The organism is Pandoraea morbifera, from assembly GCF_902459575.1.
In the GTDB taxonomy this organism is placed as follows: Bacteria; Pseudomonadota; Gammaproteobacteria; order Burkholderiales; family Burkholderiaceae; genus Pandoraea; species Pandoraea morbifera.
Genome location: NZ_CABPSD010000004.1, coordinates 57,019 through 113,842 on the forward strand (window position 1 = coordinate 57,019; position 56,824 = coordinate 113,842).

Annotated in this window: 50 protein-coding genes (2 of these 50 running past the window's edge); 22 read left to right on the forward strand and 28 right to left on the reverse strand. The window is 65.9% G+C overall.

What is annotated here, in order from left to right:
- The 3 genes from PMO31116_RS08445 to PMO31116_RS08455 form a co-directional block, all read left to right on the forward strand.
- Positions 1-779, forward strand: the 3' portion of a protein-coding gene (locus PMO31116_RS08445; protein ID WP_150566336.1) for a dioxygenase family protein. It extends 49 nt beyond the left edge of the window; 779 of the gene's 828 nt are visible here — the last part of the coding sequence; its start codon lies off the left edge, out of view; it ends in the stop codon at positions 777-779.
- A 139-nt stretch (positions 780-918) separates the two neighbouring features.
- Complete coding sequence (locus tag PMO31116_RS08450; protein ID WP_150566337.1) at positions 919-1,872, forward strand: LysR family transcriptional regulator; 954 nt, start codon at positions 919-921, stop codon at positions 1,870-1,872.
- A 103-nt stretch (positions 1,873-1,975) separates the two neighbouring features.
- A complete protein-coding gene (locus PMO31116_RS08455; RefSeq protein WP_150566338.1) occupies positions 1,976-3,325 on the forward strand; it encodes a hemolysin family protein in 1,350 nt (449 codons plus the stop codon).
- A 204-nt stretch (positions 3,326-3,529) separates the two neighbouring features.
- Here PMO31116_RS08455 and PMO31116_RS08460 read toward each other — a convergent pair whose 3' ends face one another.
- The 3 genes from PMO31116_RS08460 to PMO31116_RS08470 all read right to left on the reverse strand — a co-directional run bounded on the left by PMO31116_RS08460 (position 3,530) and on the right by PMO31116_RS08470 (position 5,610).
- Positions 3,530-4,297, reverse strand: a complete 768-nt coding sequence (locus PMO31116_RS08460; protein ID WP_150566339.1) for a flagellar brake protein — start codon at positions 4,295-4,297, stop codon at positions 3,530-3,532.
- Between the two features lie 244 nt (positions 4,298-4,541).
- A complete protein-coding gene (locus PMO31116_RS08465; protein WP_150566340.1) occupies positions 4,542-5,177 on the reverse strand; it encodes a LysE family translocator in 636 nt (211 codons plus the stop codon).
- A 229-nt stretch (positions 5,178-5,406) separates the two neighbouring features.
- Positions 5,407-5,610, reverse strand: coding sequence for a cold-shock protein (locus tag PMO31116_RS08470; protein WP_023594378.1), 204 nt, complete (start codon positions 5,608-5,610; stop codon positions 5,407-5,409).
- 567 nt (positions 5,611-6,177) lie between these two features.
- On the opposite strand from PMO31116_RS08470, the gene PMO31116_RS08475 reads away from it, so the two are divergent.
- Positions 6,178-6,885 carry a peptidoglycan DD-metalloendopeptidase family protein gene (locus tag PMO31116_RS08475; RefSeq protein ID WP_246185205.1) on the forward strand — a complete coding sequence of 236 codons (708 nt, stop codon included), beginning with the start codon at positions 6,178-6,180 and terminating at the stop codon, positions 6,883-6,885.
- 84 nt (positions 6,886-6,969) lie between these two features.
- On the opposite strand, the gene mdoH is transcribed toward PMO31116_RS08475, so the two are convergent.
- The 8 genes from mdoH to PMO31116_RS08520 all read right to left on the reverse strand — a co-directional run bounded on the left by mdoH (position 6,970) and on the right by PMO31116_RS08520 (position 18,898).
- Entirely contained in the window at positions 6,970-9,393 is a 2,424-nt protein-coding gene (gene mdoH / locus PMO31116_RS08480; RefSeq protein WP_150566541.1) for a glucans biosynthesis glucosyltransferase MdoH, read from the reverse strand.
- A 209-nt stretch (positions 9,394-9,602) separates the two neighbouring features.
- Positions 9,603-11,156 carry a glucan biosynthesis protein G gene (locus tag PMO31116_RS08485; protein ID WP_246185207.1) on the reverse strand — a complete coding sequence of 518 codons (1,554 nt, stop codon included), beginning with the start codon at positions 11,154-11,156 and terminating at the stop codon, positions 9,603-9,605.
- 707 nt (positions 11,157-11,863) lie between these two features.
- Positions 11,864-13,393 (reverse strand): MATE family efflux transporter, encoded by a 1,530-nt coding sequence (locus tag PMO31116_RS08495; protein WP_150566342.1) that lies wholly within the window; start codon positions 13,391-13,393, stop codon positions 11,864-11,866.
- A gap of 6 nt (positions 13,394-13,399) precedes the next feature.
- Complete coding sequence (locus PMO31116_RS08500; protein ID WP_150566343.1) at positions 13,400-14,419, reverse strand: alpha/beta hydrolase family protein; 1,020 nt, start codon at positions 14,417-14,419, stop codon at positions 13,400-13,402.
- A 258-nt stretch (positions 14,420-14,677) separates the two neighbouring features.
- Positions 14,678-15,949, reverse strand: coding sequence for a cyanate transporter (locus tag PMO31116_RS08505; protein WP_150566344.1), 1,272 nt, complete (start codon positions 15,947-15,949; stop codon positions 14,678-14,680).
- The gene (locus tag PMO31116_RS08510) at positions 15,946-17,169 is read right to left on the reverse strand and encodes an amidohydrolase family protein (protein WP_150566345.1); all 1,224 of its coding nucleotides are present in this window, start codon (positions 17,167-17,169) and stop codon (positions 15,946-15,948) included. The genes PMO31116_RS08505 and PMO31116_RS08510 overlap by 4 nt, the downstream gene beginning before the upstream one ends.
- Positions 17,166-18,644 carry a sodium:solute symporter family protein gene (locus PMO31116_RS08515; RefSeq protein WP_150566346.1) on the reverse strand — a complete coding sequence of 493 codons (1,479 nt, stop codon included), beginning with the start codon at positions 18,642-18,644 and terminating at the stop codon, positions 17,166-17,168. The genes PMO31116_RS08510 and PMO31116_RS08515 overlap by 4 nt, the downstream gene beginning before the upstream one ends.
- Positions 18,641-18,898 carry a DUF3311 domain-containing protein gene (locus tag PMO31116_RS08520; protein ID WP_150566347.1) on the reverse strand — a complete coding sequence of 86 codons (258 nt, stop codon included), beginning with the start codon at positions 18,896-18,898 and terminating at the stop codon, positions 18,641-18,643. Before PMO31116_RS08520 ends, PMO31116_RS08515 begins: the two co-directional genes overlap by 4 nt.
- Positions 18,899-19,296: 398 nt before the next feature.
- On the opposite strand from PMO31116_RS08520, the gene PMO31116_RS08525 reads away from it, so the two are divergent.
- The 4 genes from PMO31116_RS08525 (at position 19,297) to PMO31116_RS08540 (ending at position 25,694) form a co-directional block, all read left to right on the forward strand.
- Complete coding sequence (locus PMO31116_RS08525; RefSeq protein ID WP_150566348.1) at positions 19,297-20,121, forward strand: GntR family transcriptional regulator; 825 nt, start codon at positions 19,297-19,299, stop codon at positions 20,119-20,121.
- Between the two features lie 249 nt (positions 20,122-20,370).
- Complete coding sequence (locus tag PMO31116_RS08530; RefSeq protein WP_150566349.1) at positions 20,371-21,672, forward strand: UDP-N-acetylglucosamine 1-carboxyvinyltransferase; 1,302 nt, start codon at positions 20,371-20,373, stop codon at positions 21,670-21,672.
- Positions 21,673-22,083: 411 nt separating this feature from the next.
- Positions 22,084-22,866: a response regulator transcription factor gene (locus PMO31116_RS08535; RefSeq protein WP_246185227.1), complete on the forward strand. Its 783-nt coding sequence runs from the start codon at positions 22,084-22,086 to the stop codon at positions 22,864-22,866.
- A gap of 68 nt (positions 22,867-22,934) precedes the next feature.
- A complete protein-coding gene (locus tag PMO31116_RS08540; RefSeq protein ID WP_174970996.1) occupies positions 22,935-25,694 on the forward strand; it encodes a hybrid sensor histidine kinase/response regulator in 2,760 nt (919 codons plus the stop codon).
- A 117-nt stretch (positions 25,695-25,811) separates the two neighbouring features.
- Here PMO31116_RS08540 and PMO31116_RS08545 read toward each other — a convergent pair whose 3' ends face one another.
- The 3 genes from PMO31116_RS08545 to PMO31116_RS08550 all read right to left on the reverse strand — a co-directional run bounded on the left by PMO31116_RS08545 (position 25,812) and on the right by PMO31116_RS08550 (position 28,993).
- A complete protein-coding gene (locus tag PMO31116_RS08545) occupies positions 25,812-27,152 on the reverse strand; it encodes an MFS transporter (RefSeq protein WP_425494783.1) in 1,341 nt (446 codons plus the stop codon).
- Positions 27,153-27,202: 50 nt separating this feature from the next.
- Positions 27,203-27,856 carry a DUF4286 family protein gene (locus tag PMO31116_RS23630; protein ID WP_174970999.1) on the reverse strand — a complete coding sequence of 218 codons (654 nt, stop codon included), beginning with the start codon at positions 27,854-27,856 and terminating at the stop codon, positions 27,203-27,205.
- 183 nt (positions 27,857-28,039) lie between these two features.
- Positions 28,040-28,993: a LysR family transcriptional regulator gene (locus PMO31116_RS08550; protein WP_150566352.1), complete on the reverse strand. Its 954-nt coding sequence runs from the start codon at positions 28,991-28,993 to the stop codon at positions 28,040-28,042.
- 295 nt (positions 28,994-29,288) lie between these two features.
- On the opposite strand from PMO31116_RS08550, the gene PMO31116_RS08555 reads away from it, so the two are divergent.
- The 4 genes from PMO31116_RS08555 (at position 29,289) to PMO31116_RS08570 (ending at position 32,239) form a co-directional block, all read left to right on the forward strand.
- A complete protein-coding gene (locus PMO31116_RS08555; RefSeq protein WP_150566353.1) occupies positions 29,289-29,501 on the forward strand; it encodes a hypothetical protein in 213 nt (70 codons plus the stop codon).
- Positions 29,502-29,559: 58 nt separating this feature from the next.
- Positions 29,560-29,907: a hypothetical protein gene (locus PMO31116_RS08560; protein WP_150566354.1), complete on the forward strand. Its 348-nt coding sequence runs from the start codon at positions 29,560-29,562 to the stop codon at positions 29,905-29,907.
- Positions 29,908-30,026: 119 nt separating this feature from the next.
- The gene (locus PMO31116_RS08565; protein ID WP_150566355.1) at positions 30,027-31,328 is read left to right on the forward strand and encodes an O-antigen ligase family protein; all 1,302 of its coding nucleotides are present in this window, start codon (positions 30,027-30,029) and stop codon (positions 31,326-31,328) included.
- A 17-nt stretch (positions 31,329-31,345) separates the two neighbouring features.
- Positions 31,346-32,239: a glycosyltransferase family 2 protein gene (locus PMO31116_RS08570; protein ID WP_150566356.1), complete on the forward strand. Its 894-nt coding sequence runs from the start codon at positions 31,346-31,348 to the stop codon at positions 32,237-32,239.
- 89 nt (positions 32,240-32,328) lie between these two features.
- Here the strand turns inward: PMO31116_RS08570 and PMO31116_RS23635 are convergent, their stop codons facing one another.
- Complete coding sequence (locus PMO31116_RS23635; RefSeq protein WP_174971002.1) at positions 32,329-32,499, reverse strand: hypothetical protein; 171 nt, start codon at positions 32,497-32,499, stop codon at positions 32,329-32,331.
- Between the two features lie 132 nt (positions 32,500-32,631).
- Entirely contained in the window at positions 32,632-33,684 is a 1,053-nt protein-coding gene (locus tag PMO31116_RS08575) for a YeiH family protein (RefSeq protein WP_217424729.1), read from the reverse strand.
- A 305-nt stretch (positions 33,685-33,989) separates the two neighbouring features.
- Here PMO31116_RS08575 and PMO31116_RS08580 point away from each other — a divergent pair, with 305 nt between their 5' ends.
- Positions 33,990-34,646, forward strand: coding sequence for a 2-hydroxychromene-2-carboxylate isomerase (locus PMO31116_RS08580; RefSeq protein ID WP_150566357.1), 657 nt, complete (start codon positions 33,990-33,992; stop codon positions 34,644-34,646).
- 20 nt (positions 34,647-34,666) lie between these two features.
- Here PMO31116_RS08580 and PMO31116_RS08585 read toward each other — a convergent pair whose 3' ends face one another.
- From PMO31116_RS08585 to yfiR, 4 genes are all read right to left on the reverse strand, one after another.
- Positions 34,667-35,929, reverse strand: a complete 1,263-nt coding sequence (locus tag PMO31116_RS08585; protein ID WP_150566358.1) for an SGNH/GDSL hydrolase family protein — start codon at positions 35,927-35,929, stop codon at positions 34,667-34,669.
- 212 nt (positions 35,930-36,141) lie between these two features.
- Positions 36,142-36,648, reverse strand: a complete 507-nt coding sequence (gene yfiB / locus PMO31116_RS24270) for an outer membrane lipoprotein YfiB (protein ID WP_281350130.1) — start codon at positions 36,646-36,648, stop codon at positions 36,142-36,144.
- Positions 36,649-36,800: 152 nt separating this feature from the next.
- Positions 36,801-38,267, reverse strand: coding sequence for a diguanylate cyclase DgcN/YfiN (gene dgcN, locus PMO31116_RS08595; protein ID WP_246185208.1), 1,467 nt, complete (start codon positions 38,265-38,267; stop codon positions 36,801-36,803).
- The gene (gene yfiR / locus PMO31116_RS08600) at positions 38,264-38,875 is read right to left on the reverse strand and encodes a regulatory sequestration protein YfiR (protein WP_150566359.1); all 612 of its coding nucleotides are present in this window, start codon (positions 38,873-38,875) and stop codon (positions 38,264-38,266) included. Before yfiR ends, dgcN begins: the two co-directional genes overlap by 4 nt.
- A 469-nt stretch (positions 38,876-39,344) precedes the next feature.
- On the opposite strand from yfiR, the gene PMO31116_RS08605 reads away from it, so the two are divergent.
- The 4 genes from PMO31116_RS08605 (at position 39,345) to bcaP (ending at position 45,389) form a co-directional block, all read left to right on the forward strand.
- Complete coding sequence (locus tag PMO31116_RS08605) at positions 39,345-41,066, forward strand: putative bifunctional diguanylate cyclase/phosphodiesterase (protein ID WP_150566360.1); 1,722 nt, start codon at positions 39,345-39,347, stop codon at positions 41,064-41,066.
- Positions 41,067-41,208: 142 nt separating this feature from the next.
- Positions 41,209-42,315, forward strand: coding sequence for an S-(hydroxymethyl)glutathione dehydrogenase/class III alcohol dehydrogenase (locus PMO31116_RS08610; protein WP_023594347.1), 1,107 nt, complete (start codon positions 41,209-41,211; stop codon positions 42,313-42,315).
- Positions 42,316-42,513: 198 nt separating this feature from the next.
- Entirely contained in the window at positions 42,514-43,266 is a 753-nt protein-coding gene (locus PMO31116_RS08615) for an SH3 domain-containing protein (RefSeq protein WP_150566361.1), read from the forward strand.
- A gap of 707 nt (positions 43,267-43,973) precedes the next feature.
- Positions 43,974-45,389 carry a branched-chain amino acid transporter BcaP gene (gene bcaP, locus PMO31116_RS08620; RefSeq protein WP_150566362.1) on the forward strand — a complete coding sequence of 472 codons (1,416 nt, stop codon included), beginning with the start codon at positions 43,974-43,976 and terminating at the stop codon, positions 45,387-45,389.
- A gap of 34 nt (positions 45,390-45,423) precedes the next feature.
- On the opposite strand, the gene PMO31116_RS08625 is transcribed toward bcaP, so the two are convergent.
- Entirely contained in the window at positions 45,424-45,717 is a 294-nt protein-coding gene (locus PMO31116_RS08625; protein ID WP_150566363.1) for a hypothetical protein, read from the reverse strand.
- 268 nt (positions 45,718-45,985) lie between these two features.
- Here PMO31116_RS08625 and kefF point away from each other — a divergent pair, with 268 nt between their 5' ends.
- Positions 45,986-46,753 carry a glutathione-regulated potassium-efflux system oxidoreductase KefF gene (gene kefF, locus PMO31116_RS08630; RefSeq protein WP_246185209.1) on the forward strand — a complete coding sequence of 256 codons (768 nt, stop codon included), beginning with the start codon at positions 45,986-45,988 and terminating at the stop codon, positions 46,751-46,753.
- Positions 46,753-48,678, forward strand: a complete 1,926-nt coding sequence (gene kefC / locus PMO31116_RS08635; RefSeq protein WP_246185210.1) for a glutathione-regulated potassium-efflux system protein KefC — start codon at positions 46,753-46,755, stop codon at positions 48,676-48,678. The genes kefF and kefC overlap by 1 nt, the downstream gene beginning before the upstream one ends.
- A 71-nt stretch (positions 48,679-48,749) precedes the next feature.
- Here kefC and PMO31116_RS08640 read toward each other — a convergent pair whose 3' ends face one another.
- On the reverse strand, positions 48,750-49,193 hold the full coding sequence (locus PMO31116_RS08640) for a hypothetical protein (protein ID WP_246185211.1): 444 nt from the start codon (positions 49,191-49,193) through the stop codon (positions 48,750-48,752).
- 424 nt (positions 49,194-49,617) lie between these two features.
- Here PMO31116_RS08640 and PMO31116_RS08645 point away from each other — a divergent pair, with 424 nt between their 5' ends.
- Together PMO31116_RS08645 and PMO31116_RS08650 are read left to right on the forward strand one after the other, a co-directional pair.
- Complete coding sequence (locus PMO31116_RS08645) at positions 49,618-50,940, forward strand: TIGR00366 family protein (protein WP_150566365.1); 1,323 nt, start codon at positions 49,618-49,620, stop codon at positions 50,938-50,940.
- A 166-nt stretch (positions 50,941-51,106) separates the two neighbouring features.
- Positions 51,107-51,964 (forward strand): ferritin-like domain-containing protein, encoded by an 858-nt coding sequence (locus PMO31116_RS08650; RefSeq protein WP_150566547.1) that lies wholly within the window; start codon positions 51,107-51,109, stop codon positions 51,962-51,964.
- 96 nt (positions 51,965-52,060) lie between these two features.
- Here PMO31116_RS08650 and PMO31116_RS08655 read toward each other — a convergent pair whose 3' ends face one another.
- The 4 genes from PMO31116_RS08655 to PMO31116_RS08670 form a co-directional block, all read right to left on the reverse strand.
- Positions 52,061-52,468: a DUF4148 domain-containing protein gene (locus PMO31116_RS08655; RefSeq protein WP_150566366.1), complete on the reverse strand. Its 408-nt coding sequence runs from the start codon at positions 52,466-52,468 to the stop codon at positions 52,061-52,063.
- A gap of 336 nt (positions 52,469-52,804) precedes the next feature.
- Positions 52,805-53,752 (reverse strand): SRPBCC family protein, encoded by a 948-nt coding sequence (locus PMO31116_RS08660; protein ID WP_150566367.1) that lies wholly within the window; start codon positions 53,750-53,752, stop codon positions 52,805-52,807.
- Positions 53,736-54,092 carry an ArsR/SmtB family transcription factor gene (locus PMO31116_RS08665; protein ID WP_150566368.1) on the reverse strand — a complete coding sequence of 119 codons (357 nt, stop codon included), beginning with the start codon at positions 54,090-54,092 and terminating at the stop codon, positions 53,736-53,738. Before PMO31116_RS08665 ends, PMO31116_RS08660 begins: the two co-directional genes overlap by 17 nt.
- Before the next feature lie 66 nt (positions 54,093-54,158).
- Entirely contained in the window at positions 54,159-55,070 is a 912-nt protein-coding gene (locus tag PMO31116_RS08670; RefSeq protein WP_150566369.1) for a bestrophin family protein, read from the reverse strand.
- Between the two features lie 251 nt (positions 55,071-55,321).
- Between PMO31116_RS08670 and PMO31116_RS08675 the strand changes: the two genes are divergently transcribed.
- Positions 55,322-55,747, forward strand: coding sequence for a hypothetical protein (locus PMO31116_RS08675; RefSeq protein WP_246185212.1), 426 nt, complete (start codon positions 55,322-55,324; stop codon positions 55,745-55,747).
- Positions 55,748-55,855: 108 nt separating this feature from the next.
- Here the strand turns inward: PMO31116_RS08675 and mmsB are convergent, their stop codons facing one another.
- Together mmsB and PMO31116_RS08685 are read right to left on the reverse strand one after the other, a co-directional pair.
- Positions 55,856-56,785, reverse strand: a complete 930-nt coding sequence (gene mmsB / locus PMO31116_RS08680; protein WP_150566370.1) for a 3-hydroxyisobutyrate dehydrogenase — start codon at positions 56,783-56,785, stop codon at positions 55,856-55,858.
- 30 nt (positions 56,786-56,815) lie between these two features.
- Positions 56,816-56,824: the 3' end of a CoA-acylating methylmalonate-semialdehyde dehydrogenase gene (locus PMO31116_RS08685; RefSeq protein ID WP_150566371.1), read on the reverse strand. Its footprint extends 1,491 nt past the window's final position; only the last 9 of its 1,500 coding nucleotides appear in the window; the start codon falls outside the window, past its right edge — the gene reads right to left on this strand; it ends in the stop codon at positions 56,816-56,818.

The following is a 56,824-nucleotide window of genomic DNA, read 5'->3' on the forward strand; positions in this document are numbered from 1 at the left end:
CGGTCGATCCGGGCCGCACCGGCCCGTTGTTGACGGCGCTGGGGCGTGCGGTGCCGCGTCCGAAGGAGATTCTCGTGATCTCCCCGCACTGGTCGACACCGACGCCGCGCGTGGGCAGTCTCGCGCAACAACGCACGATCCACGACTTCGGCGGTTTTCCTCGCGAACTCTACGCATTGGAGTATCCGGCGGCCGGCGCGCCCGAGCTGGCCGAGCGTACGGTGCAGTTGCTGCGCGACGCCGGACTGCCCGCATCCACTGACGACCAGTGGGGGCTCGATCACGGCGCCTGGGTGCCGCTGCGCTACCTCTACCCCGATGCGGACGTACCTGTCACGCAGTTGTCGTTGCAACGGCAGATGAGTCCCGAATACCAGTATCGGCTCGGGCAGCGCCTGGCACCGCTCGCGCGCGAGGGTGTCTTGATCGTGGCCTCCGGCAGCTTCACGCACAACCTGCACGAAGTGTTCCGTGCGCCGTCGGAAGATCGCGCCGAAGCGCCCTATCTCTCGGAGTTCGTCGCGTGGTTCACGTCGCACCTCGCCGCCATGGATCTCGACGCCCTGTTCGACTATCGGGCACGCGCGCCGCATGCCGAGCGCGCGCATCCGACGGACGAGCATCTGCTGCCGCTCTACATTGCGCTGGGTGCGGCCGACGATGCCGCGCAACAAACGCACTTCGACACGGGCACGACCTATGGCGCACTGCGCATGGACGCCTTCGCATTCGGCGATGCCGCCCCGTCGCTCGCGGACGTGAGCGCACTGGCACAATAGCGGCATCAACGCCGATAGCAGGGCTTGCAGGGTATGGACGGACGACGAGGGAACGGTGGTTCCCTCGCTCGCTCCGCCGTCGCCCGCGAGCGCGTCCGGCGGCCCCCGCCATTCCTATTCCGAGGAGCCTGTGCCCGGCATGAACAAACTTCGCGAGATCGAGTGCTTCATCGCCGTCGTCGAATCGGGCAGCTTCGTGAAAGCGGCGGCCACGCTCGGCATCTCGAAGACAGCGATCTCGCGCTACGTCGCCGATCTCGAGGCGCGCCTGGGGACGCGTCTGCTCCAGCGCACCACGCGCCGGCTGTCGCTCACCGAGCCGGGGCAGCGCTACGTGGAACGCTGCCGTCAGATCCTGGCGGAACTCGACGAAGCCGACGCGATGGCGGGCGAGCAGGACGGGCAACCGGCCGGGCCGCTGCGCATCAACGCACCACACACGTTCGGCGTGTTGCATCTCGCGCCGCTCTGGCCGACTTTTCTCGCGCGGCACCCGCAGGTCTCGCTCGACATCACGCTCAGTGACCGCCTCGTGGATATCGTCGACGAAGGCTTCGATCTGGCGATCCGGATCACGCGGCTACCCGACTCGTCGCTCGTTCACCGCCGGCTGGCCGGCACCCGCATGGTGCTTTGCGCGTCCCCCGATTACCTGGGACGGCACGGCACGCCGCAACATCCAAGTGAGCTGGCGCATCACGAGACTGTGGGCTACAGCTACTTTTCCCATCGACGCGAGTGGCGTTTCGACGGCCCCGACGGGCCCGTCTCGGTACGCACACATGCGCGATTGATCGCCGACAACGGCGACACCTGCCTGGCGGCCGCCGTGGCCGGCGCGGGCATCATTCTGCAACCGGCGTTTCTGGTGCAGGACGCCCTGCGCGATGGTCAACTCGTCGAATTCCTGCCCGAATACACGCAGGGCGAGACGGGCATCTACGTGGTCTATCCCACGCGCAAATACCTGAGCGCCAAGGTGCGCGTGCTCATCGATTTCCTCGTCGAGGCATTCGCCATGCCCGGCTGGCGGGCGCTCGACGAGACCCCGCGCACCACAAATCTGCCTGCATCCACCGCGAAAGCCCCCTGAATGGCCAGTGAACGGCGGACAAAACACTGGAACTTCTCGGAAAATTATGACGCCTGGCAAATGTCACTTATACTGACGGGCCTGCTGTCCCATTACCGATATTTTGGAAAACTTCTTACTGATCGTCGCTGCGATCCTGCTGGTGTTGCTCAACGGCTTTTTCGTGGCGGCGGAATTCGGCCTCGTCAAACTGCGCCAGACGCGCGTTCATGTCATTGCCCGCCAACGCGGTTGGCGCGGCCGTATCCTGGCCAAGGTGCACGGCCAGTTGGACACCTACCTCTCCGCTTGCCAACTCGGCATCACCCTGGCGTCGCTCGGTCTGGGCTGGATCGGTGAACCCGCTTTCGCGCGCGTGCTCACCCCGCTGTTCGCCAAACTGGGCATCAGCTCGCCGGAACTGATTCACGGGCTGGCCTTCTTCATCGCCTTCTTCACGATTTCGTATCTGCACATCGTCGTGGGCGAACTCGCCCCGAAATCGATGGCGTTGCGTATGCCCGAAGCGATTTCGGTATGGACCGCAGCGCCGCTGTACGGCTTCTACTGGTTGATGTTCCCCGCCATCTGGGTGCTCAACCACAGCGCCAACCGCCTGCTGCGCTGGACCGGACTCGATCCGTCCCACGGGACCGACGCGCATTATTCGGCCGACGAAATCAAGCTGATCGTGCGCCGGGGCGCCACGAGCGAAAAGCTCTCCCGCGATGACTGGAACGTGGTCGCCTACGCCATCGACTTCAGCGACCTGACCGTGTCCGACCTGATGCGACCGATGAGCGAAGTCGCGGCATTTCACCGGGACGCCACGTTCGCGCAGAACATGGATACGGCCTATCGTCACCGCTACAGCCGCTATCCGTTCTTCGACAACGACGGCGAGACGGTCCTCGGCGTGGTTCACCTGAAGGACTTGTTCCTCGCCGAACACCATGGCCAGTCCATCGACGACCTAGGCAGCATGGCCCGTCCGGTCGAACGCGTGAAACCCGACATGCCCGCGCGCGAGCTCTTCAGCCGCTTTCGCCGCGGTGCGCCGCACTTCGCGATCGTCGGATGGCCCGACCAGAAGCCGATCGGCTTTCTGACGCTCGACAACCTGCTTTCCGCGCTGGTCGGCAAGATCCGCGACGAATTCCGTCAGACCGAAGACGATTGGACGCGCATGGAAGACGGCACGCTCATCGGTCGCGGCAGCCTGCCGATCCTCACGCTGGAGCGAGCCCTGGGCCTGGAGATTCCGAGCGAGCATGCCGAATCCGTGGGCGGACTGATCATGAACGCGCTGGGTTACCTGCCTCGTGAGGGTCAGAAGGTCGACTTCGACGGTTTCTCCGTCGTCGTGAAGAAGATGCAGGGTCCTCGCATCGTACTGGTGCGCGTCTACCCCGAAGGCGTACGCGAAGCACGTGGCGAGGCGCCGCAGGCGACCACGCAGCAGCGCGAGCACTAAGCGACTTCGCGATCGTCGGCCGCGGACGGCGTGCCGCTTTGTGCGGCTTTGTGCCGGGGCATGCCGCCGCACCCGACGCGACTCCCTCCCGGCCCCCAACCGGATCGCACGATCCGAGCGAGGCACGCAACGTAAACGAACAAGGGCGGCCGGAGGGCCGCCCTTTCGGGTGCATCGTGTCGAAGGCACGCAGCCCCGAAAATCTCAACCGCGCGCAAACGCCTTGCGGTTGAGTTCGAGTTGCGTGATGAGCTTCTGCAGACGCGACTCCGCGGCGCGCGACAAGGCGATGAAGCGGCAACCGACGTGATACTCGACGTCCTTGGCAAGCGGCACGCTGCGAATCGCGCACACTTCGAGGTCGACCTGCACGGTGCCGTAATCGCGCAATTCGATCTCGGCCTGCATGAGCATCGACCCCTTAGGGATTTCAGCCGCCACTTCCGCCTTGGTGCGCAGGCCTACGCCGCCGAGCGACAGGTCGAATACCGACAGCCGCATCGGCGTGTCGTCCGGGAATTTGACCGTGCACTGATACGGATCGAGGATCGGGGTCTTCACGCGGAAGTTGTCACGTCGCTGCAGACGCACGAGCGTCTCGGGATACGACGAATAGAACGCCGGATAGCCTTCATACTCGCGCTCTTCCACATCGCCGATGGGAAAGTGCACCTGAATCCCCTCGGGCACACCAACGAACAATGCGCGCTTGTTCGCGAGCAGCGCCCGGTTCTCCGACTCCACGCCACCCCAGTCGAAATAGAATCCGCGCGCCTGCGGCTCCACCTTGAGCAATCGCGTGACGAGCTGGCGCTGGCCGTTGGCGAAGTACACCGTCATGAAATCGCCACGCGTCGCCAGATGACGCAGCACACCGCCGATTTCCAGCGGATTGCTGATGCGATACGAGTCGTGCAGTTGAGACTCGTCTTCCGTGGGCGCCGGTGTCACCTGCGGTTCTGTCGTTTCCATACCTGATCTTTTATTTGTTCCCGTGACGGCTGCCTTGCGGCGCGGGCCGTACGTATGTAAGCCTTTGCGAAACGCGCTACCGCGCCATGCCCCGGGTCGTGGACAGGGTCATGGTCGTGGTCAACGACGTTAACGGTCGCCGGCCGGAAATATTGAGCATCACTGCGGCGCACGAACCTACTGCTCCCCGTGCCGTGCGCCCCGCTCCGGCGTGTCGCCACGCCCGTAGTCTGCCCCCGACGAATCAGCGATGAACCGCCGCCATCAAGGCACCAAACCCCATGAACACCCCGCCGCTGATGCGGTTGAATGCCTTGAGCACGCGTGCTTCGCGCAGGTAGGGCGCGATGCGCAGGCCACCGGTCGCATACACCAGATACCAACTCACCTCGATCACGGCGAACGTGCCGAGCAGAATCGAGAACTGCGGCAGCTTGGCCGCCGTCGGATCGATGAACTGCGGCAGGAACGCGGCGGCGAAGAGAATCGCCTTCGGGTTGCTGCCGGCAACGAGGAAACCCGCCTTGAAGAGCTTGCCGAAACTCGACTCGGTGGCCAGCGGCGCTCCTAGCCGGGCGGCGGCCTCATTCGTGTCCACCGGCGAGCGCCAGCTCTTGTAACCGAGATAGACGAGATAGGCCGCGCCAATGTAGCGCAGCGTATCGAACAGCATCGGCCACGCCTTGAGCACGGCGCCGAGGCCGGCCGCCGAAATCGACATCATCGCGATGAGCGCGGTCATGCAGCCTGCCATCGTGCCGAGCGACGGCCGCAGCCCATGGCGCGCACCATGCGTCATGACGAGCAGCATGTTCGGACCGGGCGTCGCGGAGACGAAAAAAACGGTGACGACATACAGCCACCAGGTTTGCAGGCTCATGATTGCCTCGAAAGAATGCCGACGGAATTTCGATCTGGCATTGTAGCGTCGAACCGTGACGGTGACATGGTTCGCGTGCACCTCCCGCTGCCACGGCGAGGCCGGGCTGCGCGACAGGGCACCCGGAAAACAAACAGGCCCGATGACTTTCGTCATCGGGCCTGTCTATCGCGAGACTCCACCTCGCCCGAAGGGCTGAGGCGGAATCACGTGAATGCGAGCAAGACGCTTACAGCGGCTTGATGTTCGCGGCTTGCTTGCCCTTCGGGCCAACCTTGACCTCGAACGACACGCGTTGGTTCTCTTGCAGCGACTTGAAGCCGTCAACCTTCACTTCCGAGAAGTGAGCGAACAGGTCTTCACCGCCGGCGTCCGGGGTGATGAAGCCGAAGCCCTTTGCGTCGTTGAACCACTTAACAATACCGGTTTCCATGTTTTTTCCTAATAAAACAATAGCCAGGGATCGAAATGACCCCGTTTAGCGCTGACAATCAAGGGAAAATGAAGGACTAGAAACCAGCGAGAAGCAGGAAAACTACGTCGGACAACAACTTCGCGGCTTGACAATCTGCAGTTCGTTTTATACGTGGCCCGCTCGCGCTTGTCAACAGGAGAAATACCGCAAATTAAGTAACAATTTCCGCAATTAGCGGGGAATTTGGACGCTCATTGGTGGTCCGACCCCGCGTCGCTGCCCGTACAATGGGCGTTTTGTTCCGCGCCTATGCCGTTGTCGCGCGTCTGGCCCGCGTTTTGTGCTGTCCGAACCCGTTTTCGGGGAGGTTTCCCCTCTTTCTCCGTTCCCGGATTCAGCGGTGTTTTCCTTGACGCCCGCGCCGCCCACGTTGCGCCCTCGCCATTGGAGCCTCTCACCTGCCTACGGATGGAGCCTACCCGCCTCACGCGATCCGATCGATCGCAATCTGCAGTCCCCACGACAAGCCAATCCCGCTGGCTCGCCCGGTGCCGCACCCACACGCTCGGCCTGGCCGTGTGTCTGATGCTCGCCGCGTGTGCCGGTTCGCCGACGTACGGCCCGGTGCCTGCTGGCAGCTATCGCGTCCAATCGGGTGACACGCTCTATGGCATTGCCCGCGCGAACAACACCAACACGGCCAATCTGGTGCGCTGGAACGGGTTGACCGATCCGGACAAGATCGAGGTCGGTCAGGTGCTGCGCGTCGTGCCGCCCGCGGGCGCGAGCGCCGCGGCCGGTGCGCCTGCCACGGCCGCGTCGTCCGGCACCGGAGCTTCATCCTCGACCGCCGGGCCGCGTCCGCAGACCAAGCCCGCGGCACGCCCTGCGCCCGCGCCGGCCGCGCCACGCGTCGCCACGAACAAGATTCCGATGATCTGGCCCGCCGACGGCCCGGTGCTCGCCAACTTCAACGGCAGCAGTAACAAGGGCGTGGACATCGGCGGGCGGCCCGGCGACAAGATCTACGCCGCCGCTGCCGGCAAGGTGGTCTACGCAGGCAACGGTTTGCGCGGATACGGCAACCTGGTGATGATCCAGCACGAGAACGGCTATCTCACCGCCTACGCCCACAACCGGGCGATTCTGGTCAAGGAGAGCCAGTCGGTGAGCAAGGGCCAGACGATTGCGGAGATGGGCGATACCGACTCGCACGGGACGGTCAAGCTGCATTTCGAGGTGCGCCAGAAGGGCACGCCGTTCAACCCGAGAGATTTTCTGCCCTCTCGCTGACCCGCACAACCTCATGATGGCAAAACGGCAAGGCGCAACGCCTTGCCGTTCTGTTGTCGCGCGCGGCACAAAGCCGCACCGCACTCAGGCGGACGCGAGAAATCCCTGCGACAGACCGTTGGCGCGGGCGTCGCGCCATTCCCGATGCGCCCGGGGATCGGTCCACACCAGCAAATGCAGGGCAGCGAGGCCGCGCGGGTCGTTGAGCAACTCCCACTTCTGCGTGTTGGTCAGACGGGTCGGCCCCTTGAGCAACGCCGTCTCCACGCGCCCGGCGCGCAAGGCGCCACGCTTGGCATCGTCGAGGGTCGGTGCCACGCTCGACGCGACCAGCGCGTTGGCCATGGGATCGACCACGGCGTCGACGAAGTCGACATGCCTGCCCGCCTCGTCCGTGTATTTCTCCGTCATGCGCAGTTCCTTGGGCGGCCACGATTCTTCGGGAATCAGGAACAGTCGGGCGCGCTTGAGCGCGCGTCCGAGCGACACTCGGCTCGAGAACACGGATACCGGAATGGAGATCATCATCGAGCCGACGATCGGCATGAGCCACCAGATGAAGTCCGGGTTGAGCCAGTAGACGACCGCGCCCCAGCCCATGCCGATGATCGTTTGCAGGCCGTGGCGACGAATCGCTTCACCCCAGTGCGTCTCGGCGTCCTCGCGCGGCGGCGACTTCCACTGAATGGCAATGCCGGTGAGCGCGGCGAGCACGAATTGCGTGTGAAAGAGCATCCGCACGGGCGCGAGCAAGGCGGAGAACACCATCTCGATGAACATGCTCACGGTCACGGCAAACCAGCCGCCGAAGCGCTTCGCGCCTTTCACCCAGATCAGCAGCACGGCCAGGATCTTGGGCAGGAAGAGCAGTGTGGCCGTCGCCGAGAACAAGGCCAGTGCGCGCTCGGGGTGCCACTCGGGCCACACCGGGAAGAGCTGGCGAGGTGCCGTGAAGTATTCGGGCACCACGAGGGTGTGCTTGGCGAGCAGGCAGGTGGAGAGAATCAGGAAGATGAACCAAAGCGGCGCGGACACGTACGCCATGGCACCCGTGACGAATACCGCGCGGTGCACGGGGTGCATGCCTTCGGCAAGGAACAGCCGGAAGTTCATCAGGTTGCCCTGGCACCAGCGGCGGTCGCGCTTGAGTTCGTCGAGCAGGTTCGGCGGCATTTCCTCGTAGCTGCCGGGCAGGTCGTAGGCGATCCAGACGCCCCAGCCCGCACGTCGCATGAGCGCGGCTTCTACGAAGTCGTGCGAGAGGATCGCACCGGACATCGCGCCCTTGCCGGGCAACGGGGCGAGCGCGCAATGGTCCATGAAGGGCTTCAGGCGGATGATCGCGTTGTGCCCCCAGTAGTGCGATTCGCCGAGTTGCCAATAGTGCAGACCGGCGGTGAAGAGCGGGCCGTAGACGCGACCGGCAAACTGTTGCAGGCGCGCATAGAACGTTTCGCGACCGGCCGCGAGCGGCGCGGTCTGAATCAGGCCCGCGCTCGGATGGGATTCCATCATGCGCACGAGCTTGGTCAGGCATTCGCCGCTCATCACGCTGTCGGCGTCGAGCACGATCATGTAGCGATAGTTGCTGCCCCAGCGACGGCAGAAGTCGTCGAGGTTGCCGCTCTTGCGCTTCACACGCCGTTGGCGGCGGCGGTAGAAGATGCGTCCGAACCCGCCGACTTCGCGGCACAACGCCTGCCAGGCGTCGACTTCGGCGGTGCAGTTGTCTGCCTCGTTGGAGTCGGACAGGATGAAGAAGTCGAAGCGATCGAGCGAGTCGGTCTTGGCGAGCGACTCGTAGGTCGCGCGCAATCCGGCGAAAACGCGGCCGACGTCTTCGTTGCAGATCGGCATGACGATCGCCGTGCGGGCATCGGGCGCAATCGGCGCATCGCCGGCGGCCATCTTCGAGATCATGTGACGATCGCCCCCGAACAGCAGGACGAAGAAGCCGAAGATGGCCGTCCAGAAGCCTGCCGACACCCAGCCGAAGAGCAGGACGAACAGCACGAGTACGGCGAATTCGAGCGGATCTGCGCCGTGGTAGGGCAACACGGATGCCATGAAGTGCGTGGCAAGCGCGGTCTGCGCGATCATCAGCACGAGCAGCATCCAGCGGCGGCGGCGCCCCGCCTGGGACCATTTGCCCTTGGGGTCGGGCGCGTCGCGCACGAGCGGATCGGGGTCCTGGCGGCCGGTGAGCTTGCGCCACAGGCGTGCGAGCGGATTGAGCGACCATTCGCGCGGAATGAGCGATGCGCGTCGCACGGGCGGCGCGATGCGCAGGGTTTGCACGCCGCGCACTTCGCGGAGGCCGGCAGCGCTCGCCAGCGAACCGCCTTCGGTCAGGGCAAGACGCACGGGCTGCGAGGCGAGCACGGCTGCGCTGTCGGATTCGATCTCGGCGAGGTCGTGCGGGTGCCACGCGGCCGTCGCCACGTGGGTTTCGGTCGCCGCTGCACCCTGGCCGGGGTTGCCGGCGTCACCCTCGGGCGAGCCCACCATGGGCGTCGCGTTCGCGGGGTCGGCACCCGGCGCCGCGTCGCTCGCGGGGTTCGCCAGGCGCGCGGCGAGCAACCGCTGTACGCGCGTCAGGACGTCGAGCGAATCGCCGCCGTCGCGCTTCGCCTGGGCGAGCAGCGCGCGACGCTTTTCAGCGGGCAGGGGCAACCGGTCGACGTACAACTCGTCGACCGGAATGTCGGAGCGGTCGCTCACTCGGGGGGTAACAGGTAGCTCCACGTTTCGGATAGGGTATTGCTGCCGTTGCGCAGGTAGGCGCGCATTTCGACGGGTTTCTCGGAATCGAGGCGGCGCATGCGCAGCATGACGCGATAGCCTCCCGTGACGTCATTGCGCTGTGTCTGCACTTCGAGGATCTTGCCATTGCCGTCGATGGACACATTCCCTTCGACCTTGGCGTCTTCCGGCAGTTTCTTGAGCGCCGGGCCTTCGAAATCGAGTGCGAACAGCAGACTGTCGTCTGGTTTCCCCCGGTAGCCATGGCCTCGACGGCTTTGCGTCACCCGCGCCATCGGCGGGCGCTTGTCGTTATCCTTTTGCCACGACAGACGGTATTCGAGCGAATACGGCTGCTTGGGCTTCGGCGGCGCATCGGGTACCCAGTACGCCACGATGTTGTCGTTGGTTTCGTCCGGCGTGGGAATCTGCACGAGTTCGACGCGGCCCTGTCCCCACTTGCCCTTGGGCTCGACCCAGGCGCTGGGACGCGACTCGTAGTGGTCCTCGAGGTCCTGGTAGTCGCTGAAGTCGCGATCGCGCTGCATGAGCCCGAACCCCGCCGGGTTGGACAGGGCGAACGAGGAAACCAGCAAGCGCTTGGGATTGACGAGGGGACGCCAGATCCACTCGCCGGTGCCGGACTGGATGGACAAGCCATCGGAGTCGTGTACTTCGGGGCGATAGTCGGGCACGGCGGCCGGCTGGTTCTCGCCAAAGAAGAACATGCTGGTGAGCGGCGCGATGCCCAGCTTGGTGACGTTTTCGCGCAGGAACAGTTCGGCCTTGACGTCGACGGTGGTGTCGACGCCGGGTCGCAGCGTGAAACGATAGGCGCCACTGGCGCGCGGCGAATCGAGCAGCGCGTAGATGGTCAGTTCCTTGGCGCCCGGCGCGGGACGCTGGATCCAGAATTCGGTGAACCGCGGAAACTCTTCACCGGAGTTGAGCGCGGTGTCGAGCGCCAGGCCACGCGCCGACAGGCCATAGGTCTGGTTCTTGCCCAGCGCACGGAAGTAGCTCGCGCCGAGGAACACCATTACCTCGTCCTTGTATTTGGGCGCATTGACCGGGTAGTGAATGCGAAAACCTGCAAAGCCAAGACCCTTGAGCTGCTTCGGGTCGACCTTGAGGGCGCCGAACTCGAACATGTCCGGGCTGTAGCGCACTTCGCGCACGGCGTTGCCGACCACCTCGTTGATCTTGACCGGCCGGTCGTAGTATGAGCCCTCGTGGAAGAACATCAGCTCGAACGGCAACTTCTGCGTACGCCACAGTGCCTTCTCAGGCTTGAAGCGGATGTTGCGATACCGATCGTACGAGAGGTTCTGAAGCTCCTTGGGGAGGTTCGGATCCTTGGGCTTGTAGCGATTGTTCGCCAACGTGCGCGCCTGTTTGGCGACGTCGTCGAACGAGAAGGCATGGGCGGCGCCGGAGCACAACGCGCAAATGCCGAGCGCGCCAGCAAGCGCCAGGCGCAGGGCACGGCGGGAGATCACGCGGAAACTCGCGGTGGACAGGAATTCCATCGGCAGTGAGGATTGGCATGTAACGCGCGTGCTGACCGCAGCCAGCGTGCGCCGAACGCGCAATTTTACCCGTTCATTTCCCGATTGACTAAAGGCGCATCGGCAAAACCTTCGAAGCAGGCACTCACATTACCCCGATCGTCAGCTATGACGGGACTTCACGGCAGTCACAAATTTGTGACTATTTGTGACCAATGCGCAATTCGAAAGGATTTCCTTTCCTTTTTTGCCCGATTCCCGCCATTCAATCACCACTTTCGCGTCATTCCTGCGGCATTCCAGGGGGATTCGCACAAGTATCACCAAATTAGCATTGCGTTATAACGCCAGTGTCATGCGCTGACCGAACCGTATTTTTCGTCTCCCCCCCCCTCTTTTATTCCCACCCCGATCCCCCTCCCTACCCCCGCAGCGGACCGGGGACCTATTCCGCCCCTCAAACATTGACCCAACTCGGTTCGGAACAGGCCCCCGATCCGCCGCTCTTCGCACCCTTCGCACCCTTCGCACCCTTCGCACCCTTCGCACCCTTTGCACCCTTTGCACCCTTTGCCTCATCTTTCTCTCCCCCCCCCCCACACACTCTCGTCGTCTCCCGCGAACCCACTCTCACCATGCGCCGGCTCATCCCCCGCCTCGGCGCCTTCTCCTAACTCCACCCGGATATCGCCCTCCACCTCCATCCGCCGACGGACCACTCAACCTCGTCACGGACGCGTTTCGGTGGATTCGCCCGGCGCTTCGCGTGATTCGATGGGACGGCGCGGATCCTCCGTCAGCGACTCGCCCGACGAAGGCGACACGATGGGCGCCGGCGACGGCCCCGCCGGCGCACTCACGGCATCCTTGACCGGCGCCACGGCCAGCTTCGCGCCACCGGACAGCATCCGCATGCCCCGCCAACGGCCCCACTTGTAGTAGGCGAGCGCCATGACGAGCGAAACCGCAAAGCCCAGCGGGAAGCTCCACCAGATCGCCTCCGCCCCCCAGTGTTTCTGCATCTGCCACGCAAACGGCAACCGGATGACCCACTGGGACACGAAGAGGATGACGAGCGGCGCCGCCACCGCCCCCGTCGCACGCACGACCCCGAAAAGCACGATGGTCACGCCAAACAGCACGAATGACCACGCCACTACGGTGTTGATGTGCTGTGCCACAGAGATGGCATAGCCGTCGCCCGGCAGAAAGGCATTCATGAACTGACGATTGAAAAGGAGGATCGCAATGACGAGCGCACCGGTCATGACGAAGTTGAGGCCCACGCCAACCCGGCCAATGCGCGAGACGCGATCCCACAGCCCCGCCCCGACGTTCTGCGCGGTCATGGACGACACCCCCGCACCAATGGCCAGCGCCGGCATCTGCACGTAGGTCCACAACTGGGAGGCAACGCCATACGCCGCCGTGGTCTGCGATCCATACCCGTTGACGAATCCCATCATGACCATGGCCGACGACGAGATCACGACCATCTGCAATCCCATCGGCAAGCCCTTGACGACGATGAGCCTGAGCAAGCCCGGATCGATGCGAAGGTACTTCCAGTCCTCGCGCTGCAGCCACAAGGGATCGCGCCGGCGATAGAGGGTGTACATGAGCGCCGCGAGACTCACGCTCTGCGCGACGAGTGTCGCGCCCGCCGAGCCCGCGATGCCGAATGGCGGAACCGGCCCCCATCCGAAGATGAACAACGGATTGAGCGCGACGTCGAGGCCAGCCGAAAGCAGCATGAACCGGAACGGCGTACGCGCATCGCCCGCCCCCCGTAACGCCATCATGACGAAGTTGTAGAAGTACATGACCGGCAAGGCCAGGAAGATGATGCGCAGGTAAGCGACGGCGAAGTCGCGCGCATCGCCAGGCGTGCCGAGCATGTGCAGCAGTTCGGGCGTGAAGCAGTAGCCGATCAGGGCCACAGCCACGGAGACGAGTACGAAGAAGGTGGCGCTGGTGCCGACGATTCGCTGGGTGAGCTCGCGATTCTTCGCGCCGATGGACTGGCCGATGAGGATGGTGTTGGCCATGCTGATGCCGAACACCACGCCCAGCAGGAAGAACAGCAGGATGTTGGCGTTGGACGCCGCGGTCAGCGCGGACTCGCCCAGGTAGTGCCCGATCCACATGGCGTTGATCGAAGCGTTAAGGGACTGCAGGACATTGCTGCCGAGCACAGGCAGCGAGAACCAGAACAGCGTCCTGCCGATGGGGCCGCGCGTCAGATCCCTTTCGGCCATGATGCGCTACTTGGCGTCGAATTTCACGCCGGATGCCGGCGTGGGCACGGCACATCGGTGCGCGCGCACATTGTCGAGAAAGCGCTGGACAATGGGCAGTACCTTGGCCTCGATGTCGCCGTGACCGTACCCGAACCCCGCGAAGTTGAAATGCGTGGCGTTGTCGACGACGGCCTGCCAATGGCACCCCGGCGGCAGATCGGCGAAGGGCTCGGTGCGCGTCTGCCATTTGCCGTCGAGCGGCGCGTCGCGCGTGCCGGTCACGAGCAGCACGGGTTTGTGGATGTCGTGCCACGCCCCCGCCGGAAAGATCGACCCGCTGCCCTGGGGCGACAACGCGATGTAGCCGTCGAAGCGGTCGTCGCTGTCAAGCCGGAGCTTGTTCTTCGCCCCCGCCTCGATCATGACGGTGGCCGCTCCCATGGAATGCCCGACCAGCACGGAAGGCCCGGCACGGCATTGCGTTCGCGCCCAATGCAGCGCCGCCCCGACATCCTCTAGCCGGTCGTCATACGCTTCGGGATCCGTAGTGAGTGCGAGCAGGCCGTCGCGCAATCCACCGTTACGCACGCGCTCGCGCAAGGAGTCGCGCCCGCTTTCCTTGTGCGCCATGGTCACGGCGAGCCACCCGTATTGCGAGAGCGCGCGGCCGAGCCACGAGAGCGCGTCGCGGTCGTCGCCCGCCCCCGGGCTCAGCACGGCCACGCCGTTGCATGCCGCCGGCGGACGAAAGACGTGGAGTTCGGCATAGGCGCCATCGCTGCGCAACACGCGCTGGTCGACACCGGTGGAAGGGGACGCTTTGGCGCCCGGCGCCGCGACGGCGGCAGCGGGCGCCGAAGGCACGGACGCCGCTGCGGGCCTCACGACAGGATTGCCCGGTCGCCCCGGCAAGATCGTATCGGCTGCCGGAACCACGGGGGAGAACGTGCCGAGCCCGAGTATCAATGCGGCCGCGCCGACGCTGCGGGCACCGACCGTGACGAGTGTCGCCCCGAACGATCGTCCCACGGTCCCGCGCGACATTCCGAGCATCCGTTCTCCCTTTGGCCTGGTCTCTGAAGATACGCAGCCAATCGGGCCCTGCGGACCGAGAGCACCGACCGGACCGGCAACGACGGTCTCGCGCCGAAGTCCCGCTGCGACATCACACGATGAGCCATCTTAGCGCGGATTGCGAAGGGATTCGCATGAATTTTGCATTGGCGACTCGTGTCTCGCGTGCGCAACGCGTGAGCCCCTCCCGCGACCCTCGCGCGCCCCTCGGTCGGCCAGCACGCCCCCTCAAGCGCGCTGATGGCGCGCCCGTCGCGGATCGCGCGCCAGACCGAGTGCCGCCGCGTAGCCCGCCGGATCGAAGCGCCAGGTCAGCGCGATCAGCGCCATGTTCACGACGATGAGTCCCGCCCACGATGGAAGGAAGCTGCCGGTCGCGGCGAGCACGGCACCGGAGACGAACGGCGCGAGTGCCGCGATGCAAAAGCCCACGCCCTGCATGAAAGCGGCGAGCGCGGCAGCGTGACGCGGCTGTGTGTGATGGTCGAGGGCCAGTACGAGCCCCAGCGAGAAGGTACCCCCCAGTCCGAACCCGATGCCGCCGACCCATGCCCAAGGGGCGAGGTCGGACGCAAAGGCCAGACCGGCGAGTCCGGCCAGGGTGGCCGCCAGTGCCAGGGTGAGCCAGCGGCGGCGGTCGACGTTGCGACGCGCCAGCCACGGCAGCATGAGGGCGGCCACGACCTGGCACGCGGTCAGGCCCGCGAGCAACGCACCGCTTTGCGTTGCGCTCATGCCATGCTGCTGGTAGAACGGCGGCAGCCAGGCCACCATGGTCGTGTAGGTGCAGTTGATGAGACCGAAGTAGACGGCGAGCGTCCACGCCCGGTGTTTGCCCAACAGGTGCAACATGGACGGCGCTTCATCCGCAGGCGACGTCGCGCGCTCGCCGACCGCTTCATTCGCGGGGCGCGATTCCACGGCAGTGGCGGCCCGTGCGCCGCCGGTGGCCATCGACGCAGCCAACGGCGCGCGCGACCACGCGAGCGCCGCCGCCAGCACGACCACCAGCCACATGCCGAGTCCGATACGCCAGTCGCCGGCCTCGGACACCGCCCACGGACTGAGCGCCGCGCCGAGCCCCCCGCCGCCCATGAGCGCGGCGGAGTACAAGCCCATGATCGCGCTCATGCGCGCGGCGCCATAGTTCGCCTTGACCACGCCGGGCAGCAATGCCTGGACGATCGCAATGCCGGCGCCCGACACGAGCGCCGTGGCGAGCATCGTCACGGTATCGTCGGCGACGAAGCGCACGCCACAGGCAAGCGCCAGCGCCGCCAGGCCGAGCAGCACGCCACGACGCTCGCCGAAACGCCGTGTCAGCCCGCCGGCCGCAAACGCCCCCGCGCCCATGGCCAGTACGGGCAGCGACGTGAGCAGCGCCGCCACCGGATAGGTCATGCCGGTGGCGGCGCGAATTTGCGGCAACAAGGGGCTGATGGACGTGAGCGTCGGGCGCAGCGTGAGGCCCACCGCGACGATGGCCAGCCAGAGGGTCATACCGCAACGCCCTCGCTGACGACGACGCGTCCGTTGGCGACCACCCAGCGACGCGGCGCACGCGCGACGATGGCTTGCGCCGCATTGACGGCGTCGACGAGCACCAGATCGGCTCGCGCGCCGACGTGCAGGCCGTAGTCGTCGAACCAGCAGGCGCGCGCGCCCTGGTGCGTCACGCAATCGAGCGCCATCTCGAGCTCGTCGTCGCGTCGCAGGTTGTAGCGCAACCCGATCATCATGGCGCGCTCGAGCATGTCGGGCACGCCATACGGCGTCCACGTGTCGCGAATGCCGTCGTTGCCGCCCGCGAGCGGCACCCCGGCGCGACGGGATGCCATGAGCGGCGGCACGACGCGCGACGGCGGGGCCGTGGTGATCAGCGCCACACCGGCATCCGCCAGGCGGGCCAGCATGACATCGGCCCGCGCCGCGTCGAGTTCCCCCAGGCAAAACGCATGCGAGACCACCACCTTGCCCTGCATGCCGAGCGCCGCAATGCGCTCGAGCATCAGTTCGAATGTGAAGACCCCCATCTCGCCCGGCTCATGCAGGTGCATGTCGATGGGACATCCGTGTTTGTCCGCGAGCGCGAACATGGCGTCGAGCGAGGCTTTCGGATCCCGGTCGATGGCGCAAGGATCGAGCCAGCCGAGCACGTCGGCGCCACGTGCGAGCGCCGCGTCGAGCAAAGCCACGGTGCCCTCGCGATCGAGCACGCCCGACTGCGGAAACGCCACGATCTGCATGTCGAGCGTGTCGGCCAGTGTCTCGCGCGTGGCGAGCACCCCTTCGAGATGGCGCAGACCGGCATCGGTGTCGATGTCGACGTGCGTGCGCAGGCGCGTGGTGCCGGCGGCGAGAAACGCGCGACCGAGCGCCAGCGACGCGGCGCCTGCGTCGTGGCCACTCCCGGCACGCCAGCGACGCTCGTTGTCGATCCGGTCGATGAGCCGCGAGCCGCAATCGTTGACGTACCAGGGCATGCCCCACACGGTCTTGTCCAGGTGCGTGTGCGACTCCACGAGCCCCGGCAGCAGCAACGCGCCGCACGCATCGATGCGCGTGACGCCATCTGCCGCCAGCGGCGAAGCCGACGGAGCTGACGGAGGCGACACCGGGGGTAGCGATGCCCCGATGGCCGCGATCCGTCCGTTCTCGACGCGCACGTCCACCGGCGTCCCGTCGAGCGCGCGTGCGTTGCGAATGTCCAGTATTGTCATGCCTTCCTCAAGTGGATTTCCCCGGCGACGTTGCGCGAACGCGTGAGCAGACTCACCGCCACGAACGTCACCCCGTTCACCGCAAGCGCCACCAGCCCCATGTTGATCGATGCGACCGTCGCCGAAGCGTTCGGCATCAGCGTGTGCAGGTTGACGTCGAAGCCGACTGCGGCGGCCAGCACGACGGCCCCGGCACCAATGCCGGCAAAAGCGCCGTACTTGTTGCCGAACGGGCGCGGCAGCAGGCTTGCCACGAACGACGGGAACAATTGCGTGAGCAGACTCGACGCGAACAGCGCCAGCGCCACGAAGGTCGCGCCGCCGCGCAGCACGAAGAACACCGCAACCAGCCCGAACACCGGCAGCACGCGCTTGGCAAGCTTACCCACCGCCGCTTCGCTCGCGTGAGGGGCAAAGCCGTCGCGATAGATGTTCTTGGCGATCAGCGTCGAGGCGTTGAGCAGGATCATCGAACCGGGCACGAGCGCGGTCAACACCCCCACGCCACCGATCACGCCCACGAACCATGGCGAGAATGTCTGCTTGACGATACGCAGCAGCGCCAGATCGGAGTCCGTGCCGCTAAGCCCCGGCACCTGCAGAATCGCGGCAAACCCGACGAAGAACATGAACGCGATGACCATCTGGTACAGCGGCATCAGGATCGTGTTCTTGCGCACCGCATTTTCCGTCTTGGCCGCGTACACGGAGGTGAACACGTACGGATACAGGTAGTAGCCGAGCGACGTCAGCAGAATCGTCGAGTTGTACCAGGACAGCGTAAGGCCACTCGTGGGCATTTGCAGAAAACCCGGTCGCGCCGCCTCGATGCGGTCGAACATTTCGCCGAATCCCCCGAAGTAGTGCAGCGGCAGATATATGCCGAGGAACACCGCGATCGCGAGAATCAGAACGTCCTTGTAAATGGCAATGCTCGCGGAGCCGTGAATGCCGGAGACGGTGATGTAGAGCACCATGGCAATCGCGCCACACCAGATCGCCACCGCGGGTGAAATGCTGCCATACGATGCCTCGGAGACGATGATGCCCAGACCGCGCAACTGGATGATCAGCAATGCGCTCATGCCGAGCACGGCCACCACCGAGACGACCACACCGAGCGCGCGCGAGCGATATGCCGTGGCGAAGAAGTCGGAGAACGACACGCAATGGTGTCGCGTGGCATGACGCCACGCCGCCGGCAGCATCCAATACCCCAGCAGATAGGCCAGCGCGCCGTAGGCGAGGATGTAGAACGCGGGCGGCCCCTTGCTGTAGGCCCACCCGCTCGCCCCGAGGAACGTGAACGTCGAGAACGCCTCGCCCGCCATCAACAGGAACACGAGCAACGTTCCGAAGCCCCGGCCACCGACGGCCCACTGCTCCAGACTCATGGTGCGCCCGCGCCGCGCACGAATGCCCACGAACAGGGCGAAGGCGAGAAACGCCGCAATGACGGCCAGCGCGGCGTTCATGACGTCGCTCCGTCACGCCCGGCGCAAGCGTCAGGCGCCGCGCCCTCCCGCGCCCCCGGATTTCGCCCGGCATCGCGCGATCCATCGAAGCGGAACATCACGACCATGACGGCCGAGGTGAGCAGCAGCCAGACGATGTTCCAAGTCATCAGGAACGGAAGCCCCGCGAGCCGGGTGCCCAGATGCTCGGCGAGCCAACCGCCGCTATAGAAGGCCGCGATGGGAAGCGCGGCCAGGCAATGTACAGGTTTCATGACGTCTCCAGACCCAAGAGGAATCGAACGACCGCCGCAGTGGCGTGTCCCGATGGCTTGCCCGCTTCGTGGCTGGCGAGAGACGACGAATTGCCATATCATCAACCAAATACCACAAAATGGTTAACCATTTTTGTTGACCATTATCGGCAACGAATTGCCGAAATGCAAGGTCGCGGTGTTGGAGTGCGGGTTTGCGATAGGGGCCGAAGGCGCGTGGCAGGCGCGCGACAAGCGCACGCGGGCGGTGTCGGCTCCGGTTGATGCCCCGTCACGGGGGAAGTCGACACCGGATCGCCGCCCTGGCGCGGTGGCGCGAGCGTGGGGACAGGTACAATTCGCCGACACCGACGCGAAGCGCGTCGTCCCCATGCCCTCGCGGATGAAGGAGAAGAGGCTTGAGCCGCAATGCAGCACCGGCGTCGCCACGCGACGCGTCCCAAGGTGAGTCCCGAGGTGCATCGCACGTCGATGCGCCGCCCGCTGCGGCCGACGATCCCGCATCGAAGCTCGAAGGCGCGTCGGCGGGTGCGGGGCAGCCCATCGAGGCGCGCGTCTATCAGGCCATCTCGCAGGCCTTGCTCTCCGGCAAGCTGCGGCCCGGCATGCCGCTGCGCGAGCGCAATCTGGCGCAGGCTTTCGATTGCACGCGCGGCGCGGTGCGCAAGGTGCTCGCGCGGCTCGGCTTCGAGGGCAAGCTGGTGCTCGAACCCAATCGCGGAGCGTTCGTTCCGCAGCCGTCGCTCGAGGACATCCGCCAGACCTATCGCGCCCGCCGCGTGCTCGAAACCGGCGTAATCGCGAGTATCTGCACGCGACTGAGCGCCGGCCAGCTGGCAGAACTCGACGCGCATGTGGCCATCGAGGCCCGCTCGCATGCCGACGGCACGCACGAGCGCTCGATACGCCTTGCGGGCGAGTTTCATCTGAAGTTGATCGGTATGGCCGACAGCGCCGAACTCGATGTCTTCGCGCGCCAGCTCGTGGCGAAAACGGAGCTTTACAAGGCGCTGTACGACCCGGCGGAGTTTATCCACTGCGCGCCCACGGAGCACGCACAACTGGTGGACCAGTTGCGCCGTGGCGAGACCCAGGCCGCGATCGTCCTCGCGACCGCTCACCTCGACGAGCTCGAGGCCCGCGTACTCACGCGCGCGGCAGCGGCGGAGACGCCCGACTTCCGCGCGATTTTCGCCGAAGCCTTCGCCGACGCGGCCCGCTGAGGCCGACGCCGGTCCAACGGGCCCTGCCAAGCCGGCAGCGTCGGGCCGGATCACCGGGATCGGGCCAATCGGGGCGAGATGGCATCGTCCATCGCGCGTCAAGCGGCGCGGCAATCCCACCACGGACGAGGGGTTCGCGTGGCGCGCCCCCTTCAATGGGGGTATATTGCGCCTGTTTGCGACAGGCCTCAGGCCCGCCATTTCCTCCCCCCGCACGATGTTCGAAGGCAAGAAGCCCGAAGGAAGCCCATGTCCCATCTGGTAGTCCACGGCGGCCAGCCGCTACGCGGCCGCATTACCCCCTCCGCCAACAAGAACGCCGTTCTCCCGGTACTTTGCGCCACCCTGCTCACCGATCAGCCGGTTCGCCTCGTCGGCGTGCCCGAGATCACCGACGTGCGCAAGATCCTCGACATCTTTCGTCAGCTCGGCAGCGACGTGAATGTCGATTTCGACGCCGGCACGCTCGACGTCCACCACAAGAACACCCGGTTCGACCCGCGCACCGACCATCTGCCGGAGGAGATGCGCTCGTCGATCATGCTCGTGCCGCCGCTGCTCGCGCGCTTCGGCGTGGCGCGCATCGAAGACAACATCAAGGGCTGCACGCTCGGTGTTCGCGAGATCGATCCGCATATCGAAGTGCTGCGTCACTTCGGCGGCCGCGTGGAGCGCACCGAAGGCTCGCTGCTCATCCATGCGGACGAAGCACGCCCGGCCATCCATCACTGGCTCGACTATGCGTCGGTGACCACCACTGAAAACTTCGTGCTGTGCGCGGCCACCGCCAACGGCCGCTCGCAACTGAACAACGCGGCGTCGGAGCCGCACGTGCAGGAATTCTGCCGTTTCATGCAGATGCTGGGCGTGCCCATCGAAGGCGTGGGAACGTCGCAACTCGCCATCGAGGGTGTGGAGCGCTTCGGCGGCGGCGAATTCCGTTTCGCCGAGGACTTTCACGAAATCACCACGTTCCTGGCGCTCGGCGCCATCACCGGCGGCGAGATCACGGTCAAGAACACGGCGCCCGAACAGTTCCCGCTCATCGACCGTACGTTTGCGAAGTTCGGCATCAAGGTCGAACATCGCGACGGCTGGTCCACGGCGACCGCCCAGGGCAAGCTGAAGGTGCAAACGCCGTTCACGCAGAACATTCTGACGAAGGTGGAAGCGGCGCCCTGGCCGTATTTCCCGGTCGACCTGTTGCCGATCTTCATCGCGCTGGGCGTCAAGGCCGAAGGCAGCGCCATGTTCTGGAACAAGGTGTACGACGGTGCGATGGGCTGGTCGACGGAACTCTCGAAGTTCGGCGCGCACGTGTTCCAGTCTGACCCGCATCGCCTGATCACTTTCGGCGGCGTGCCACTCTCGCCCGCCGTGGTGGAGAGCCCGTACATCATCCGCGTGGCGATTGCGCTGCTGATGGTCGCGGCGAGCATCGACGGACATTCGACGATCAAGAACGCCGATCCGATCCGCCGTGCGCATCCTCGTTTTGTGGAAAACCTTTGCTCGGTCGGCGCCAACGTCGTGTGGACGCCCACGGAATGAGCACAGGGCCCGCCGGCCTCCCCCGCAGGGGGGCCGGGCCCGCCACATGGGGTTTGCCGCCGGCGGGCAATCCCCCGATCGCCCGCGCGCCGGTCCTCGCCCCGACGAACCCGACGCCCGACCCTACCCGAGCGCTTCCCACCTGAAATCGCCCCACCTTTGCCAGACGGCATGTGTCGTTTGCGCGACGGAAAAAAATTTCTCGCGGGTCCGGTTTCGCGGGCAATCGCCGCAGCGTAACGCAGCGAATGTGAAAGAATGGCGACCATCATGAGCGATCGTCCCCAGCCTCCGCAGCCGCATGTCACACCCGCCGCACGTCAGGCGGGCGACGCCTGGCCCGCCTCGCCGCACGCCCGTCAGCTCTCGGGTGTGCGGGTGCTCGTCGTCGACGACAATCAGGACGACCGCATGCTCCTCATGGACTTCCTCAGCCAGCAGGGATGCCGCGTCTACATCGCGCAGGACGGCCGCGACGGCTACACGAAGGCGCGCACGGTGCAACCCGACCTGATCCTGATGGACATCCGCATGCCGGTCTGCGACGGCCTGGGTGCGTGCCGTCTGCTCAAGGCCGACCCCGGCACGCGTCACATCCCGCTGATCTTCCTGACGGCCGCGGCCCTGCCCGGCGAACGGGTGGCCGGGCTCTCGGCCGGCGCCGTCGACTACGTGACCAAACCGTACGATTTCGAAGAGGTACGGCTGCGCCTCTCGATCCATCTGAAGGCAGGCGCACCCGCGCCCTTACCCGGTACCGAGGCGGGCAAGGCGCCGCCGCTGCCCATACAGGCGCACACGCTCGACGCCGTGCTTTTTCGCGCCACGCGGGCGCTGCTGCTCGACCGGCTCGCGCTCACGCCCGAACTGGCCGGCCTGGCGAGCGCCGTAGGCACGAACACCCGCCGCCTGAACCTGGCGTTTCGCCGGTGCGTCGGCGTGACGGTATTCGACTTCCTACGAGAGGAGCGCATGAAGGAAGCGCGACGCCTGCTCTCCGAAACGTCGCTCGACGTCCAGGACATCGCCGGCGCCGTCGGCTTCGCCAGCGCCGCGAACTTTGCCACGGCGTTTCGCGAACGCTTCGGCATGCCGCCGAGCGGCTTTCGCGAGCTCGGGGCGTCGGGCGCGCATCGGGACGCGCCGCAGTCTCCCCCGGTAACGGACGTACCGGGAACGTCCACCGCACCATGATCGCGGGGTCATCGCGCGGACTCGACGGCGCGCCGAGCCGGCGCACCGCCATGCGGCGCGTGCGGGCCATGTCCCGCGTCATGGCCCGCATCGCGCGCTGGATCGTGCGGCTCATGATGGTTGGACTGGTCGTGCTGCTCGCGGGCGCGAGCGTCGCCCTCGCCGCCCCCACGGCCTCCGAGACGCCCGAGCCCGCCGCGTCCGCCGCGGCCGCGAAAGTGGCGGCGGCCTCGTTCATCGACATCGATGGCGCGTCATCGCCGCTCAAGCTTGACACGCGGCTGCGCATTCTCGAGGACCCGTCCGCGCGCCTCACGCCGTCGCAAGCGCTCGTCGCCCCCGGATGGCGCGACGTTGCGCCGCGCATGCTCAACCCCGGCTACAGCAGCGCCGCGTTCTGGCTCGCGGGTCACTTCGAGAACCTCGGCAAGGCGCCCGTCACCCGCTGGCTGAGCGTGGGCATCGTGCGGCTCGAAGACGTGCGCTTCTACGCCATGCCGTTCGGCAGCACGCAGCCGAGCGTGACCTGGCGCGCCGGTCACACCGTGCCGCTCGACCGGCATCCGGTCACCTCGGAGACCTCGGTTTTCCCGATCACGCTGGCGCCCGGCGAGCGCATGACGTTCCTCGTGCGCGTGCAGTCCCGGTCGTCGGTCAGCATCGTGCCCGAGCTCTGGCGTCCGGACGACTTCCGTCTGGAGGAGTCACACAACGCGATGGTCGCCATGCTGCTTGCCGGGTCGATGCTCTCGATCGCGTTGTACGCCATGGTGCTCGGCGTGGCGCGTCGCGACACGGTGTTCGTGCTGCTCGCGCTCGTCACCGTCACCCAGGTCGCGCAGGACATGGCGTTTCAGGGCTTTCTTTACCGGTACCTGCTCACGCAGGGCGGAGAATTCGTGGTGCGGGCGCCGAGCTTCTTCTCCACGCTCACCGCAGGTTTCTTCAGCGCGATGCTCATGATCTTCGCGGGCCTGCGACGCATCGCGATCTGGCGCTGGACCTACCGCGCGATGATCGCATGCATGGCCGTCATGGCGCTCTGGGTCGCTTTCGGCGATCACCGCGCGGCAGCGCTCACGCACCTGCGTCTGCTCACCGCATTCAACGCCATCTGGGTGGTGTCGCTCATCGACGGCTGGCGGCGCGGCAACGCCAACGCGCGGTTGTCGCTGCTCTCGTTCTCGCCGGGATGCGCCGTGCTGTTCTGGCGGCTGGCCATCATCTACGGCGTGCTGCCCGAGGATTGGCTGGCCAATACGGCGATGGCCTGGAGCACCAATGTCTCCGTGCTGCTCATGCTCACGATCATCTTGGCCGGCCGCTCGCGCGAGCTAGTACGCGAGCAGCGTGCCGCGCAGCATGAAGTGCTACAAACGCGCCGCGAGGAGCAAGTCAGGCTGGCCAACGCCGTCGACATGCGCACGCGCGAATTGCAGGCCGCGCTCATCGCGGCCGATGAAGCGAACAGCGCGAAGAGCGACTTCCTCGCGCGCATCAGCCACGACCTGCGCACACCGTTGACCTCCATCATCGGCTTCGCCGATCTGGTGCAGGCCGGCGGCCGCGAAGACGCCGACCGGGGTCGCATCATCCGACGCAGCGCGCACCACATGCTCGCCATGGTCAACGACCTGATCGAGTACGCCGGCGGCGGCGCAGCCGACGCGCTGCACGTCGCCCCCGTCTACACGCATGCCTTCGTCGACGCCATGGCGCACGAGGGCATGAGCCTGGCGCGCAAGCATGACAACACGTTCGTGCTCGACGTGCGCGCGCCGCTGCCGCCACTGCTCGAATTCGACGCCAAGCGGGTGCGCCAGGTCCTGGGCAATTTGCTGGACAATGCCGCGAAGTACACGTCGAACGGCACGATCACGCTCTCGCTGCACGCCACTGCGGATGCATCGCGCGCAGACCTCGTGCACGTGCGCTTCGCGGTGGAGGACTCCGGCTGCGGTATTGCGAGCGACGACCTGCCTCGCGTGTTCGAGCCATTCGCGCGACTCGACCGGGCACGACGCGTGCCGGGCGTGGGTCTTGGCCTGGCCATCGTGCAGCAATGGGTCGAGCGCATGGACGGCACGATCTCCATCGACAGCGCGCCCGACGCGGGCACGCGGGTATCGTTCACGCTCGCGCTGCGCATCGCGCGCGAAACGGATCTCGTGTCGTATTCGTTCCCGGGCATGCCCCATGCGCTGCCCGCGCTCGACGGCGGCGGCTATCGCATCTGGCTCGCGGAGGACTCGCCGGACATCCGGCAGTTCCTGCACGACGAACTGGCGAGCCTGGGCTTTGCCGTGCGCACGTTCGGCGACGGCGTCGCGCTCATCGCGGCGCTGGGCGACCCGAAAGCGTCGGCCCCGGATCTCGTGCTCACCGACCACATGATGCCCAACGCCGACGGACTCGCCGTCGCCCGTGCCACCCGGCGCCGCTGGCCCGGCGTGCCGGTACTCGCCGTCTCGGCCTCGCCCCAGGCGGTGGAAGCGAGCGGCTACGACGCGTGCCTGCTCAAGCCCATCGAGCTGGCCGATCTGCGCAACACGCTCGCGCGGCTGCTGGATCTGCAGCGCGACGAATCGCCGACCGCGTCGAACACCGACGCCCCGGGCGACCTGCCGCGAATACTGCCGTCCCGTGAACATCTGACGCAAGCGCGGCAGCTGATCGCGATGGGTGCGATCACCGATCTGATGGACTGGGCGCGCGAGTTGAGCGATCAGGCGCCGCAGTTCGACGCCTTCGCCCGACACGTTCACCAACTCGCGCAACGTGGCGATCTGGCCGGGCTCGCCGCATTGTGCGAAACGCCCGCCGGCTAGTTCGGCAACGACCGACGCCCGTCAGCACGTCTCGTCACTACGCCGCTTCGCGCACGACAAACGACAACGGCACGCCCGCAGGCGTGCCGTCGCGTCATGCCGGGATGTCGGTGTGCGTCAATCCCTGAGAGGCTTGTGCGCGGTCTCGCGCGCCGCGAGCAGCGCCACGGCCGTCACCGCGAGCGCCACCGTGACGTACAGCGATACCGACACCGTAGTGCCGTATTCCTTATACAGGCTCACGATGATGAGCGGCGCGAACCCGCCGCCCAGAATCCCCGCCAGCGTATAGGCCAGCGAAGCGCCCGCGTAGCGAACGCGGGTCGGAAACTGCTCGGTAACGAACGCTGCCTGAGGACCGTACATGATTGCGTGGATCACCAGGCCGATGACGACCGACAGCACGATGAGCGCCGGATGGGACGTATCGAGCAGCACGAAGAACCCATAAGCCCAGATCATCGCGCACAGCACGCCGAAGCCATACACCGGGCGGCGGCCGAGCTTGTCAGAAAGCGCGCCGAACAGTGGCACCGTGAGCGCGTTGCACGCGGTCCCGACGAGCACTGCGGTGAGTGCCAGCGGGCGCGACAAATGCAGCGTGCCGGTCACGTAAGTGAGCGTGAAGACCACCATCAGGGCGTAGAGCACGTCCGAGCCGATGCGCGAGCCACCGGCCACGAGCAGATTGCGCCAGTGCGAGCGAAAAACGTCGGCGATCGGCATTTCGGCCTGACGCTCCGAATGCTGGATCTGTTCGAACATCGGCGTTTCTTCCACGCCGCGACGCACCCACAAACCGAACCCCACCAGCACCAGGCTCAGCAGGAACGGCACGCGCCATCCCCACGAGAGGAAGTCGTCGGGCGAAATCGCGAGCGTGATGAGCGCGATGAGGCCGGTCGCAAGCAACGTGCCGAACGACGGTCCGACCTGCGTCCACGAGGCGTTCAATCCTCGCTTGCGCTGATCGCCGTGCTCGACCGAAAGCAGCACCGCCCCCGCCCATTCGCCGCCGAGCGCGACCCCTTGCACGAAGCGCAGCGCCACGAGGAGCACCGGGCTCCAGATGCCGATCGAGGCGTACGTGGGCAACAACCCCATGAGCCCCGTGGTCAGGCCCATGACCACAAGCGTGAGCACGAGTACGGCACGACGGCCGATCTTGTCCCCGAGGTTGCCGAACACGAACCCGCCGAGCGGGCGCGAAACATAGCCCACGGCGTACGTCGACAGCGCCAGGATCGTACCGGCGAGCGGATCGACCGACGGGAAGAACAGATGGTTGAACACGAGCGCGGCGAGCGTGTTGTAGACGGTGAAGTCGTACCATTCCAGCGTGGTGCCCACCATGCTGGCCGTCGCAAGGCGTCCCTTGTTGGCGCGGCCGGCGCGCGCGGCGTCGTGAGTCCCGGCAGACGCTTGCGCGGCGTCGCGGGTATTCGAATATGTCGTCATGGATGTCTCCAGTGGGTCCGCGAGATCGCTCGCGGGAAGGCGGCGGGAGGTCAGTCGTCGTTGGCGCCAAGGCGCCAGAGCATGGCAAAGCGGGTGACCTCGCCGGCGGGCACGCCATGGGCGGCGGCCAGCGTCTCGGCGGCGGCTCGCACGGCGTCGGGGTCGGTGCCTTCGATCAGCACCACGGCGTCCGCCGGGGGCGGCGGTGCGTCCTTGGCCGTGAGGGAGACGGACAGCGACGGCACGGTGACCTGCAACGTGGCGCGCACGATGCCGTCGGCTTGCGCCAGTTCGGCGAGCTGGGTGTCCAGTCGCGGCCGGGCCTGCGCCACGACGGCCTGCGTCAGAACAAAGGCGGCCAGCATGCCGCCCTGCCCTTCGCCTGCCTCGACGTCGAGCGTGCCGACACGACGCTGCGTACCCTGCATGCGTGCGAAGTTGCGCAGCGACCATTCCGTCTGGTGCTGGAATGCCCGGGCATAGGCCTCGCTCGTGAACACGGAGGCGTCCTGCGTGCAGTAGAGCGCCAGATACGGACGGGCGGTTTCATGCAGGGCCTTGAAGCGACGGGCGAAGCGGAAGCCCGGAATCGCCACGCGCTCCTGCATGTGCTCTCGGTCGTACCAGCGGTTGAAGTCGGCTTCGAAGGCCGGGTCGATATTCGTCCAGATGCAGAGTTGGGCGCGCGGTGCAGTCACAGTCATGAGGCAATCCATCGTTTCGACAATCGGGGGAGATCGACCCCGGCGCGCGCCGCATGGCGAGCGGCGATGCACAGGGGCCGACCGTCTTGCCGAGTGTGCAAAACGGGGGAAATGGCGTCCAACAAGAAATCAAATTCGCCGCGACAGCAAATTCTTATGACCGGCGTCCTGGGCCTGACAGCGTCAGGCCTCGCCAGCGCCCCAGGCAGGCGCCGTCATGACGGCGGCGGGTGGAATCGCGATGTCCGGGCCCATGTTCAGCGCGAACTCGCTGGCAGTGCGCTGTGCGAGGCGAGCCACGTTCTCCGCGAGCAGCGCCCCGGTACGGAACGAGCCCACGAGCGGCAGGTTGGGGAAATTGGCGTTCACGCGCAGCAAATGTAGGCTGTGTTCGCCCAGCTCGCGCTGAATGATGGCCGGGGGCAGCATCGCCACCCCGAAGCCGTCGGCCACAAGCCGGATGATGGCCGCCACCGAGGTCATGCAGTTCACGCGCACCGGACGTTCGGCGGCCACCGAGAACATGCGCTCGAGCGTCTTGTGCGGGCCGGAGTTGCGGGAAAAGCTCACCAGCGGATACGCCGCGAGATCCGACACGTCCAGCGTCTCGCCCTCGAGCTCGAGCTTCGGGCTGGCCACCCAGCGCATCGGGAATTCCGCCAGCGGCAGGTTCTCGATGCCCGCGCCATGCTGGACATCGGTCTGCAGCACGAGATCGAGCGTACCGGCTTCGAGCTGCTTGCACAGATTGATCGTCGTCTCGCTGGTGACCTCGATCTCGAGTTGCGGATACTCGCGGTGGATGCGCGCGGCCAGGTCCGGAAACCAGCTGTGCACGATCGATTCGACCACGCCGATCTTGAGCACGCCCGGCGGCATGTCGGGATCGCTCAGTTCCCGCTTCATCTCCTGACCGAGCATGACGATGCGTTCGGCATAGGCCAGCGCCTTCTGTCCGGCAGCGGTGAGCGTGACCTCCCGCGCGCTGCGATCGAACAGACGCACGCCGAAACTCTGCTCGAGTGACGCGATCCGGCTCGACACCCCGGCCTGCGTCGTATGCAGACGCTCCGCCGTAAGTCGGAAATTGCGCAGCTTGGCGAGCCAGACGAAGGTTTCGAGAAAACGCAGATTCATGCGCCCATTCTAGCGGCAACGCACGCGTGAGCCGCGCGAATGGCCCCACACCCGCCCCCCCGACACTCGATCAACACTCGATCCCCTGCTCGCCGCTCGCCGCTCGCCACTGTTACGGCCAGACGTTCCCGCCATGTTTCGGTTTCGTAACGTTTTTCGTCGCTCTGGCGCGGACCATGTGTGACCACCCCTTACAAATCAATTAGTTAATAAGCCAAAAAGGACTGGCATGGGAATTGCTATTCCTCAGGCAACGGCCCGTCGAGGCCGGAGGGCCGATTTCCTGGAGACTGTCATGGCAACCGCCCACTTTCGCCGACCGCATCCGACCGTGGAACTCGCACGCTGCGTGTTCCGACAGCACTACATCCGCATCATGCAGAGCGAGCAGCCTGGCAATTTTGCGGTGCTGGTCGACATTTGGCCCATGGATGGCCGGACATTCACAAGCATCGACCAGGCCAAGCAAGCGGCCATGGTGTTTATTCGAAATCTGGAAGACGACTGAGTCCACGTAAGTGATTCCGCGCCAGTCGCCCTGGCGCGGCCAACGAGACGAGACCGACATGAAACATCACGCCACACGCCACGGCGCCGCCCAGCGCCACGCTTTCGCTGCCATCGCTCAGCCGGTGGCCCGCCAGCCTCTCGTGCTCGATCCGGCCGGCGATCCGTATGCACGCGTTGCCGTCGAAGCCTATGCCGAAGCCTGCGCGCACGAGCAGCCCTGGCTGGCAGAAGCCTTGCAGCGCCAATATCAGTTGGCGGGCGGCACGCCGTCGAGCGCCGCTGCCTTGTGGCGCGCATTTCACGAGGCGCAACAACGCGCGCGCGAGGGCGACGCCTACGACGAGGCCGCCTGGACGCATGTGGCCCTGCATCTGTGCGGCGTGCTCGGCGCGATGAACCTGTAAATTCGCGCATTCCGGGACGTCTTGCGGGCAAACGTCGCACACGCAGGACTAAGCCGTGGCTCGGGGGGCATTTCTGGCATACTTCGTGCGGAGTAAACCTGAAGTCTGCCAGTCATCCAATGAGTAAGTCCGCCTTGCCGGCGCAACTTTCAAACCGGCCTTTGTTTGCCAAGATTTTCTGTGCGTTGATTCTGTTGTTTCCCGCCGCCTCTTTAGTGATCCCTCGCGGCGGAAACACCGTAATGTTTCTGACGGTCGCCCTGGGGGCGACCGTTCTCGTGACGGAGCGAAAACAAGGGGATATTTGGCGGCTCTTCAGAAGCGACATCGGCGTTCGCGTGTTCATCAGTGCCCTATGCCTGCCGTTCTTTGCAATCCTGATCGTTGAGTTGCTGCACGGGAAAGTCGTCTCCAACACGCTGGACTCGCCCGTGCGCTTCGTTCTCGCCGTTATTGTGTTTCTCGGACTGCGACGCCTTGCACCATCGGTTCCCAAGGTCGTCGACCTGACGTTTGGCGCCGGCGCGATCTGCGCGGCCATCATGGCCGTCTACTCGACCACCGACATCCTGGAGGCAAGGGCCGAGAGCGCCTTTCTCAACCCGATCCATTTCGGCGACATCTCCCTGCTGCTAGGCATCCTCTCCGTGGTGTCGATCCATTGGCTCGCACACGACAAGCCCTGGGTCGTCGTGTTCAAGATTGCCGGCGCCCTCGCCGGCGGCTACGCGTCCTGGGCCAGCCAGTCGCGCGGAGGCTGGATCGCCCTGCCCTGCCTGCTTGTCGTGTGGCTGTTCTGGCGCGAACCTGGCGTCAACATGTGGCGGCGTGTCATGATTGCCGTCGTCGCCGTCGTGCTGCTGGCCGGCGCTTTCGCATCGCCCTTGGTGCGCGACCGATTCGAGGCCGTTCGGTCGGACCTCACGAACCTTTCTCAAGGGCATCCCGACACGTCCACCGGTATCCGGCTCGAGCTCTGGAAGGCGGCAGGCAAACTCATTGTCGAGCACCCACTGCTCGGGCTCGGCGCCCATGGTTACCGTGACGCCATGCCTGAAATGTCCGCATCCGGTGTTCTCACGCCACTGGCGGCCGACCTCGGCAAGGGGGAGGTGCACAACCAGATTCTGGCTTACGCCACCGATTACGGTCTGATCCTCGGCCTGCTGGCCATTCTCGGCGTCTATGCCGGACCCGCATACCTGTATTTGCGCGCCGCCCGCGTGCGCTCAAGCCGCAAGGAACATCGCGCCGCGCTCATGGGACTGATGACCGCGGTTGCATTCGCCGTCTTCGGACTGACCGTCGAGACCTTCAACCTGAAAGTCACGGTCGCCTTCTACGCAACGATGCTGGCGGTGTTTGCGGCCTTCGCATATCCTGACGGCGATCCCGACAATAAGACGCCGGCCGCCCGGTAATACACGCCGTTCCTTCCATGCTAAGCATTCTGATTCCGACCTGGAACAACCTGCCGTTCCTCAAGCTGTGTATCGATAGCGTGCGCCGTCATTCCGGCGAGGCGCACGAGATTCTCGTCCACGTGAACGACGGCAGCGACGGTACGCTGGCATGGGTGCAGGCACAGGGACTGCGTTACACCCACAGCAGCGGCAACGTGGGCGTCTGCCTGGCGCTCAACCAGCTCGCGCCCCTGGCCTCGCACGACCAGTTGCTGTTCCTGAACGACGACATGTTCGTCACGCCCGGCTGGGACACGGCGCTCATCGAGGCGGCCCGTACCCTGGACACGCCCGTCTATTACCTGTCGTCGGTGATGATCGAGCCCAACGCCGGGGTGAGCAAACAGGTAGTGTCGAAGGATTTCGGCACGACGCCGGAGACGTTCGACGAGTCGGCACTGCTCGCCTTCGCCGCGTCGCTGGGTCGCGGCGATGTCAACGGCGTGCCCACGCAGCCCACTTTGGTAAGCCGCAGCCTGTGGCATCTCGTTGGGGGATACAGCATCGAGTTCGGGCCGGGCATGAGCAGCGACGACGACTTCCTGATGAAGCTGTGGCTCGTCGGCTGTCGCACGTTCCGCATTGTCGGCAAGAGCGTGGTGTACCACTTCGGGTGCCGCTCCACCGGCCGCGTGGTGAAGAATCGGGGCAGCCGTGAATTTCTGATGAAGTGGGGCATGACGCAGGCCGAGTTCAAGCGCGACTATCTCGATCTGGCGGGCACGCCCGCCGGCGCCGAGTTACCGAACGTGCCGCAACCCAGCGGCAAGAGTCGCATCAAGCGCGCGCTTCACGGCAGCAAGCCGTATCCGCTCGAAGACCTGCAGCGCTGGGACGGCAACGTGCCGCGCCATCTCAAGCTCGACTGAGCCACGTGGCACACCCCGTCCCCGCGGCCGACAAACGCGAGCCGCACGTTCCCTCCCGCTCGGATCGCCTGCGCGCGGAGCGCGCGCGCTCATTGTCGTGGGTGGCGAATCCGCGCCCAGGCGTGCTCGAGCCGCTGCACCGCGCGATGATTCGGGTGACGCGTCCACCACACCCCCAGCTCCCACACCATCCCGGCCAGCACCGCGATCAGCACCAGCGCGCCGATGGTATACCCGATCTCACCGAATGACGTTCCCATGACGCCTCCCGAATTGCCGCACCCAAAAGACTTCACGGACGACCGATGGCCGTCCGTGATTTCATTCTAGGTGACGAAACCCGGCTTGACCGCCGGTTATGTCCCAGGGGCTGACGCCGGACGGGTATCGTCTTAGAGCTGCCCCATCGCCAGTTGCACGACCAGGCTGCTCACCGACACGGCGGCCCACACGCCGAGTCCCAGGAGGATGGGGCGCACGCCGGTGGAAGCCATGCGGCGCAGGTTCGACGACAGGCCGATGGCCGTGAGCGCAACGATGATGAGGAACTCGGCGGCATCGTGAATCCACGGTTGGAGCGCGTTTGGCACCAGTCCCGCCGTGCGGATACCCGACGCGATCAGGAAGCCGAGGATGAACCACGGGAAGATGCGGGCGAGGCTGAAGTTGCCTGCGCCGGAGCGCTTGGCACGATAGGCCACGATCGCGGCGAGCGTCAGGCAAATCGGGATGATCAGCGTGGCACGGGTGAGCTTGACGATCGTTGCGTAGTCCCCGGCCGCCTTGCTGTAGCTGTACCCGGCTGCCACCACCGACGACGTATCGTTGATTGCCGTGCCCGCCCACATGCCGAATCCCAGGTCCGACAAGTGGAGCACGTGGCCGAGTACCGGGAAGAGCAGCACGGCCGCGATATTGAACAGGAAGATGGTCGAGATGGCGAATGCGGTCTCGTGATCGTCCGGCTTGACGATCGGCGTGACGGCCGCGATCGCCGAGCCGCCGCAGATGGCCGTGCCCACGCCGATGAGCAACTTGAGCTTGTCGCCGACGCCGAGCAGACGCCCCAGCCCCCAGGCCGACAAGCCCGCGGCGGTGATCGTCACCGCCGTGACGGCCAGCGACTCGAGCCCCGTATGGGCGACCTGCGACAGGCTCAACCCAAAGCCGAGCGCGATGATGGACCACTGAAGCACGTACTTCGACGCAAACTTGATGCCCGCCTCGTATCGGGCCCCCGGCGCAAACAGGTTGCGCACGAGAATGCCCAGCAGGATGCCGAACACCGGACCGCCAACAAGCGGCATCTGCCGACCGAGCAACAACGCCACGAAAGCAATGACCGTCGAGAGGATCAGGCCGGCCCAAGGGTTGTGCCGATCCGGCACCAGAGTATCGGGACGGCTGGCCGTGGCAGAGCGTTCGGTGTGGGTTTTTGTTGTCATTGCAGGCACTCCTATGGAATGACTGCAAGTCTAAAAACTCCGCTTAAATAATAAAAATCGTTATATCAGATACGAAATATACGAAAATCCGATATTTACTCAGCTAGCACGTAAGCTTCTGAATTCACGGCGTTTTTTGCCTTGCGACCGCGCAGGCGGTTCGCCGATGGCGGTGGCCCGCCCGCTACACTGATGCAAATCATCGGGAAGCATCCCTGTAAGCGCCCCCTTCAGGGTCACGAAACGCGTCGAGGCTTTTGTCCGCGCCGACATCATCAAACATCGCCTTACCGGAGACCGTCCTCATGTCGCAAGCTGCTCCCGCCCGCCGGGCACAATGGTATTTCGATTTCGCCTCGCCCTTCGCGTACTTGCAGCTCCAGCGCTTCGGCACGCTGCCCGGCGCGCTGACGATCGAATGCAAGCCGATCGTGCTGGGCGCGATACTCGCGCACGTGCAGACGCAGGGGCCGGCGGAGATCCCCGCCAAGCGCGTCTTCACTTATCGCATGGCGCAATTCCGGGCCGAGCAGGACGGCATTCCGTTTCGCATGCCCCCGGTACATCCGTTCCATCCGATCCGTGTGTTGCGCCTGGCTGTGGCGCTCGGCGCGACGCACGAGGTCGTGCAAACGATTTTCCGGTTCATCTGGGCGGAAGGGCGCGACGTCACCGACGTGCAGGAGTGGCAAGTCCTCAGCGAACGCCTGGGGCTCTCGCCCGATGAGGCCATCGAGAAGGCAGACGCCCCGGCCGTGAAAACGGCCTTGCGCGAGAACACCGAAAGCGCCATCGCGGCGGGCGTGTTCGGCGTACCCACCTTTGCCTGCGACGGCGCGTTGTATTGGGGAGACGATGCGACCGCAATGTTCCGCCACTGCCTCGAACATCCGGAGTGGCTGCGATCGCCCGAGGTTGCACGTCTGCAGCAGATCACGATCGGCGTGCGGCGCGAGCGCTGACGCCCTGCGCCCGGCCGGCGCTACTTCTGGGGGCCGAGCACCAGCGGCAGCGGCACGGCGTCCGCCATCGCGGCATATCCGGCATCGCTCGGATGCGTCCCGTCGCCGCTGTCCAGACGCGGCTGCATGCGCGTGGGCTGCGCCGGGTCGCGCAGCGCCGCGTCGAAATCGATCACGCCATCAAAGGCGCCGCTCGTGCGTACCCACTGATTGACGGCTTCCCGGACCGCTTCGCGCTCGGGCGGCAATTTTCCCGGCGGGATGGTGGTGCCGAGGATACGTACGTGCTTAGCGTGCGCGGCGGCGATCAGCGACTGATAGCCGGCGATCATCTCCGGGGCGGTCACGATCACGTGCGGTACGTCGCAGTCGAGTCCGGCGTGCGGCGGCACGTACCCGAAGTTGATGTCGTTGATACCGATCTGCACCACCACCGTGCGCACGCCCGGTTGCTCCAGCGCATCGCGGCGGAAGCGCGTCAGCAGCCGCTCGCCGTAACATGCCGAATCGTGCAGCAGGCGATTGCCGCTGATGCCGAGATTGAGCACCGCGACATCGCGGCGCCCGGCCGCTTCCAGACGCCGCGCCAGCCCGTCCGGCCAGCGCCGGTTGGCATTGAGCGTGCTACGCATGCCGTCCGTGATCGAATCGCCGATGGCGACGATGGCGTGTGCCGGTACGTCGGGCACCACGCTGAGTCCCGACAGCCACACGGTGTTGGTGAAGCGCGTCGGAAACGACGAGCCCTGCGCGGCATCGACGTAATTGCCGGTGCCGCTCAGGAACGCCGTCTGTTGCGCGATCTTGTGCCACGTTGTCGGCGTGCGCGCCTCCCGCGTGAACAGGCTGACCGCCAGCGGTGTGCCGGCGCGGACAGCGAATGGCAACGGGTCGCTTTCGACCGACGCTCCAGGCGCAAGCGAAGCGGCCGGTCTGCCGCCGAACGTCAGCGCGCGCAAGCTCGCGGCATCGACGGCCGCGCCGCGCTCGGACACCGCGAGACTTGCCGCCCCGATCTCCAGCGGTTGCGTGCCGAACGTGTTCGAAAACCGCACGCGCACCTCATTGCCCGACAGTGTCGGATAAACGATCTGGCGCACGGTTCGGCCACCGACGGCCGGGGCCCGATTGAACGACGGCGCCGCGGGATGTTGTGCGACGGCCTGGGGCGCAGTCGCCCACGTTGCGACGCGAGCAGGCTGCGCAAGCGCAGGCGACACCCCACCGCCCGCCAGGACGGCGAGCCACACGAGGTTCAGGAAAACACGTGATGCACGATGCATTCGGGGTGAGCCGTCAGCTGAGGAAGCGCAGTGGATCGGAAACGTTACGGCAACCGGGCACTAGCCGGTGAGGGGGCTGGCCGCTTGCGGGCATGCCCCGAAATTGCCGTCATTTTGACTGATTGTGATCGCGCGCCGCGCGAGACGTTCCCCACGGGCGGCGTCGGCGTGACGCGAGCGTCTTGCCACGACCGCGCAGCAAATCGCGACCGTCAGCGCGTCGAGATCACGATGGCCACGCGGCGGTTCTGAGCGCGGCCGGCCGGTGTGCTGTTGTCGGCCACCGGATTGCGCTTGCCGGCGCCGATCGACTGGATGCCGTTGCGCTTCAGGCCCGCGTCGACGAGCGCGTCGGCCACCGCGTCTGCCCGGCGCGCCGACAACTGCTCGTTATACGTGTCGCTGCCGACCGAGTCGGTGTAGCCGTAGACGCGAACCGCGTCGAGCCCCACCTTCACGAGCGTGCCGCCGATGCGCAGCACGGTCTGGCGAGCGGCGTCGCGCAGCACGAACTTGTCGGTATCGAAGAGCACCGTGTCGGAGAGGCCGAATTCCCAGCCTTCGTCAGTCTGGACAAACCCCTCGGACTTGAGCGCGGCGATCTGCTCGGCCGTCAGTCCGTGAACAGGCGTCGTCTGGCAGCCGGCCAGCGCACCGAATGTCAGCAGGACGACGAGCGAAAGCAGGCGACGCACGGCGCGCGCCAGGCGAGCGGACACGCCGGGGCGTGACGTGGTCGAAGCCGGTCGCGGCGCGACGGCGCGCAGGTTGTGTTTATCAACAGCGAAGTCCAAAGCGAATCCCCATGGCAGTAGATGGTCCGGTCGTCATTTCTGGTTTTGTCGTTGCAGCTAAGGTGTTGCGCGCCGCCTTATCCCTTGGGGCTTTCCGCAACATGCCAGGTGCCCACACCGGCACGCTTGGCCTGGTACATCGCCGCATCCGCCGAGCGCAGCAACGCGGAGGCGTCGCTCGCGTGCGTCGGGTACAGCGCCACGCCGATACTCATCGACGTGACGACTTCGCCGCCACCGGGCAGCGCAATCGTTTTTTCCATCGACGCCAGCAGACTCTGCGCGAGACGCACGGCATTGGATGTCTGACGCACGCCCGGCAACATCACGGCGAACTCATCGCCGCCCAGGCGCGCAACCAGATCGCCTTCGCGCAACGGCTGGCGCAGCCGTTCGGCAATCGCCACGAGCACGGCATCGCCCGCGTCATGGCCCAACTGGTCGTTGATTTCCTTGAAGCGGTCGCTGTCGAGGTACAGCAGCGCGACATGCGTGCCGAGCTCGCTGGCGTCCACAAGCGCCTGTGACAGCCGCGATTCGAAGTACGCCCGGTTCGGCAGTCCGGTGAGCGGATCGTGATTCGCCTGATGGGCGAGGGTCGCGTTCTGCGCACGCAGGTGGCTCTGCCAGCCTTCGAATTCGTCGAGCAACGCGTTGAAGTCGTCGCCCAGCTCCTTCAGTTCCGCGAGCGGCGTGGCCGCCACGCGCTGATGGAACGCGCGCTCCCGGCGCACCGCATGGGCCACTTCGGCCAGTGCCCGCAGCGGCTTGACGATGTCGCGGTGCATTCGCTTGGCCAGCAGGTTCGCCACGGCAAAGGTGACCAGCAGGCAGGCAAGCACGCCGCCAATGCCGCTGATCAGGAACAGGAAGAACTGATGGCCCTGTCCCTGCACCTCGATATGGCCCACTTCCTTGCCGTCATGACGAATCGGTGACGTCACCGGGCCGGGCAGCGCGAAGTCGGCGACGATACGCTCGACCCGGGCGAGAGTACCACCGTCTGCGCGACGCCACAGTGCAAACTGGTTGTCGTAGGCGTCGAGCACGCGCACCTGCACCACGTCCTCGTCGTTCGCGATCAGCGCGATCGCCTCCTGCGCCGCCACGCGGTCGCCGAAGACGACGGCGGCTTCCGCCGTGTAGGCGAGCGACCTGCCGATGAGCTGAAGATTGTTCTCGGCGTAACTGCGCAGGGCGAGCCATGCCACCAGCGAAAGCGACACGGCAGCCAGCACGACCGCCGAGACCGCCAGGCGCAGGTGCGTGCGTCGCAGCAGGCCTTGAAGCGACGGGCGACGGCGACGGCCCGTCGTGCCCGTCGTCGCGGACCGCACCGCTTGGTGGGTCGGCGGCGCCGCAGGCGGGGAAGCGGGTGGCGTCGAGGCGTTGGAGGACGCCGGAGCACCGGTACCGGTACCGGTACCGGTACCGGTACCGGTCGAATACACGTCCGGCGGCGGCGTCTGGGGCGACAGCAATCCGGCCACGGCGCTGCCGGCGCCGGACGGTGGTGGGTGGGTTGGGGGGAGTCGGGTCGTCATGGTGTCCCCGGTTTTCGCGCCAGCTTCAGCACGTTGGGGTGGACACGTACGCCGCTGCGCGCGACGGTGTCGAGGTTGATGTCGAAGGTCACCCGGTCGGCATCGACGTTCAGGCAGAACATCGTCCCGGAGGTGCACGAGTCATTGCGCTCGCTGATCGTCAACACGGGATGACCCGCGATGTTGGCCAGCAACTGCCGGCGCTCGCCGTCGCCGACGGTGCCGAGATATAACGCGTCGCACAACGAACCAATCGCGGGTTCGGCGGCGGACAGGCGGCGCGCCTCCACCGGTAGCCCGCTCGCGGGCAGCGGTCCGGCCACCAGGTCGCGCGCATATTCCGTGTTGCCGCTCACGCACAGGCGTACCTTGGCGGGCGACGTCGGCCAGCGGGTGAAACTGATGATGCCCAGCACCACCTGACGCACGTTGGCCTCGCGCACATCCACGGACGCACCACCCGTGCCGCCTGATGCACCTGAGGCGCCTGCGGCGCCTGAGGCGCTTGAGCCACCGGCCTCCGGCGTCTGCGCATGGGCAACGCCGCACAGGGCGCAGCACGCGAGCCACAGACAGAACGCCAGCTGCGCGTGCAGACGACGAGGCATCCGGCGCGCTCGCCAGAGGCCGGTTGCCATACCGCTCGTCGATGTCCGGACGCAATGCAACGCCGTCTTCCTTTTCCCGAAATGTCTGTGGTCCTGAGGGGGATACCGCAAGTGTCCCGCGCGACGGATCTCACTGCATCCCGCCCAGGTCAGGGCGAATCATACCGAAGGGCTTCGACTCAAGCCACCGGCAAACGATGCATCATGCGGCTCCGCACCCCGGTGCCTCGTTACGGACTTCCCTTGCAGCATGCGCGAGAAGACGCGTTTTCGAAAGCGCTTTCGACACCGCGTTTTCCCTTGCACGCACGCGTTCGCAACGTGGCAGAATAAACATCATAACCGCTTGAAAATCAAAAGAAATCCAGCGAATCGATCGCTCGAATTTCGAGATAATATTCGCGACGCCAGGGAGGTGTTGCATGACGTTCCTGAACGCCGGCCGAACCGGCATTCGGGAGGTGCGGGCATGAACGATCCCGTACCTCGTCGGGTACCCGACGTGCAAGCCGAGTTGAGCCGCGCGGCGCTCGACAGCGCGCCCTATGCCATGTTCGTCTGCACCGATGACGGCATGCTCGAGCGCATGAACGCCGCGTTCACGCGCCTGACAGGCTATGGCAGCACCGAACTGCTGGGCAAGCGCAGCTTCCTCTCGCTGCTCGACCCCACCGAGTTGGCGCGCCGCCGCCTGCCCGCGCTCGCGAGTCTATCGGCCCAAGAATCCGTGCCGTATGACGACGAATGGCACTTGCTCACGCACGCGCGAAGCTGGCTACCCATCCGCCTGGCCTTGTCCTGCGTCGAGCATGCCCCCGGCGAGCGGCGCTGGGTGGGCATCGTGCTCGACCTGTCGCAGCAGGTGCAGGTCGCGTCCCGCCTCTGGTACGTCACGCACCACGACCCGGTCACGCGCTTGCCCAACCAGACATTGCTCAACGAACGGCTCGAACTGGCGATTCACCGTTGCGCGCGACAGCAGGTGGGGCTCACGGTGCTGCTCGTCGAGCTCGATCATCTGCGCAAACTGCATAGCACCTTCGGCGCCCCGGCCGCCGAGCTGGCGTTACGCATCGCCGCCGAGCGGCTGCGCGAAGCCACCGGCCCGGAAGACGCCCTCGCCTGCCTGGGCGGCAGCCAGTTCGTCATCGTCACCAATGAAACGGGTGACGCCGCGCGCCTGCTCGCCTCGCGCATCCAGTCCCGGCTCGCCCAATGGGTTGACGTCGAGCAAAGCACGGTGGCGCTCGACGCGAGTATCGGCGCCGTAAGCTACCCCGAACATGGCCACACGCCCGAGGCCCTGCTTCGGCGCGCCCACGTGGCACTGGGCATTGCGAGCGCCGCCGGCGGCGGGTTGCGCTTCTTCAGCAGCGAGATGGATGCGCAGGCGAGGCGGCGCAACGCACTGGAGGGGCTGCTGCGTGCGGCGATTCACGAGCGCACACATTCGCAACTGCATCTCGTCTACCAGCCGCAGGTCAGCCTCTCCGACGGCGAGATCCGTCACGCCGAAACGTTGCTGCGCTGGCGCCACCCGACGCTGGGCGCCATCGGCCCGGCCGAGTTCGTACCGATTGCCGAGACGTCCGGCCTGATCCTGACGTTGGGCGAGTGGGTGATGCAAACCGCCTGCCGCGAGGCGAGCCGGCTGCTGCGCCGCTGTGGCCGGTTGCCGCGCATGTCGGTGAACGTCTCGGCGCAGCAGTTTGCCCGGCAGGATGTGGTGGGCATGGTCGAGCGTGCGCTCAAGGCCCACGCACTGGAACCGCGGCACCTGGAAATCGAAATCACGGAAACGGTGCTGCTCGGCGATTCGAGCGCCGCACTGGGCGGGCTGCGCTCGTTGCACGACATGGGCGTGGAGATCGCCGTGGACGACTTCGGCACGGGCTACGCGAGCCTCGCCTACCTGACGCGCTTCCCTGTCGACCGCCTGAAGATCGATCGCACGTTCGTGCGCGACATGCTCACGCACGCGCCGAGTCACGCCATCGTGAACGCGGTCATCGCCATGGCGCACTCGCTTGGCCTTCGCGTCACCGCCGAAGGCGTGGAGACCCAGGCGCAGGCGCAGCGTCTCACCGAGCTGGGCTGCGACGAGGCACAGGGCTACTGGTTCGCCCGCCCGGTCGAGATGCAGGGGTTCTATCACATCGTCGCGCCGCTGGGCAGCAGAGGCCGGCGATAACGCGCCGCGCCCCGCGATTCCTGCGCCCGGCCCCGCTATTTCCGCCGGCATGGCGTGTCAAGACTCGCGCGCGCCCTGAGAACGCGGTATGGTACGTCGCGAAGGGACTCCCCCGAACGTCGTTGCAACGAGGAATATCGCCATGAAAACCAAAGCCGCCATTGCCTGGGAAGCGGGCAAACCCCTGACCATCGAGGAAGTCGATCTGGAAGGGCCGCGCGCCGGCGAGGTGCTGATCGAGGTCAAGGCCACCGGCATCTGCCATACGGACTACTACACACTCTCGGGCGCCGATCCCGAGGGGATCTTCCCGGCCATTCTCGGCCATGAAGGCGCGGGCGTGATCGTCGACGTCGGCCCCGGCGTCACCACGCTCAAGAAGGACGATCACGTCATTCCCCTTTACACGCCCGAATGCCGCCAGTGCAAGTTCTGCCTGTCGCGCAAGACCAACCTTTGCCAGGCGATCCGCAGCACGCAGGGTCGCGGCCTGATGCCCGACGCCACGTCGCGCTTCTCGCTCGACGGCAAGCCCATCTTCCACTACATGGGCACCTCCACGTTCTCGAACTACATCGTCGTGCCCGAAATCGCCGTGGCGAAAGTGCGCTCCGACGCACCGTTCGACAAGGTCTGCTACATCGGCTGCGGCGTCACGACCGGCGTGGGCGCCGTCGTCTATTCGGCGAAGGTCGAGGCGGGTGCCAACGTCGTGGTGTTCGGTCTGGGCGGCATTGGCCTGAACGTGATCCAGGGTGCGAAGATGGTCGGCGCGGACAAGATCATCGGCGTCGATATCAATCCGGGTCGCGTGGAACTGGCGAAGAAGTTCGGCATGACGCACTTCCTCAACCCGAATGACGTCGAGAACGTGGTCGACACCATCGTGCAGCTGACCGACGGCGGCGCCGACTATTCGTTCGAGTGCATCGGCAATGTGACGACCATGCGTCAGGCGCTCGAGTGCTGCCACAAGGGCTGGGGCCAGTCGTTCATCATCGGCGTGGCCGCCGCCGGACAGGAGATCAGCACGCGCCCGTTCCAGCTGGTCACGGGCCGCGAGTGGAAGGGCTCGGCCTTCGGCGGCGCCCGGGGGCGCACGGACGTGCCGAAAATCGTCGACTGGTATATGGAAGGCAAGATCAACATCGACGATCTCATTACCCACACGCTGCGACTGGACCAGATCAACGAAGGCTTCGATCTGATGAAACGCGGCGAATCGATCCGCTCGGTCGTGCTGTACTGATCGCGACGGCCGTCGCATCGACCCGATGTCGCCATGGCGTAACGAAATAAAACAATTCCGTCCGGTTTCGTTACGCATTACCGCAAACCAAAGCGCGAGGCGACCGGTCGAACCGACATGCGGTGGATGCCGGCCGGTCGCGGCCGGCGCCCATGATTCGGCCATGGTCTGGCCGAGGTTCGAACAAGGGAGACGACAATGAAGCGATGGACCTTACCGCTCGCGCTCGCGGGCGTCGCGTCGCTCGCTGCGCTGGCAGTTCCCGGCGCCGCGCTGGCGCAGTCGGGGCAGGCGGTGATCAATTCGTCGGCCAACGTGCGCGCGGGTCCGGCCAGCGACTATCCGATCGTCGCGCAGGCCGCGCCGGGCATGCCGGTTACCGTCTACGGCTGCCTGTCCGACTATTCGTGGTGCGACATCGGCCTTCCCGGCACGCGGGGCTGGATTTATGCCGCGCTGCTCAGCTATCCGTATCAGGGCAACCCGGTGCCCATCCTCAACTACGGCCCGATGATCGGCCTGCCCATCATCACGTTCTCCATCGGCTCGTACTGGGGCAACTATTACCGCAATCGGCCGTGGTATCACGACCGGCGCTACTGGAACAGGCCGCCGCCGGGACCGCGTCCGCCGCACTGGGGCGGACCCGGGCCGCGCCCGCCGGGCCACTATCCGGGCCCGGCACCCCGGCCACCAGGCGGACACTATCCGGGCCCCGGACCGCGGCCGCCGCATTGGAATAGTCCGGGCAATCGCCCCCCCGGGCACGGCGCGGGCCCGGGTTCGCGACCTCCTGGAAACGGCGCAGGCCCCGGCCCTCGCCCACCCGGTCATGGGGCGGGTCCGGGCCCGCGCCCCCCGGGAGGCGGCAACCACGGGCCCGGTTCGCGCCCGCCCGGTGGTGGAGGACATGGCGGGGGACGCCCGCCGGGCGGCGGCGGAGACCGCTGATCGCTTTCGGGCCGCCGATCGGCCGCCGCGAGGGCGTCAGCGGCCGTGGTGCCCCTGACGCCCTGGGTACGCTTATGACCCCGAATTCAGCAACTCCTGCACGCGGTCCGGGAAAAACGCTTAAAATGTGAGCAATTCCGGCCAGGCGGTGGCGCCGATCGGGCGCCGATGGCCGGACCGCAGGACAGCGAGCCCTTGCCCGCACCACGCCCCAGGCGTGTGCGGGCTTCTCACATTGAAGACCAGGCGCCTGCTCCCGGTTCCGACGCCGGCTCCGACGCCGATTCCGTCGCCGATTCCGACTTCGGAATCGGACGAGCCGTCAGCAGACCTTTCGCCGGTGCGCCGTGGCGACCGTCGCAACGGTCGCGGCAAACCGGCAGGCCGCTCCGTCAGTCTCCATCGTGTTCGTCCCGCCCCGGCGTGCTTGTCGCACGTCGCGGCCGTCCGTTGCCCGACGCCACGCCGTCGCCGGCCGCGCCTTCCCGCGCGCGCCGACCACGGCCAGAGGCTGTGCACACGCACGGCGGCGAGGTCGCAACGACGTGGTTCGTGAAGCCCCGCGGCGATCCGCCAGGCATGGGAGCGAACGGCCACAAGCCCGGGTGCCCTTGCAGCCAGGTCGCGGGACATGTCTCCCGTGGAATTCCCGAACGCGCGCGCCGCGCGTGCGCCGGGGCATACGTTGCAGGAACCTTCAGCAGGTCATGAGTCTTTTTCGAACCAAAAACATCGAGAACATGCTGGTCGCCAGCCGCACCGGCAGTCTCAAGAAAGTGCTGGGCCCCATCGATCTGGTCCTGATGGGCATCGGCGCCATCATCGGCACCGGCATTTTCGTTCTGACGGGCACCGGCGCCCTCACGGCCGGCCCCGCCCTCACCCTCTCCTTTATCATCGCGGCCATGGCGTGTGGCTTCGCCGCCCTGTGCTACGCCGAGTTCGCGTCGACGATCCCCGTCTCCGGTTCGATCTACACATACAGCTACGCCACGCTCGGCGAAATCGTCGCGTGGATCATCGGCTGGGATCTGATGCTCGAGTACGGACTGGCGTCGTCGGCCGTGTCGGTCGGCTGGTCGGGCTACTTCCAGTCGCTGGCCGCCGGCTTCGGCCTGCATTTGCCCGCCGCCATCACCGCGGCGCCGGGCAGCGTGCCGGGCGTGACGACCTTCATCAACCTGCCGGCCGTCGTCATCATGCTGCTCATCACGTGGGTGTTGTCGTACGGCGTGCGCGAATCAGCACGCATCAACAACCTGATGGTGGCGATCAAGATCGGCGTCGTGCTGCTGTTCATCGCCGTGGGCGTGTGGCATGTGAAGCCCGCCAACTGGACGCCGTTCATGCCGTTCGGCACCAGCGGCATGTTCAACGCCGCGGCCCTCGTGTTTTTTGCCTTCATCGGCTTCGACGCCGTCACCTCGGCGGCCGAAGAGGTTCGCAATCCGGCTCGCGACCTGCCGGTCGGCATCATCGGCTCGCTTATCGTCTGCACGCTGCTGTACGTCGCGGTCGCCGCCATCATGACGGGCATCGTGCCGTACGCGCATTTCGCGGGCGTCGACCATCCGGTTTCGCTGGCGCTGCAATACGCCGGACAGAACTGGGTCGCCGGGTTCGTCGATCTGGGCGCGATTCTCGGCATGACGACCGTGATTCTCGTGATGACGTACGGCCAGACGCGCATCACCTACGCGATGTCGCGCGACGGCCTGCTTCCGCCGATGCTCTCCAGCATCCACCCGACGCACAAAACCCCGTTCGCCGGCACCTGGATCATCGGCGTGATCTTCGCTGTCATCGCGGGCTTCGTGCCGCTGGGCGTGCTTGCCGAGCTGATCAATATCGGCACCTTGTCGGCTTTCATGCTGGTGTCGGTCGCCGTGCTGGTGCTGCGCCGCACACGCCCGGACCTGCCGCGCGCGTTTCGCGTGCCCGGCGCGCCCATCGTGCCGCTCATTTCGGCGGGCCTGTGCCTGTTCCTGATGGTGCACCTGCAGGCCACCACGTGGATCGCTTTCGTCGTGTGGCTCGTGATCGGCATGGTGATCTACTTCACCTATGCCCGTCGCAACGCCGTGCTCCACACGAGCCAGCAAGAAGGCGGCGCGCGGTCCTGACTTCCGTATGCACCCATGCCCCGGGTAAACCGGCTCAGCCGAGATGCCGGTTGAGCCACACGGCGCCGTAACCGAGCGCGAACATCGTGAGCAGCAGCGGCACGGAAATGCGCAGCACCTGGATCACGAGCGGACGCGGCGGCAGATCCTCATCTTCGGGCATGCGCGCCGCCTCGTGCAGTGCACCGGTGCACAACGCGGCCGCCGCCGCGCTCGCGAACACCCAGAATGTCTGGTTGTGGAGCAACGCGACGAGCAACAGCACCAACGCCACATTGCGGCCGTGATAGATCAGATTGACGGTAGTACGAAAGGCTTGCGGCGACATGACGGGTCAGCGTGCGAGGCGACGGCCAGGCCGCACCGGCACGAAAAGTTATTGTTATCGGTCCGCGCTCGAGCGCTTGCCGGCGTTCCGACGTCGCACGGCGACTCGGGTCGCGGGCCCACGCGCTCGATAGCAGCCAGAGCTTAATCAGTCTTTACGGCTTTCGCCACCGCAGTCTTTAATGATCGGGGGACTGGCGTCGCCGTCGCCCCGGCGATGCGCAACGCCGCCATGCCCGGCGTCAAGTGAATGCGGTATGCTCCCCCGCATGACAGCCCCCGCATCCTCCCGCCTTGCCGCCATTTCCGAGGGCGCCCGGAACACCGGTGCCGCCGCGTCCGGACGCGGCGCCTACGTCATCGTGGCCCACCCGCGCTGGCGCGATTCGCGCGTGAATCGTCGTCTGCTCGATGCTGCACGCAGCATCGCCGGCGTCGACGTCAACGATCTCTACTCGACGTATCCCGACTTCAGCATCGACGTGGCCGCCGAGCAGCAACGCGTGGCCCGCGCCGATCTGATCGTGCTCGTGCATCCGATCTACTGGTACAGCATGCCGCCATTGCAGAAGCTCTGGTTCGACGAAGTGCTCTCCTGGGGCTGGGCCTATGGTCACGACGGTCACGCGCTCGCCAACAAGGACCTCTGGCTGGTGGCCAGCACCGGCGGGCCGCGGGAAAGCTATCGCCCCGAGGGCTACAACCAGCACGACTTCTCGGCATTCCTGCCCGCCTACGAGCAGACTGCGCGACTGTGCGGCATGCGTTTCCTGCCGCCGCACGTGTTCCACGGTGCGCGGCGCAGCGACGATGCCATGCTCGACGCCCACGTAAGCGACTTCGCCGGACGCCTGGCCACCTATCCGCAATGGCCGGAACTGATATCGATGGCCGACGCACCCGAGTGCTGCGAAATTCCTGCCTCGGACCGGCCGCGCGCCGCCGACGACGCGAACGACACCGCCTGTGCCGCCATCGACGCACAGGCGGCGCCCCTTCACGACGCGGCGAACCCCGACACCGGGAGGGCTGCCTGATGGAACATGTCCCGGCCTGGCTGCTCGCCAGCCTGATCTACCTTGCGGCCGCGGTGATCGTCGTGCCGCTGTCCCGTGCGCTCGGCCTCGGTGCCATCATCGGCTATCTCGCCGCCGGCATCGCCATCGGACCGTGGGGACTCGGCCTCGTGTCGCGCGTGGAAGACGTGCTGCACTTCGCCGAATTCGGTGTCGTGCTCATGCTCTTTCTCGTGGGTCTGGAACTGGAACCGCGCCGTTTGTGGAACTTGCGGCGGCCGATCTTCGGATGGGGATCGGCACAGGTCGCCGGCTGCGCCGTCGTGCTTTTCGCGGCCGGCGTGGCGCTCGGTGCGCCATGGCGCATTGCGCTCGTGGCCGCGCTGGGGCTCGCACTGTCCTCGACGGCCATCGCGCTGCAGGTGATGGCCGAGCGCAACCTGCTCGCCACGCAAAGCGGACAGGCGGGCTTCTCCATCCTGCTGTTCCAGGACGTGGCGGCCATTCCCATTCTGGCACTGTTGCCGCTGCTCGCGAACGATGTCGACAGTCATGCGCTGACCGGTGCGCAACGCGCACTCGAAGGCCTGAAGATCGTCGGCGTGATCGCCGCGATCGTTCTGGGCGGGCGCCTGCTGCTGCGTCCGCTCCTGCGGTGGATCGCCAACAGCCGCACCCCCGAGATCTTCACGGCCACGTCGCTACTGCTGGTCGTTGCCATCGCCACACTGATGCAACTCGTCGGTCTGTCGATGGCGCTTGGCGCTTTCCTCGCCGGCGTGCTGCTCGCGGAAAGCGAGTATCGACGCGAGCTGGAAACCGACATCGAGCCGTTCAAGGGACTGCTGCTTGGCCTGTTCTTCATCGCCGTGGGCATGAGCATCGATTTCGGCGTGCTGCTCGCCCAACCGCTGCGCATGATCGCCGTGGTCGTCGGATTCATGGCGCTCAAGGGCCTCGCCATCTACGGCGTGTCGCGCATGATGCAATTGCCCTACCAGGAACGCCCGATCTTCACGCTGCTGCTCGCACAGGGTGGGGAATTCGCGTTCGTGGTGTTTCAGTCCGCCGGCCCGCAAGTGCTGCCCCCGGCGGTCTCGTCGTTCCTGATCGGGGCGGTCGCGCTATCGATGCTGGTCTCGCCGTTGCTGCTCGTCGCCATCGACAAGTGGCTGCTGCCGCGCTACAGCGTCAAGGGATCGCCACGCATGAAGGAAATCGAGGAGCCACAGTCCGCCAATGTGGTGATCTGCGGTTTCGGTCGCTACGGACAGATCGTGGGGCGCGCGCTGGTGCCGCAGGGCGTGTCGGTCACCGTGCTCGATCACGATCCCGACACCATCGAGAGCCTGCGTCAGATCGGCTTTCGCGTGTTCTACGGCGACGCCACGCGACTCGACCTGCTGCGCATCGCCGGCGTAGCGCATGCGCGCGCGGTGGTCGTGGCCGTCGACGATATCGAGCAGTCGCTGGAGATCGTCGACCTGATGCGCGAGAACTTTCCGGACGTGCCGGTCGTCGCGCGTGCCCGTAACGTCGGTCATCTGTTCCAGCTTCGCGATCGCGGCGTGAAGCACATCGAGCGTGAGGTTTTCGAGTCGTCGTTGCGCAGCGCGCGCTCGGTGCTCGAGGAACTCGGATGGCCGCCGGCCGAGGCGCGCGAGGCGACCCTGGCGTTTCGTCGCGCGAACCTGCAACTGACCGATGAAATGTACCCGGCCTACCAGGACCGCAACAAGATGATCGCCGCCGCGAAGGAAGGCCGACGTCAGTTCGAGGAGCAAATGGCGCGCGAGCGCGAGCAGCGTCGCGCGCAGCGGCACGTCACGTTCGGGTGGGACGGCGAGCGCTCGCCGGACGACATGACGCCGACACCGCCCACGTCACCGAACCCAGCACCGTCCGCGAGCGCAGGCGCACGCGCATCGGACGACTCGCGCGCCTGAACACCGGGCGGCCGAGGCTCGCGGGGGTGCCGCGCCAGGCATCGCTCGCGACGCCCGCCCTCGGTTCGCGATCACATGGCACGCGCGAAGCCGTCGAACGGGCGGAAATGGCCGTCGGCCGGTGCCGTGGCGTCGGCGCGCAAACGCGCTTCCGCCTCCGCGCCCGCCAACCCGCGATAGTAGAGGTGCACGGCAATCGCCGCCGAATAGCGACGAATCTCGACGAGCGTGAGATGCGCATGCTCGGCAGAACTGAACAGCAGATACGGCGCCTCCTCCTCGATCAGTCCCGCGACCTGATGCAGGCCGTGGCGGTGCAGCACTTCCGTGAGTTCGTCCCGACTGCGGTGCGTGGTCGCATCGGTGGCCGGATACATCATGCGCAGCAACGCCACCGGATGATGCGCGACAGCCAGCGAGAGCGCCTGAACGACAGCGTGACTGTCGAGCGCCGTGGCCACGGCGTCTCCTTCGGGACGATGCTGGGGGAAAAGTTGCTCAAGCGTCGGTGTCATGTGGGTTCCATTGCAAGAAAGCTGTGAAACTGCGACAGCGGACTCCACAGTCTATGCACCCACCCGCCTCTGATAAACGTCGCCGGCCGACGACCTGCGTTGCACGCCCCGCAACAATTACCAAATATTTCGTCTCGCATCGCCCGCTTCGCTGAAGCGCGCTCAACGCAACATTTCGCGCCGTTTCATGCGTTTTTTCACCGCTTCGCACCGGCAATTCAGGGACCTTTGGCCAGTCATTTGCCGCCAATGTCCTGCCGTCGATGTCCTGCCGTCGATGTCCTGCCGTCGATGTCCTGCCGTCGATGTCCTGTCGTTAATGTCCTGTCGTTAATGTCCATTAAGCAGTTTTACGTCATGCCTCCGCGCCAAGTGCATGCGACAATGCGCCGATTAATATGTTAACAATAAGGACGAGGCAGTCGTGGTCAAGAGTATTTCCCGCTTCTTCACGCAGGTCGTGCATCGCTTTTTGCCCGATCCGCTCATCTTCGCAATCTTCCTCACCGCCATCACATTCGCGCTCGCGCTGGGCTTCACGCCCAAGACGCCCGGCGATCTCGTGCAGTTGTGGGGCGCCGGATTCTGGAACCTGCTCGCGTTCTCCATGCAGATGGCGATGATCCTGGTCACCGGCCACGCACTGGCCAGTTCGGCGCCGATGAAGCGTGCGATGGCGGCCCTTGCCGGGTCGGCGCGCACGCCGGCACAGGCGACGATGATGGTCGCGCTGCTCGCCGGCGTGGCATGTGCGATCAACTGGGGCTTCGGCCTGGTGCTCGGCGCGATGTTCGCGCGCGAAGTCGCGCGACGCGTCAAGGGCACCGATTACCGCCTGCTCGTGGCGTGTGCCTACATGGGCTTTCTGACATGGCACGGCGGCCTGTCCGGGTCGGTGCCGCTCGTGGCCGCCACGCACGGCAATCCGATGGAAAAGGTCGTCGGTCTCATCCCGGTGTCGCAGACGCTGTTCACCGGCTATAACGCGTTCATCACCATCGGCCTGATCGTCATGCTGCCGCTGCTCGCGCGTGCCATGATGCCCCGCCCCAACGAAGTGGTGTCGGTCGATCCGAAGTTGCTGGTCGACGAGCCGACGCATGAACGCGTGCTCGGCCCCGACGCCACCCTCGCCGAGAAGCTGGAGGAGAGCCGCCTGCTGTCGTTGCTCGTGTTCCTTCTTATCGCTGCATATCTCGTACTGCGCACCGTCTCCAAGGGTTTCACGCTCGATATCGACACCGTCAACATCGCGTTCCTCGGCATCGGCATCCTGTTGCACCGGACCCCGATGGCCTACGCGCGCGCCGTGGCGAATGCCGCGCGCGGGGCGAGCGGCATCATGATTCAGTTCCCCTTCTATGCGGGCATTCAGGCCACCATGGATCATTCGGGACTGGCGGGTGTCATCACGAACTGGTTCATCGAAATCGCCAACGTGCATACCTTCCCGCTGCTCGCCTTCCTGAGTTCGGCCGTGATCAACTTCGCCGTGCCCTCCGGGGGCGGTCACTGGGTGGTGCAGGGGCCGTTCGTGATGCCCGCGGCGCAGGCGCTCGGCGCCGACATGGGCAAGGCAGCCATGGCGATCGCTTACGGCGAGGCGTGGACCAACATGGCACAGCCTTTCTGGGCCTTGCCCGCGCTTGCCATCGCCGGACTCGGGGTGCGCGACATCATGGGCTACTGTGTGACGGCGCTGCTGTTCTCCGGTGTGATCTTCATCGGCGGGATGTACCTGTTCTGAGCCGATGCGACGCGCGCCGGGCACGGCGGCAGGCCGGTCTGCACGGCGCGCGCCACAAGCATGATGTTATGATTTTCGACGACGCCGACAAGACTCATCCTTCATGCGATATCCCGACGAGATCTCCGACACGCAAGCGGTTGCCGTCGCGCAGGCCGATCACGTCATGCGCCACTGGCAATACGACGTCGACGGTCCCGTGGAAATCGGTTCGGACTCCCACAAGCGCATGTTCTGCCGCATGATGCTGGAGTCGCACAACCCATACAAGCCCGCCGTCATCGACTGGCCGACGCTCGCGCCCGACGCGCTGGCCCGTCTCACTTCGCTGCCTATCTGGGATATCGCCGTGCAGACCGAGGGCCGCGCGTCGATCCGCGTGGCCACGTACGCGTCGACGGTTCGAGATCCGCTGCTGCGCGCCGCCCTCGTCATGGACGGCGAGGAGGAAGCGCGTCACAAGGTCGTGCTCTCACGGCTGGTGCAGGTGTACGGCATCGAGCTCGCGCCCGAGCCGGCTTATCCAGCTCCCAGGGACGCCGAATGGGCCTGGTTGAAAACCGGGTTCAGCGAGTGCATCGACAGCTTCATGGCCTTCGGGCTGTTTCGCTCGGCCCAACGGTCGGGTTACTTTCCCGAAGCGCTGGTCGAAACGTTCGAACCCGTCGTGCAGGAGGAAGCGCGACACATCCTCTTCTTCGCGAACTGGTTCGCGTGGCATCGCCGGAATCTGCCCTTCTGGAAGCGTCCATGGTTTCATGCGCGCGTGGTGGCGGTCTGGGTCGCGCTGATCTGGGACCGGGTGGCCATCGCCAAGGGCATCGACACCGATGGCGTGGCCCGCGACGCCAACTTTCTCGCCACCGGTACCGCCGACATCGGTGAGTCCCTCAAACCGCGCGAACTCATCGCGCTGTGTCTGGAAGAGGACGCCCGGCGCATGGACGGCTACGACAGACGCTTGTTGCGCCCGACTTTCGTGCCGCGACTGGCCCGTCTCGCACTGCGCCTGCTCAAGGGCTGATCGACTTCGGACGCCGCATCCCTCATCCGGCGCCCAAAATGCAAAAAGCCGTCCCGGAGGACGGCTTTCGACGTTGGCAACGTCGAGGGCGAATGCTTAGCTGCCCTGGCTGACGTTCAGTTCACCGGCGGCGCGGGCGCGGGCCAGTTCCTGCTTCACATCGGCGCGCGATACGCTCGCACCCTGCGTGGCGACGATCGGATAGTCGACGTCGTTCTGCGCCATCAGGCCTTCGGCACGGGCCTGCGCCAGTTCGCTCTTCACGTCGGCGCGGGTCTTGGCCGAGCCCGAGGCCACGTACACCGGATAGTCGGCGTCGCCGTGGGGGATCAGGCCCTGCGAGCGGGCTTGCGCCAGATCGGCCAGCACGGCCGCACGCGTGAGCGGCTGGCCTTGCGAGGCGATTTCGGGGTAGTTGTTGCCGTTCTCGGCGGCCTGGCTGGCAACGGCACCCAGCGAAGCGATGGCGGCGATAAGGGCGATAGCGATGTTCTTGCGGTTCATTTTTATAACTCCTGTCTTGGTTGCGACGACTTTGTTTTTGCATTGCGCCGTCGATGGAAGGAAGTCTAGAACTCCGCCTCGCGATGAAAAACGCGAAATTTGTCGAGGAACTATTGTGCCTTTTGATGAGAATCCGCGCACCAATTCGGTGCGATCGCGAAAAGCACGACGCCACCGTGCCCGTCTCACGGAGCGGTGGCGTGTTTTGGAGCGGCGGAAAGTTGGCGAGTCGCCGCGCGTAGCTACCGGCAGCTACAGGCAGCTACCGGCAGCTACAGGCGGCCACAGCCGGCCAGGGTTGGCGGCGTGAGACCGCCCCGAACCGGGGGCGAACCCTCAGTCGGCGAGCGATGCGCCGAGGGCATCGAGCAAATGCTGGGTGCCGCGTTCGCGAGAGCCGGCATCGTCATAGCCGTCCAGATAAGCGCCCTGCTCGGTCATGACGAGATGCGTGCCCCCGTCCTTCGCGCGCAATTCGATGGTCGCGACCGAGACCGAGATCTTGCGCGTATCCAGGTGCATTTCGTAGGCGTAGACAAGGCGCGAGTCTGGCACCACATCGAAGTAGACGGCATCGAAGGTCGACACCATCCCGCTCGCCCATCGCCCCTGGGCGCGTTCGCGCCCGCCGGGGCGCACATCCATCGTGCGCTCGAGCATCGTGTAGCCGGCCCCGCCGCCGAACCATCGGTCCTTGGCCTCTCGATCGGTCAGCGCCCGGAATACGCGCGCGGGTGAAGCCGGATATTGGCGTTCCAGGCGAAAGGTTGCGTGCACGACGCTGCGTTGCGACGGCGCGTCCAGCTCGCGCAGCACCTCGCGGCCCAGCTTGTCGAGCGTCTGTTTCCAACCCTCGCCGGCGCCCTCGGGCATCCACGCGAACGCCGCATCGTGCACCGTGTAGCGCTGCTCGACATCAAGCCGCGTGCCGTCGGCAACGTCGGTGAACGCGGCCGTCGTGCGCGCGCCGAACAGCGCCAGGCCGCAGGCGTCGGTCACTTCCATGTCGATCACGAGTCGCGCCGGCGCGTCGATCTCGACGAAGCGCCCGCGAATCCAGTGCGATTCGCCTTCGGGCGACTGCATGCGCAGTTCGAAAGGGCCGCCCACGCGGGCGTCGACCGTTGCCTCCGGCACGGTATAGCCCGTCGGGCAGAACCAGCGTTTGACGGCCTCGACACTCGTCCACGCGCCGAACACGACCTCGCGCTTGACGGCATACGTGCGGCCGACGGTCAACGGGCGCGGCTGCGCAGTGGGCGTGGCTTCACTTGCTGTCCTCATGAATCTCTCCTTCGGGCGGCAGGCTGGCCAGATACTCGCCCAATCGGTCGAGATGACCTTCCCACTCGTGACGGCGCTGGTTGATCCATCGCTCTGCAAGGCTCAGCGCCTGGGGTTCGATCCGGCATGTGCGAACACGTCCGGCCTTTTCCGTACGCACCAGCCCTGCGCTCTCAAGCACGGCAAGGTGCTGCATGACCGCCTGCAACGACATCGCCAACGGCTGCGCGAGCGCGCTCACCGACGCCGGCCCTTGCGCCAGCCGCACGAGCATCGCGCGGCGGGACGTATCGGCCAGTGCCTGGAAAGTCAGATCGAGGGCATCGTCATGGTCAAGCATATGCTTGAGTATAGTCATGCAATAAAGTAAAGCAAGAACTTTAGTATTAAATTCCTGCGAGGCGCATCAGGTGATGATGTGGTGATCGCGCGCGGGCAGACGGGCGGTGTGCTGACGGTGGAGGATTTCGCGAAGCGACTGCTCGATGGTCTCCGACATGGCGTCGAGCGCCAGATCGTTGGGCTCCAGACCGAACGGCTCCTCGATTTCGGCGCTCACGGCTTCGAGCGCGAAGAAGGTGTAGGAAATGAAGGCGACGATCACCGGCGTCATCGGGCCAATCGAATCTACCAGCCCGAACGGCAGCAGCAGGCTGTAGAGATAGGTCACGCGATGCAGGATCACGCCGTAGGTGAATGGGATGGGCGTCGTGGCGATGCGTTCGCAGCCCCCGATGGCCTCGCCCAGGCGGTCGAGGTGCATCTCCATGACCTGCGCAAGCGGTGCTTCGATCTGCCCCAGCCGGCGTCGCTCGCGCAACCATTCGCCCGCCATGAGCAGCAACGCGATCGGCCGGAACTGCTTGCGTGTGAGGCATGCGACGTCCTTCTCGTCGAGCAGGCGTCGGAAATCCGCGCTCGGGTCCGTGCCTCGCAACTGATGGCGCATGCCATGCACGAATGCAATGAGATAGCCGACGAAGCGCGGAGAATCCGACGTATCCGAGACGAGCGTCATGGACTGCCGGGCCAGCGCGCGCGTCTCGTTGAGTACACTGCCCCAAAGCATGCGGGCTTCCCAGTAGCGGGCGTAGCTCGTGGTGTTGCGAAAGCCCAGGAAGATCGCCAGCGTGATACCGATCAGGGAGAACGGAATGAACGTGAGCGGAATCTTCCATTCGAAAATGCGCCCGTGCGCCACGGTGACGCCTATCGAGATGATCGTGGTGAAAATGAGCTGCGGTGCGATCTTGGGCAAGATCGAGCCGCGCACGACGAAAAGCATGCGCAGCCAGTGCAGATTGGGTCGGACGATCATGGCGGGAAGCGGCGCTCGCAAGCGCGGAAAGGCAGGCCGAGGGGGAACCGTTGCGGCGCGATGATACGCCGATATTGGCGGGTTTGAAATGGTTGCAACGGATTGCAACATCTCTGTTCGCCGCACCCGGGCCTCGCGAGAATGCCCCTACGCGCGCATCACACCCATCCGTCACGCACAGGTCGTGGATGCCGCGCCGACATCGGGCGTATTTTCTGCCGCCGAGACATCGATAAGGGTGAAGAACGATCATGAACGTCTTAAGCCGCACTTACCGCAAGCGCCCGGCCGGCGCATCCCCTCAGGCCCGTCCGCTGGCCGCCCTGGCGCTGCTCGCCGGCCTGGCCGGTGTTGCCAGCCTCTCGGGCTGCGTGGTCGAGCCGCCGCGTCCGGCTCCGCCCGCGCGCGTCATCGTGGAACAGGACCCGCACGCCGTTGCCGTCCAGCGCCGGGAGCAGATCGAGCGCCGCATTGGCGGCGAGTCGCACAGTATCGACAATCACGTGAACCAGGGCTACTATCCGCCCCCGCGCGGCTATGAACTGCACCGACGTCTCGACGCCATTGCGCAGGAAATGCGCGACATGGCCGCGCAGCACGGCGGCGGGCTCTCGGCGGACGAGCAGCGCGCGCTGAACCAGGAGCTCGATCAGTTGCAACGCATGATCGCCGGCTGACGCCAGCCCCCACGGGGGCGCTGATCGCGCAAAAAACCCGCCGGCGAATACCGGCGGGCATCTTCTGCTCCGCTGTCTGCGCGCCTGCCTGCGGGTCGGGCGCAGCCGCTACTTCACATCGAGCGCCTGCGCGAGCGTCACCGGGTCCTGGAAGATGCTCGAGAAGTCGAGTCCGCCATGGCCATTGGCGCGATGCACTTCGAAAATGCGCCGTGCAAGATCCCCCAGTGGCGTGGCCACGTCGCTCGCCAGCGCGGCCCCATGGGCCAGACGCAGGTCCTTGGCCATGAGATCCGTCGCAAATCCGCCCGTGTAGCCACGCGACGACGCCGCGTTCTCCATCACCCCCGGACAGGGGTTGTAGACCTCCAGCGTCCAGTTGCGTCCCGAACTCTGTTGCATCACCGCCGAGAGCACCTTCGGATCGAGTCCGTTGGCGATGCCAAGGCGCAACGCCTCGCTCGTGCCCGCCATCAGAATGCCCAGCAGCATGTTGTTGCACAGCTTGAGCGTCTGGCCCGCGCCCAGCGGCCCGCCATGGTGGATCGCACGTCCCATGTTGCCAAGCAGCGGTCGCATGCGCTCGACGAGCGCCGCGTCGCCCCCGACCATGAACGTGAGCGTGCCGGCCGCCGCGCCGGCGGTGCCGCCCGAGACTGGCGCGTCGAGCAGCAGCGTGCCGGGCCGCGCGAGCCTGGCCAGTTGCCGTGGGATCTCCGGCGGCACCGTGCTGCTGTCGATCAGCACCGCGTCCGGCGCGGCATTGGCGAGCACTCCCTGCGGGCCGTCATAGGCGGCCAGCACGTGCTCCCCGGCCGGCAGCATCGTGATGACGACCTGCGCATCGTGCACGGCGTCCGCGATCGAGGCGGCCGCCCGGCCGCCGGCGGCGGCCAGTCGGTCCATGGCGGCCGCGGACAAATCGAAACCGCGCACCGCATGCCCGGCCGTCACCAGATTGGCCGCCATCGGCCCGCCCATGTTGCCGAGTCCGATGAACGCGACGCGCAGCGACCCTTGTTGCGTTTCCGTAGCCATCTTCTGTCTCCGAAATGTCGAAAGGCCGCCTTACTTCAA

Excerpts from the sequence above, each read along its gene's own strand:
- PMO31116_RS08675 (WP_246185212.1), top strand. The coding sequence starts at position 55,322 with ATGAACGTCTTAAGCCGCACTTACCGCAAGCGCCCGGCCGGCGCATCC.
- PMO31116_RS08650 (WP_150566547.1), top strand. The coding sequence starts at position 51,107 with ATGCGCCACTGGCAATACGACGTCGACGGTCCCGTGGAAATCGGTTCG.
- PMO31116_RS08460 (WP_150566339.1), bottom strand. The coding sequence starts at position 4,297 with ATGGAAACGACAGAACCGCAGGTGACACCGGCGCCCACGGAAGACGAG.
- PMO31116_RS08565 (WP_150566355.1), top strand. The coding sequence starts at position 30,027 with ATGAGTAAGTCCGCCTTGCCGGCGCAACTTTCAAACCGGCCTTTGTTT.
- PMO31116_RS08570 (WP_150566356.1), top strand. The coding sequence starts at position 31,346 with ATGCTAAGCATTCTGATTCCGACCTGGAACAACCTGCCGTTCCTCAAG.
- yfiR (WP_150566359.1), bottom strand. The coding sequence starts at position 38,875 with ATGCCTCGTCGTCTGCACGCGCAGCTGGCGTTCTGTCTGTGGCTCGCG.
- PMO31116_RS08585 (WP_150566358.1), bottom strand. The coding sequence starts at position 35,929 with ATGCATCGTGCATCACGTGTTTTCCTGAACCTCGTGTGGCTCGCCGTC.
- PMO31116_RS08520 (WP_150566347.1), bottom strand. The coding sequence starts at position 18,898 with ATGAAACCTGTACATTGCCTGGCCGCGCTTCCCATCGCGGCCTTCTAT.
- PMO31116_RS08495 (WP_150566342.1), bottom strand. The coding sequence starts at position 13,393 with ATGGCCGAAAGGGATCTGACGCGCGGCCCCATCGGCAGGACGCTGTTC.
- PMO31116_RS08625 (WP_150566363.1), bottom strand. The coding sequence starts at position 45,717 with ATGTCGCCGCAAGCCTTTCGTACTACCGTCAATCTGATCTATCACGGC.
- PMO31116_RS08575 (WP_217424729.1), bottom strand. The coding sequence starts at position 33,684 with ATGACAACAAAAACCCACACCGAACGCTCTGCCACGGCCAGCCGTCCC.
- dgcN (WP_246185208.1), bottom strand. The coding sequence starts at position 38,267 with ATGACGACCCGACTCCCCCCAACCCACCCACCACCGTCCGGCGCCGGC.
- PMO31116_RS08615 (WP_150566361.1), top strand. The coding sequence starts at position 42,514 with ATGAAGCGATGGACCTTACCGCTCGCGCTCGCGGGCGTCGCGTCGCTC.
- PMO31116_RS08610 (WP_023594347.1), top strand. The coding sequence starts at position 41,209 with ATGAAAACCAAAGCCGCCATTGCCTGGGAAGCGGGCAAACCCCTGACC.
- PMO31116_RS08475 (WP_246185205.1), top strand. The coding sequence starts at position 6,178 with ATGCTCGCCGCGTGTGCCGGTTCGCCGACGTACGGCCCGGTGCCTGCT.
- PMO31116_RS08485 (WP_246185207.1), bottom strand. The coding sequence starts at position 11,156 with ATGGAATTCCTGTCCACCGCGAGTTTCCGCGTGATCTCCCGCCGTGCC.
- mdoH (WP_150566541.1), bottom strand. The coding sequence starts at position 9,393 with ATGGTGGGCTCGCCCGAGGGTGACGCCGGCAACCCCGGCCAGGGTGCA.
- PMO31116_RS23630 (WP_174970999.1), bottom strand. The coding sequence starts at position 27,856 with ATGACTGTGACTGCACCGCGCGCCCAACTCTGCATCTGGACGAATATC.
- PMO31116_RS08505 (WP_150566344.1), bottom strand. The coding sequence starts at position 15,949 with ATGACCCTCTGGCTGGCCATCGTCGCGGTGGGCCTCACGCTGCGCCCG.
- kefC (WP_246185210.1), top strand. The coding sequence starts at position 46,753 with ATGGAACATGTCCCGGCCTGGCTGCTCGCCAGCCTGATCTACCTTGCG.
- PMO31116_RS08500 (WP_150566343.1), bottom strand. The coding sequence starts at position 14,419 with ATGTCGCGCGGGACCGTGGGACGATCGTTCGGGGCGACACTCGTCACG.
- PMO31116_RS08555 (WP_150566353.1), top strand. The coding sequence starts at position 29,289 with ATGGCAACCGCCCACTTTCGCCGACCGCATCCGACCGTGGAACTCGCA.
- PMO31116_RS08550 (WP_150566352.1), bottom strand. The coding sequence starts at position 28,993 with ATGAATCTGCGTTTTCTCGAAACCTTCGTCTGGCTCGCCAAGCTGCGC.
- PMO31116_RS08470 (WP_023594378.1), bottom strand. The coding sequence starts at position 5,610 with ATGGAAACCGGTATTGTTAAGTGGTTCAACGACGCAAAGGGCTTCGGC.
- PMO31116_RS08655 (WP_150566366.1), bottom strand. The coding sequence starts at position 52,468 with ATGAACCGCAAGAACATCGCTATCGCCCTTATCGCCGCCATCGCTTCG.
- PMO31116_RS08670 (WP_150566369.1), bottom strand. The coding sequence starts at position 55,070 with ATGATCGTCCGACCCAATCTGCACTGGCTGCGCATGCTTTTCGTCGTG.
- bcaP (WP_150566362.1), top strand. The coding sequence starts at position 43,974 with ATGAGTCTTTTTCGAACCAAAAACATCGAGAACATGCTGGTCGCCAGC.
- PMO31116_RS08540 (WP_174970996.1), top strand. The coding sequence starts at position 22,935 with ATGTCCCGCGTCATGGCCCGCATCGCGCGCTGGATCGTGCGGCTCATG.
- PMO31116_RS08640 (WP_246185211.1), bottom strand. The coding sequence starts at position 49,193 with ATGACACCGACGCTTGAGCAACTTTTCCCCCAGCATCGTCCCGAAGGA.
- PMO31116_RS08660 (WP_150566367.1), bottom strand. The coding sequence starts at position 53,752 with ATGAGGACAGCAAGTGAAGCCACGCCCACTGCGCAGCCGCGCCCGTTG.
- PMO31116_RS08545 (WP_425494783.1), bottom strand. The coding sequence starts at position 27,152 with ATGACGACATATTCGAATACCCGCGACGCCGCGCAAGCGTCTGCCGGG.
- PMO31116_RS08580 (WP_150566357.1), top strand. The coding sequence starts at position 33,990 with ATGTCGCAAGCTGCTCCCGCCCGCCGGGCACAATGGTATTTCGATTTC.
- PMO31116_RS08605 (WP_150566360.1), top strand. The coding sequence starts at position 39,345 with ATGAACGATCCCGTACCTCGTCGGGTACCCGACGTGCAAGCCGAGTTG.
- kefF (WP_246185209.1), top strand. The coding sequence starts at position 45,986 with ATGACAGCCCCCGCATCCTCCCGCCTTGCCGCCATTTCCGAGGGCGCC.
- PMO31116_RS08535 (WP_246185227.1), top strand. The coding sequence starts at position 22,084 with ATGCTCCTCATGGACTTCCTCAGCCAGCAGGGATGCCGCGTCTACATC.
- PMO31116_RS08560 (WP_150566354.1), top strand. The coding sequence starts at position 29,560 with ATGAAACATCACGCCACACGCCACGGCGCCGCCCAGCGCCACGCTTTC.
- PMO31116_RS08530 (WP_150566349.1), top strand. The coding sequence starts at position 20,371 with ATGTCCCATCTGGTAGTCCACGGCGGCCAGCCGCTACGCGGCCGCATT.
- PMO31116_RS08515 (WP_150566346.1), bottom strand. The coding sequence starts at position 18,644 with ATGAACGCCGCGCTGGCCGTCATTGCGGCGTTTCTCGCCTTCGCCCTG.
- PMO31116_RS08465 (WP_150566340.1), bottom strand. The coding sequence starts at position 5,177 with ATGAGCCTGCAAACCTGGTGGCTGTATGTCGTCACCGTTTTTTTCGTC.
- mmsB (WP_150566370.1), bottom strand. The coding sequence starts at position 56,785 with ATGGCTACGGAAACGCAACAAGGGTCGCTGCGCGTCGCGTTCATCGGA.
- PMO31116_RS23635 (WP_174971002.1), bottom strand. The coding sequence starts at position 32,499 with ATGGGAACGTCATTCGGTGAGATCGGGTATACCATCGGCGCGCTGGTG.
- PMO31116_RS08450 (WP_150566337.1), top strand. The coding sequence starts at position 919 with ATGAACAAACTTCGCGAGATCGAGTGCTTCATCGCCGTCGTCGAATCG.
- PMO31116_RS08510 (WP_150566345.1), bottom strand. The coding sequence starts at position 17,169 with ATGACAATACTGGACATTCGCAACGCACGCGCGCTCGACGGGACGCCG.
- PMO31116_RS08665 (WP_150566368.1), bottom strand. The coding sequence starts at position 54,092 with ATGCTTGACCATGACGATGCCCTCGATCTGACTTTCCAGGCACTGGCC.